This is a genomic window from Metapseudomonas cellulosilytica (assembly GCF_049334135.1).
Classification (GTDB): Bacteria; Pseudomonadota; Gammaproteobacteria; order Pseudomonadales; family Pseudomonadaceae; genus Metapseudomonas.
This window is the reverse complement of the sequence record NZ_JBHZGN010000027.1, coordinates 55,826-98,424: the sequence shown is the minus strand read 5'-3', so window position 1 is coordinate 98,424 and position 42,599 is coordinate 55,826. Positions and strand designations below refer to the sequence as shown.

The window sequence follows — 42,599 nt, the reverse complement described above, 5'->3', positions numbered from 1 at the left end:
CGGGCAAGCAGATCGTTTGCGCGGCGATGCGCAAGCTGCTGCACATCGCCTATGGCGTGCTGAAATCGGGTCGGCCATTCGATCCGAAACTGGCCCTTGCCCACTAAGGGGCAAGACGGTATCTACACGGCTGGCACGGCACCGGCTTGAAGGAGGCAGGTCAGGCGACATCCACCAGCACGATCTCGCTGTCCTCGCTGGCGGTGAAGCTGAGCACCTCCACATCGCGCACCGCCACGCCGTCGCGGGCTTCGGCGGCGATGCCGTTGACCTCATAACGGCCCTTGGCGGCCACCAGGTAGGCCTTGCGACCTTTTTCCAGGCGGTACTCGGCGCTCTGGCCAGCCTTGAGGGTGGCCGCGGCAAGCCGGGCGTTGGCGCGGATATGCAGGGCGTCGCCATCCTCATCGATGCCGCTGGCCAGGGTCACGAAGCCGCCGGCGCGTTCCCCTTTCGGGAACGGGCGGGTGCCCCAGGAGGGCGCCGCGCCGTACTCGGTGGGCATGATCCAGATCTGGAAGATCCTGGTGGTTTCGTCCTCCAGGTTGTACTCGCTGTGGGCGATGCCGGTGCCCGCGCTCATCACCTGCACGTCGCCGGCCTCGGTGCGCCCCTTGTTACCCAGGTTGTCCTGGTGGGTGATGGCACCTTCGCGGACGTAGGTGATGATTTCCATGTCCTGGTGCGGGTGCGGCGGGAAGCCGGAGTGGGGCGCGATCTCGTCGTCGTTCCATACGCGCAGCTGGCCCCAGTTCATCCGCTGGCTGTCGTAGTGGCCGGCAAAGGAAAAGTGGTGGCGGGCATTGAGCCAGCCGTGGTGAGCACCACCCAGTTCGGCGAAGGGGCGTACTTCGATCATGTTGGAGTCTCCTGTCTGCTCGCGGAGGGAGTTCTCCGGGAGGAATGGGGTGCATGATCAATCATCATATAAGTAGGTAAAAGCGCAATTTGTTTGGGTTATTTATCTTAAAATTCGATGTATTGGTTGATCGAGCAGACGCCCGTGGCGCCTTCCCGCTACGCGTGCGGTCCTATACTCCGGCGATTCCGGATCGACCGAGGTCATCATGGGCGAGCGCAAGGCCTGGCTGGTCCTGCACGGCAAGCAGGCCGCCAACGACGAGGTGCGTGCCGCGGTGCAGGCGCGCCGCGACGCGGGTTGGGACCTGGCGGTCCGGGTCACCTGGGAGAGTGGCGACGCCCGCCGCCTGGTGGATGAGGCCCTGGCCGCGGGCTACCGGACTCTGATCGCCGGGGGCGGCGACGGCACCCTGCGTGAGGTGGCTGAGGCCGTAGTCCGGGCCGGGAGCGACGCGAGCCTGGTGCTGCTGCCCTTGGGCACCGCCAATGACTTCGCCCGCGCGGCGGCCATTCCCCTGGAGCCGGGGCTGGCGCTGGGGTTGCTGGATGTACCGCCGCGCGCTATCGACCTGGGCGACGCCGGTGGTCATCTGTTCCTCAATATGGCCACCGGCGGCTTCGGTTCGAAGATCACCGCCAATACCTCCGAAGACCTGAAGAAGGTCCTCGGCGGGGCCGCCTACTTCCTCACCGGCCTGACCCATTTCGCCGAAGTGCATTCGGCCTTTGGCCGCTTCCATGGCCCGGATTTCGACTGGGAAGGCGAATTCCTCGCTCTCGGCATCGGCAACGGGCGCCAGGCTGGCGGAGGACACCTGCTGTGTCCGCAGGCGGCGGTGGACGATGGTTTACTCGACCTGTGCATCATCCCCGCGCCCCAGGACGTGGTGGGCACCCTGGCCACGCTGCTGTCGGGGGGCATCCTTGGGCTGGAGGCAGTGTCCATCTGCGCGCGACTGCCCTGGGTGGAGGTGGAGGCGCCGGAGGGGCTGGACCTCAATCTCGACGGGGAGCCCCTGGAGAGCGCTCGCCTGCGCATCGCCGCGCGAGCACGAGCGCTGCGGCTGCATCTGCCGGAGAACTCGCCGTTGTTGCTGCCCGCCTGAACGACGGGTGGCTGGCGTCATGGGATTGGCTGCGGCATGATGGCGACGTGCCATGTATTCAGTTTTCCAGCCGCCAGCCGAAACACTGCCATGGCAATCCAGCCCCATTGCAATCGCAGCAGAGGACGTTCCGTGGCCGGCATTCTCGACAGCGTCGACCAGCGCACCCAACTGGTGGGTGAAAACCGCCTGGAAATCCTGATGTTCCGCCTGAGCGGCCGTCAGCTCTTCGCCATCAATGTGTTCAAGGTGCAGGAAGTGCTGCAGCTGCCGAAGATGACCCTGATGCCGCAGCGCCATCCGATGGTGTGCGGCGTGGTCAACCTGCGCGGCCGGACCCTCCCGGTGATCGACCTGTCCCGGGCCATCGGCATGCGCCCACTGGTGCCGGACGAGCGCAGCACCATCATCGTCACCGAGTACAACCGCTCGGTGCAGGCTTTCCTGGTGGGCGGCGTGGACCGCATTCTCAACCTCAACTGGGAGTCCGTCATGCCGCCACCCGGCGGTGCCGGCCGCCAGCACTACCTGACGGCCATCACCAAGGTGGACGAGCAGATAGTCGAGGTGATCGACGTCGAGAAGGTACTGGCGGAGATCGTGCCCATGAACACCCGGGTGTCCGCCGAGCGGCTGGACAACCCGCTGCTGCAACTGGCGGTGGGGCGCGAGGTGCTGCTGGTGGACGATTCCACTGTCGCCCTGACCCAATTGCGGGAAACCCTTTCGCAACTCGGCATGCGCATGCATATGGCCAGTGACGGATTGAAGGCGTTGAAGATGCTGAAAGCCTGGGCGGACAGCGGCGAGGACATGACCGAGAAGCTGCTGATGGTCTTCACCGATGCGGAAATGCCCGAGATGGACGGCTATCGCCTGACCACCGAGATCCGCAACGATCCACGCCTGCGCGACCTCTACGTGGTGCTGCACACATCCCTGTCCGGCAGCTTCAACGAAGCCATGGTGAAGAAGGTCGGCTGCGACAACTTCCTTTCCAAATTCCAGCCCGACAAATTGGTGGACGTGGTGCTGGACCGCCTGCAGCGGGGCCAGTGAGCTTGAGCTGAGGGGCCGCGGCTGCGTATAAGGAGGGCTTCGCTCGAACGCCGATCAGGAAGCTGGCCATGTTGCGTGTCTCGTCCCTCTACCGTTTCCCCATGAAATCCGCCATTGGCGAAAGCCTGCAGCAGGCCCGGGTGGATGCCCTGGGCCTGGCGGGCGACCGCCGCTGGATGCTGGTTGATGCCGAGAACGGCCGTTTCCTGACCCAGCGCGCCTTCTCCCGCATGTCCCAGCTATCGGCGCGCTGGAGTGCGTCCGGTGGCCTCACCCTCAGCGCCGAGGGGCTGCCGACCCTCGAGGTGCCGCTGCCTGATGCCGATGCCAATCTGCGCGGTGCCTTCGTCTGGGGTTCCTCCATGGTCGTGCCGGATGCCGGCGACGCGGCGGCACAATGGCTCAGCGGCTTCCTCGGCAAGGCTTGCCGCCTGGTTCATGTGCCTGACCACCGCGCGCGGGACATTCCCGGCAGCCTGCTGCCCGAGGAGAAGGTCGGCTTTGCCGATGGCTTCCCGTTGCTGCTGATCGGCCAGGCCTCCCTCGACGATTTGAGCGAGCGGGTAGGGCGGCCCCTGGAGATGCTGCGCTTCCGTCCGAACCTGGTGGTGGAGGGCAGCGCTCCCTATGCCGAGGACGGTTGGAAGCGCATTCGCATTGGCGATATCGAATTCAGCGTGGCCAAGGGCTGCAGCCGCTGCATCCTCACCACGATCGATCCGGCCACCGGCGAGCGCAGCGCCGACCGCGAACCGCTCACCACCCTCAAGACCTACCGCGAGCGCGAGGGCGAGGTGTACTTCGGGCAGAACCTGATCAACCGCGGCACCGGGGTGCTGGAGGTGGGGATGGAGGTCGAGGTGCTGGAGTGAGGCGTTGGCGCTGAGTTTTTCGGTGGGCTGAAGCCCACCCTACGCACTACATTCGGGCTACGTGGGCCGCGAAGGACAATGAAGAAGGGCGCCATCGGCGCCCTTTTTTCATTCATCACTGATCGTCGAAATACCGCTCGTGCCAGTCCACCAGGGGCTGCGGAGCGTTGAGCTTGTGGCCGTAGATCACCGAGTAGGACAGCACGTTCTGTACGTACTGGCGGGTCTCGTCGAAGGGGATGGTTTCCACCCAGACGTCGAAGGACAGGTGGTTGGCGCCCTTCAGCCACTGGCGCACGCGGCCCGGGCCGGCGTTGTAGGCGGCGGAGGCGAGCACGCGGTTGCCATTGAACTGGCCGTGCACCTGGCTCAGGTAGGCGGCGCCGAGCTGGATGTTGACATCGGGGTTGAACGCTTGCTGCGGCGACGCCAGCGGGATGCCGAACTTGCGCGCGGTCTCCTTGGCGGTGGACGGCATCAGCTGCATCAGGCCCATGGCGCCGACGCCGGAGCGGGCATCGGCCATGAAGGCGCTTTCCTGGCGAGTGATGGCGAAGACCCAGCTGGAGTGCAGTCCGCGCAGCTTGGCCTGCTGGGTCAGGACGGAGCGGTGGGCCATGGGGAAGCGAATATCCAGGTCATCCCAGTACTGCGCCTGGCTGATGGTGCGGATGGCCGGGAAGTACCACTGCATGTCATAGGCCAGCTTGGCCTGGGCCACCAGTTCGTCGCGATTGAACAGGCGGCTGACGTGGTACCACTCGCGACGGCCGTTGACGATCTCGCCGCGGTCGTGGAACTCCAGCGCGCGACGGATGCCGGCGGTGTTGCGCACCTTCTGCACCACCTTGGGGTCCAGGGCCAGCGGCTTGTTGTTGAGCTGGTAGGGGGCCTGGATACGGTCGGCGGCGAGGAAGCCGTAGAAATCGCGTTCGCGGGCCACTGGCTGGTAAAGCGGGATCGGCTGCTGGCTTTGCGGTTGGGCCAGTTGCAGGCTGCGGGCCTGCCAGTAACGCCAGCGATTGGTCTTGGCCAGCTCCTCGGGCATGCGCTGGGTGAGCTGGTAGGCCTCCTGCCACTGGCCGAGGCGCAGCAGCAGGCGGGCACGCCACTCGCTGACGGTGTTATCGCGCAGTTCGGGGTCGTACTGGGTCATGACCTTCAGGGCGCGGGAGTCGAAGCGCTTGGCCAGGGTCAGGCCGATTTCCCGGGCTATGGCCACCTTTTCGCTCTTGGAGAAGGGTACGCGTGCCGCATAGACGTCCAGCAGGCTCATGGCCTTTTCCGGGTCCTGGCGCGCCAGGCGGCGCAGGCCGAGGCCGACGGCGTCGGCCATGTGCCGGTCGGAGGAGCTGAAACGTTCGGTCTGGCTGAGCAGTTGTGGCTTCTGCGCCACCTCCACCATCAGCTTGCCCTGGGTGCCCAGGCGCGGCATGGTCTTCACCAGGTGGTTGGCCAGGCCATAGTTGCGCGCTTCGGCAGCCAGCTTGGCGCGCCTCCAGCGCAGCTCTTCGGTCAGTTGGCCCTGGGCGCTCCACATGCCGAAGAGCACGTCGCAGGCATCAGGCTGGGACTTGCCCACCAGCCAGAGCTTCTTGGCGGTGGCATAGCCTTCCTTCTTCATGCCGTGCTTGAGCTGGTACTGGCCGAACAGGCAGTCCAGCTCGGTGAAATTCAGCTTGGGATCGTAGTAGTTGACGAAGGTCTGCCACTCGCCGCGTTCGGCCAGCCAGCGCAGCCAGCGCAGCTTCATCCAGCCGGCCTGGGGCAGGTCACCGTGTTCGGCGAGGAACTTCTCGATTTCCTCGTTGCTCGCCCATTTCAGACGGGTGGTCAGCTCGTCATAGGCCAGGTACGGTTCCAGCGGATAGTCGCGCAGGGCGCTGGCGTAGCGTTGGTAGGGAGCGGAATCGCCCTTGGCCAGGGCTTGCTTGGCCTCGTCGTACATCAGGCGTTGCTGGGCAAGGGAAGCCGAGGCGGCCTGGGCGGCTTCCAGGCCGACCGTGGAAAGGAGCAGACAGGACAACAGGCTGAGCAGACGACCGCGCATGACACTTCCGAGGCAGATATATCGTTATGGATACCCCATTTCGGGCATCGAATAGCGCCTAGCTTAGCCGTTAGGCCGGGGCGGTTAAAGCATTGCGCCAGCTTGCGAAACCGACGACAAAAAATGCCCGAGAGACGGTACCGCAAGTCAGGTAGAATGCGCGCCCTGATTCCGGAGGCCCCCCATGACGCTGCTCAAGTTCACCGACGTATCCCTCGCCTACGGCGCCATGCCGCTGCTGGATAAGGTGTCCTGGCAGATCGCTCGGGGCGAGCGGGTGTGCATCATCGGTCGCAACGGCACTGGCAAGTCCAGCCTGCTGCGCCTGGTCAAGGGCGACCAGTTCGCCGACGACGGCGAAATCTGGCGCGCCCCGGCGCTGAAGATCGGCGAATTGCCCCAGGAGCTGCCGCGCGCCGACGAGCGCACCGTGTTCGATGTGGTGGCCGAGGGCCTGGCGGATGTTGGCGCGCTGCTCGCCGAGTACCACCACCTCAGCCAGCACATCCAGTCCGACGCCGATCTGGCCAAGCTGACCCGTGTCCAGCAGGACCTGGAAGCCCGTGACGGCTGGCGCCTGCAGCAACTGGTGGACAGCACCCTGAGCCGCCTGCAGCTGCCGGCCGACAAGACCCTGGCCGAGCTTTCCGGTGGCTGGCGCCGCCGCGTGCTGCTGGCCCAGGCGCTGGTGGCCGAGCCCGACCTGCTGCTGCTCGACGAACCCACCAACCACCTGGACATCGGCGCCATCGCCTGGTTGGAAGAGGCGCTGCTGGGCTTCAACGGCGCGGTGCTGTTCATCACCCACGACCGTTCTTTCCTGCAGAACCTGGCCACCCGCATCCTCGAACTGGATCGCGGCCACCTGATCGACTGGAACGGCGACTACGCCAGCTTCCTGGTGCACAAGGAGCAGCAGCTGGCGGCCGAAGAGGCGGCCAATGCGCTGTTCGACAAGCGTCTGGCCCAGGAAGAAGTCTGGATTCGCCAGGGCATCAAGGCCCGTCGTACCCGCAACGAGGGCCGCGTGCGCGCGCTCAAGGAAATGCGCCGCGAGCGTTCCGAGCGCCGCGAACGCCAGGGCAAGGCGACCTTCCAGCTGGAGGCGGCGGAGAAATCCGGCAAGCAGGTGATGGTGGTGGAGAACGTCGGCTTCGCCCATCCCGGCGGCGAACCGCTGATCCGTGACTTCAGCCTGGTGCTGCAGCGCTCCGACCGCATCGGCCTGCTCGGTGCCAACGGCACCGGCAAGACCACCCTGCTCAAGCTGCTGCTGGGTGATCTGCAGCCCACCAGCGGCACCATCGAGGTCGGCACCAAGCTGGAAGTGGCGTATTTCGACCAGTTGCGTCATCAGCTCGAGCCGGAAAAGACCGTGATCGACAACCTCGCCGAAGGTCGCGAGTTCATCACCATCGATGGCCAGAACCGCCATGTGCTGAGCTATCTCGGCGACTTCCTGTTCAGCCCGCAGCGTGCCCGTACGCCGGTGAAGGCGCTGTCCGGTGGTGAGCGGGCACGCCTGTTGCTGGCCAAACTGTTCAGCAAGCCGGCCAACCTGCTGGTGCTGGACGAACCGACCAACGACCTGGACGTGGAAACCCTGGAGCTGCTCGAAGAAGTGCTGCTGAGCTTCCCCGGCACCGTGCTGATGGTCAGTCACGATCGGGCCTTCCTCGACAACGTCGTCACCAGCACCCTGGTATTCGAAGGCCAGGGCCGCGTGCGCGAGTACGTCGGTGGCTACCAGGACTGGCTGCGCCAGGGCGGTTCGCCGCGCCTCTTGGGTGTGGGCGAGACCCGCGAAGCCAAGGCCGAGGCGGCCAAGGCCGCGGAGCCGGCACCGGCGGCCAAGGCGGCCCCGGCGGAGGCGCCGAAGAAGAAGCTGAGCTACAAGCTGCAGCGAGAGCTCGAAGCCATTCCGGGGCAGATCGAGGCCCTGGAGGCGGAACAGGCGAAGGTGCAGGAGGAGATTTCCGATCCGGCCTTCTACCAGCGTCCGCCGGAGCAGACTCGCGCGGTGCTGGAGCGTCTGGACGGTTTGCAGAAGGAGCTGGACAGCCTGATCGAACGCTGGGCGGAACTGGAAGACAGCTGAGGGAACGGAGTCCGATGGCCATCGAGTACCGCATCAGCCTGGATGATCTGCACGAGTTCAGCTATCGCATCGAGCTGGATCGCCAGTACGACCCGCAGAGCGCGAACGCCGCGCCGAAGTGGACCCGCCTGGAGCACCAGCAGTGCAGCAACTGTCCGCTGAGCCGGGACGCTCATAGCCACTGCCCGGCGGCGGTGGACCTGCATCGGGTGGTGGAGGATTTCCAGGGCTTGCCGGCGTTCAAGAAGGTGCAGGTCTGGGTCCGTACCCCCGAGCGCGAGTACGCCAAGCTGGTGGGGCTGGAGGAGGGACTGCGTGCCTTGCTGGGGGTGATCATGGCCACCAGCGCCTGCCCGGTGCTGGGCAAGCTCAAGCCCATGGCCCAGCAGCACTTGCCGTTCGCCAGTAATCAGGAGTTCATCCTGCGGGCGGTTTCGCTCTACCTGGCGCGGCAGTATTTCAATTCCCGAGAAGGGCGCCATGCTGACTGGGAGCTGAAGGGGTTGGTGCGCCTGTTTCAGCAGTTGCAGTTGGTGAACCAGGCCTTCTGGCAGCGTATCCACGATACCTGCGAGGGTGATTCCAACCTCAAGGCCTTCCTGACCTTCTTCTCCATGGCATCCAGCATGACCTACTCGCTGGAAACCCAGTTGCAGAAGATCCGGCCGCAGGTGATGAGCGCGGGCGAAGGCTTCGATTGAAGCCCGCGCCCGCCGGGGCGGCGTCTATTTATTCAGGTTTCTTCAGGCGTACCGCCAGCACGTCGCAGGGCGCGCCGTGGAGGACGTCATTGGCGGTGGAGCCGAGCAGCAGGGCGAGCCCGTGGCGGCCATGGCTGCCGACCACGATGAGGTCGCACCCCTGCTCCTCGGCCAGGCGGTGGATTTCCTGCCGTGGCTGACCATAGGCCAGGTGGCGCTGGTCCGCGGTCAGTTCGGAATAGATGCCGGCGAAGGTCTGCAGCCGTTCGCGGGCCTGCTCGAATTGTTGTTGTTGGAGCATGGACAGGTCCATGGGTACGTCACCGCCGAAGGCCATCGCCATGGGCTCGACAATGTGCACCAGCGACAGCTTGGCTTTGCTGGCCTGGGCCAGCGCCTGGGCACGACGCACCACCGGATGGCATTCATCGGTCAGGTCGACGGCGACCAGAATGTGCTGGTAGGGCATGGGTGACTCCTCCTTAAGGTTACGCATGATCTCAATTATGGCTGGCCGAAACGTTTAACACAGGCTTTTGCGCGGGGATATTACCTTTATGACCCTCTGGATCATCCTATTGCTCCTCCTCGCTGTACTCAGTCCCCTGGTCTGGCTGGTGCCGTCCAAGGGGCAGCGGGGGCGCATGGAGCTGCGCCTGCAGGCGCGGCGGATGGGGCTGGCCATGCAGTTGTCGCGCCAGGAGTGGCCGCACTGGCTGGCCCAGGAGCCCCCCCATTCCTGTGCGCAGTACCACCGGCCGCGGCTGCGCGGGCGCGACGCCTGGTGCTACTGGCAGAGCGAACCGGGTACCTGGCTGAATCAGTGGCGCGAGCCCTGCGAGGACCAGGCGCTGCTCGTCCACCTGGCCGGGTTGCCGAAGGATGTCTACAAGGTGGAGGCGAGTTCGCAGATGATCGCCCTCTATTGGGGGGAGCGCGGCAGCGCGGAAGACTTGCAGCGGATCGCCGAGGCACTCAAGGCGTTGGCCTGAGTGGCTGGCGCGACGGGCTTGCCGTCGCGCTGCTCGCCGTTGCCTCAGCTCTGGGCCGCCGCGTAGCGGGCGGAGACGTCTTCGAGGCCGTCGATGATGCGATCCGAATACTTGTTGATGAGAAATGGCACGCTCTTCTCGTTGTAGTTCTTCAGCGAACTCTCGATGTAGCGCCATTTGGTGCTGATGCCGTCCAGGCGCTGGCGGATCTCCGGGGTGTTCTGCGGCGCCTGTTCCAGGCTGGTCAGCTGCTGGGAGAACTCGCCGGCCAGTTCGTCCAGCGCCTTGCCGCCGGCCGTGCCTATGAAGCTGCCGCCGATGGAGGCGCTGCGCGAGGCATAGTCCACCGCGATGGCCTGCATCAGCAGGCTCTGGTCGCGGCTGCGCTGGGTCAGGGGCGGCACCTGGGTCGCACCTTCCTGCTGGATCCTGGCGTAGAGCTCGTTGGAGAGCTCCATCAGGCGCCTGTTGCGCTCGGTAAGGTCGGCCACGGGCTGCAGGTCGGTGTAGCCATTCTGCTTGAGGCCGGCGACCAGGCCGGTCAGTTCACTGATATAGGTCTGCCATTCCCGCGCCAGTTGCGCGTGCAGGGCCTTCGTGGTGTCGCCGGGCATGGCGCCCAATTCCTTCAGGCGGGCGTCCGCCGTTTGCAGCGATTCGTCGATCATCCGCGCGTAGCGCTGATCGCCTTCCATGCCGTTGTACATGTAGAAGTCCCCGAGGCTGCGCTGGGCGGCCAGGCGCATCTGGTGCAGCTTGAGCAGGTTGTCCGCAGGGGCCTCCTGCGTGGAACCGAAGGCGGGGAGGGTGAGCAGGGCAGCCAGCAGAATGGCAGGCAGGCGGCTCGTCATGGGCGCTTCTCCGTGGGCCGGTGGCCTCGTTGTTGTTGTTCTGGAGTTCGAAGCCTGGCGGCTCGAGTGGCACGAATGTACCCGCGGAACGGGCAATTTGCCAGCGGCCTGCCGGGGGCTTTCATGGTCATCAATAGGGATCGTGATGAGGCGAGATTGCCGGCGTGAATCATTGCCCGCATTGGCGCCCGGCGCGCCCCGAAGCCAGGCGCAGAGCCGTTGGTTCGTGGCCGGCCGGTCACGCTGCGTGATTGACAAGCGCCGACTTTTCCGTGAATCTCCGCTCACCCAAATCAAACGGGCGTATGAATCAAGCGTTTGTCTTGTATGACGTTTCCAACCATACAGTCCGAGAATCGTATCGGCGGGTGTGCCCTACCGATCGGGACTATGCTCCGGCAGCGCCGGGGGCGAGTCCGCCGGTTGGCTCCGATGCGTACAGTCCAGTTTCCCAAACCGTGGAGATCAGTTGATGATTTACGAAGGTAAAGCCATCACGGTTAAGGCTCTTGAGGGCGGTATCGTCGAACTGAAATTCGACCTCAAGGGTGAGTCCGTCAACAAATTCAACCGTCTCACCCTGAACGAACTGCGCGACGCCGTTGCAGCCATCAAGGCCGATGCTTCGGTCAAGGGCGTGATCGTCAGCAGTGCCAAGGACGTGTTCATCGTCGGCGCCGACATCACCGAATTCGTCGACAACTTCGCGCTGTCCGACGAAGAGCTGATGACCGGCAGCCTCGAAGCCAACAAGATCTTCAGCGCCTTCGAAGACCTGGAAGTGCCCACCGTTGCCGCGATCAACGGCATCGCCCTGGGCGGCGGCCTGGAAATGTGCCTGGCGGCCGACTACCGCGTGGCGAGCAGCGACGCCAAGATCGGCCTGCCGGAAGTCAAGCTGGGCATCTACCCGGGCTTCGGCGGCACCGTGCGCCTGCCGCGTATCATCGGTACGGACAACGCCATCGAGTGGATCGCTTCCGGCAAGGAAAACCGCGCCGAGGACGCCCTGAAAGTCGGCGCCGTCGACGCCGTGGTCGCCCCCGAGCTGCTGCAGGCCGGTGCCCTGGACCTGGTCAAACGCGCCATTTCCGGCGAGCTGGACTTCAAGGCCAAGCGCCAGCCCAAGCTGGAAAAGCTCAAGCTCAACGCCATCGAGCAGATGATGGCCTTCGAGACCGCCAAGGGCTTCGTCGCCGGTCAGGCCGGCCCGAACTACCCGGCTCCGGTCGAAGCCATCAAGACCATCCAGAAAGCCGCCAACTTCGGCCGTGACAAGGCCCTGGAAGTCGAGGCCGCCGGTTTTGTGAAGCTGGCCAAGACCTCCGTCGCCGCCAGCCTGGTCGGCCTGTTCCTGAATGACCAGGAACTGAAGAAGAAAGCCAAACAGCACGACGAGATCGCCCGCGACGTGAAACTGGCCGCCGTACTGGGCGCCGGCATCATGGGTGGCGGCATTGCCTACCAGTCCGCCTCCAAGGGCACTCCGATCCTGATGAAGGATATCCGCGAAGAGGGTATCCAGATGGGTCTGCAGGAAGCGTCCAAGCTGCTCGGCAAGCGCGTCGAGAAGGGTCGCATGAAGCCTGAGAAGATGGCCGAAGCCCTGAACGCCATTCGCCCGACCATGTCCTACGGCGATTTCGCCAATGTCGACATCGTGGTCGAAGCCGTGGTCGAGAACCCGAAGGTCAAGCACGCCGTGCTGGCCGAGGTGGAAGGTCACGTCCGCGAAGACGCCATCATCGCTTCCAACACCTCCACCATCTCCATCAGCTACCTGGCCCAGGCCCTGAAGCGTCCGGAGAATTTCGTCGGCATGCACTTCTTCAACCCGGTGCACATGATGCCGCTGGTGGAAGTGATCCGTGGCGAGAAGTCCAGCGACGTGGCCGTGGCCACCACCGTTGCCTACGCCAAGAAAATGGGCAAGAACCCGATCGTGGTCAACGATTGCCCCGGCTTCCTGGTCAACCGCGTGCTGTTCCCGTACTTCGGCGGCTTCGCCAAGCTGCTGGAATTCGGCGTCGACTTCGTCCGCATCGACAAGATCATGGAGAAGTTCGGCTGGCCCATGGGCCCGGCCTATCTGTCCGACGTGGTCGGCATCGACACCGGCCACCACGGCCGCGATGTGATGGCCGAAGGCTTCCCGGATCGCATGGCTGTATCCGGCAAGACCGCGGTCGATGTGATGTACGAGGCCAACCGCCTGGGCCAGAAGAACGGCAAGGGCTTCTACGCCTACGAGATGGACAAGCGCGGCAAGCCGAAGAAGGTGTCCGACCCGGTCGCCTACGAAGTGCTCAAGCCGATCGTCAAGGAACAGCGTGAGCTGACCGACGAGGACATCATCAACTTCATGATGATCCCGCTGTGCCTGGAAACCGTTCGCTGCCTGGAAGACGGCATCGTCGAGACCGCCGCCGAGGCCGATATGGGCCTGATCTACGGCATCGGCTTCCCGCCCTTCCGTGGAGGTGCGCTGCGCTACATCGACAGCATCGGCGTGGCCGAATTCGTGGCCATGGCCGACAAGTACGCCGACCTGGGCGCGCTGTACCACCCGACCGCCAAGCTTCGCGAAATGGCCAAGAACGGCCAGAAGTTTTTCGGCTAATTGAGCGAGAGTGAAGAATATGAGCCTGAATCCTAGAGATGCAGTCATTGTCGACTTCGGCCGCACCCCGATGGGTCGCTCCAAGGGTGGCATGCACCGCAACACCCGTGCCGAGGACATGTCGGCCCACCTGATCAGCAAGCTGCTGGAGCGCAACACCAAGGTCGACCCGGCGGAAGTCGAGGACGTGATCTGGGGCTGCGTGAACCAGACCCTGGAGCAGGGCTGGAACATCGCGCGCATGGCGTCGCTGATGACCCAGATCCCCCACACCAGCGCCGGCCAGACCGTCAGCCGTCTGTGCGGTTCCTCCATGAGCGCCCTGCACACCGCCGTGCAGGCCATCCAGACCGGCAATGGCGATGTGTTCGTGGTCGGTGGCGTGGAGCACATGGGCCACGTCGGCATGATGCACGGCGTGGATCCGAACCCGCACCTGTCCCTGTACGCCGCCAAGGCCTCCGGCATGATGGGCCTGACCGCCGAAATGCTCGGCAAGATGCACGGCATCACTCGTGAAGCCCAGGACCAGTTCGGTGTGCGTTCGCACCAGCTGGCCCACAAGGCCACCGTCGAAGGCAAGTTCAAGGATGAAATCATCCCGATGCAGGGCTATGACGAGAATGGCTTCCTGAAGGTGTTCGACTTCGACGAAACCATCCGTCCGGAGACCACCCTGGAAGGCCTGGCGTCCCTGAAGCCGGCGTTCAACCCGAAAGGTGGCACCGTGACCGCGGGTACCTCCTCGCAGATCACCGACGGCGCTTCCTGCATGATCGTGATGAGCGCCCAGCGCGCCCAGGACCTCGGTATCCAGCCGATGGCCGTGGTGCGCGCCATGGCGGTTGCCGGCGTCGACCCGGCGATCATGGGCTACGGTCCGGTGCCGTCCACCAAGAAGGCGCTTGCGCGTGCCGGCCTGACCATCGATGACATCGACTTCGTTGAGCTCAACGAAGCCTTCGCCGCCCAGGCCCTGCCGGTGCTGAAGGACCTCAAGCTGCTCGACAAGATGGAACAGAAGGTCAACCTGCACGGCGGCGCCATTGCCCTGGGTCACCCGTTCGGCTGCTCCGGTGCCCGTATCTCCGGCACCCTGCTGAACGTGATGAAACAGAACGGCGGTACCCTGGGCGTGTCCACCATGTGCGTGGGCCTCGGCCAGGGCATTACCACCATCTTCGAGCGCGTCTGAGAGACTGCACATGACTTGCTGCGCGTCGGGATAACTGCGTTGAAAATGGCTTCGGAATGCTCATTTACAGCTCGTAAACTCCGCTTCCTCAGCCATTTTCGCCTTGTTCTCCCATAGCTCGCGAAGTCATGAGCAGCCTCCTTGCGCGAGCGGGATGAGAAAACCGGGGCCCAGTGCCCCGGTTTTTGCTTTCATGTGGAGAACCATCGCAGGAAATTTCATGCAAGGGCTGGCTTCGGGCTGATTCACACGGCACCATGCGCAACCTTTGCGGGGGAGCCTGCATTCATCACTGTGAGGCAACCATGAGCCTGCAACCGGGTCTCTATCGTCACTACAAGGGTCAGCAATACCGCGTCATCGGTATTGCCCGGCATTCCGAGACCGAGGAAGAACTGGTGGTCTACCAGGCCCTCTACGGCGAATACGGCCTCTGGGTGCGACCGCTCAGCATGTTCACCGAGACGGTCCAGGTGGATGGCGAGCAGATCGCGCGCTTCGCACTGGTGAACGCCGAGCCGAACCCCTTCCCGCAGCCCTGACGGCTGGGGCCGTGGCCAGGGGCGCGCTTGACCGCGCCGCGCTGGCCACTATATATAGCGGTGCCGCGACAGGCGGCTGCCGCCTTTTACATATTTCATTCAGGAACACACCGATCCATGGGCAAATCGCTGGTCATCGTGGAATCCCCGGCCAAGGCCAAGACCATCAACAAGTACCTGGGCAGCCAGTACGTGGTGAAGTCGAGCATCGGCCACATCCGTGACCTGCCTACCAGCGGTTCGGCCAGTGCGAGCAAGGAGCCGGCCAAGCGCGGCAAGACCGCTTCCGAGGCTCCGGCGCTGTCCGCCAAGGAAAAGGCCAAGCGCCAGCTGGTTGCGCGCATGGGGGTGGACCCCGAGCACGGCTGGAAGGCCAAGTACGAGATCCTGCCCGGCAAGGAGAAGGTGATCGACGAACTGCGCCGCCTGGCCAAGGATGCTGACACCATCTATCTCGCAACCGACTTGGACCGCGAAGGGGAGGCCATCGCCTGGCACCTGCGGGAATCCATCGGTGGGGACGACAGCCGCTACAAGCGCGTGGTGTTCAACGAGATCACCAAGAAAGCCATCCAGGAAGCCTTCTCCCAGCCCGGCGACCTCGACATCAACCGCGTCAACGCCCAGCAGGCGCGCCGCTTCCTCGATCGCGTGGTGGGCTACATGGTCTCGCCGCTGCTCTGGCAGAAGATCGCCCGCGGCCTGTCCGCCGGCCGCGTGCAGTCGGTTGCGGTGAAACTGGTGGTGGAGCGCGAGCGCGAGATCCGTGCCTTCGTGCCGGAAGAGTATTGGGAAGTGCACGCCGACCTCGGCACCGGCAAAGGCGCCAAGGTGCGTTTCGAAGTGGCCCGCGAGAACGGCGAGGCCTTCAAGCCGCTGAACGAAACCCAGGCCATGGCGGCCCTGGAGAAGCTCAAGGCTTCGGCCTATACCGTGGCCAAGCGTGAGGACAAGCCGACTTCCAGTCGCCCGTCCGCGCCCTTCATTACCTCCACCCTGCAGCAGGCCGCGAGCAACCGCCTGGGCTTCGGGGTGAAGAAGACCATGATGATGGCCCAGCGACTCTACGAGGCTGGCTACATCACCTATATGCGTACCGACTCGACCAACCTCTCGGCCGACGCCATTTCCATGGTCCGTGGCTTCATCGAGGGCGAGTTCGGCCAGAAGTACCTGCCGGCCAAGGCCAACGTCTATTCCAGCAAGGAAGGTGCCCAGGAGGCCCACGAGGCGATCCGTCCGTCCGACGTCAACCTGCGCCCCAACCAGCTGTCCGGCATGGAGCGCGATGCCGAGCGCCTGTACGACCTGATCTGGCGCCAGTTCGTTGCTTGCCAGATGCCGCCGGCCGAGTACCTGTCCACCAACGTCAGCGTGACCGCCGGCACCTTCGAGCTGCGCGCCAAGGGCCGTATCCTCAAGTTCGACGGTTACACCCGCGTCCTGCCGCAGCAGAGCAAGCCGGGCGAGGACGACGTGCTGCCGGAAATGGGCGAAGGCGAGCTGCTCAAGCTGCTCAAGCTCGAACCCAGCCAGCATTTCACTAAGCCGCCGGCGCGCTATTCCGAGGCCAGCCTGGTCAAGGAGCTGGAAAAGCGCGGCATCGGCCGTCCGTCCACCTATGCGGCGATCATTTCCACCATCCAGGAACGCGGCTACGTGACGGTGCACAACCGTCGTTTCTACGCGGAGAAGATGGGTGACATCGTCACCGAGCGCCTGAACGAGAGCTTCGCCAACCTGATGGACTACGGCTTCACCGCCGGCATGGAAGAGCACCTGGACGACGTGGCCCAGGGCGAGCGTGACTGGAAGCACCTGCTGGACGAGTTCTACGGCGATTTCAAGAAGAAGCTCGACCAGGCGGAGGCCGCCAACGATGGCATGCGTGCCAACCAGCCGACCCTGACCGACATTGCCTGCCGCGAATGCGCGCGCCCGATGATGATCCGTACCGCCTCCACCGGCGTGTTCCTCGGCTGCTCGGGCTACAGCCTGCCGCCGAAGGAACGCTGCAAGGCCACCATCAACCTGGTCCCGGGCGATGAGATCGCCGCGGACGACGAGGGTGAGTCCGAATCCCGCGTGCTGCGTGGCAAGCATCGCTGCCCGATCTGCGCCACGGCCATGGATGCCTACCTGCTGGACGAGACTCGCAAGCTGCATATCTGTGGTAACAACCCGGATTGCTCGGGTTACGAGATCGAGCAGGGCCAGTACCGCATCAAGGGCTACGAAGGCCCGAGCCTGGAATGCGACAAGTGCGGCAGCGAGATGCAGCTGAAGACCGGCCGCTTCGGCAAGTTCTTCGGCTGCACCAACGCAAGTTGCAAGAACACCCGCAAGCTGCTGAAGAGCGGCGAGGCGGCGCCGCCGAAGATCGATCCGATCCGCATGCCCGAGCTGAAGTGCGAGAAGGTCGACGATATCTACGTGCTGCGTGATGGCGCTTCCGGCCTGTTCCTGGCAGCCAGCCAGTTCCCGAAGAACCGTGAGACCCGTGCGCCGCTGGTGCAGGAACTGATCCCGCACAAGGATGAGCTGGATGCCAAGTACCATTATTTGCTGGATGCGCCCAGGAAGGACCCCGAAGGGCGTCCGGCGGTGATTCGCTTCAGCCGCAAGACCAAGGAGCAGTACGTGCAGACCGAAGTCGACGGCAAACCCACCGGCTGGCGCGCCTTCTACGACGGCGGCAAGTGGAAGGTCGAAGACAAGCGCTGATCGACTGCTGCGCGCCCGGGTGCGGGCGCGCATATACTGCCCGAGTTACCTGTGGAGGGCGCCCTCATGGCCCACGAGCTTTATACCCGCACCAATCAGAAACTCTTCTTCGCTGGCCTGTCGCTTGAATCCTGGCGCAAGGCGGAAGAGGGCAGGGCGATGAATGCCCAGGCGCTGGTGCAATCCGAACGCGAAGCGTCGCTCTTCCACCTCTATGGCGCCTTGCTCGGCCTTTGCCATGAAATCGCCGGTTATTACCGGCTGTCCGAGGCCGGCGCGTCGCGCGTCGAAATGCTGCTGACTCCGGAGGTGCTTGCCGCGGAGCCCAGTCCGGAGCTGGCCGAGCTGGTGGAAATGGCCCAGCAACGGGAAACCTGGCTGGCCGAACTGCTCGCTGCGTACCGTGAGCTCTTCCAGCCTCCGCAAGCGCCGAAACAGGCCAAGGTCGATCCGACCTTGCCGCTGATCACTGCGGTCAGTGTGGAGGAAGAGGTTGCGCCGCTGTCTCGGGAAACCCTGGAATCCTGGCGGCAGAACCTGAAATCCCTGGCGCTGCGCTTCCGCGAAACCATGAGCGAGTGCTGATTTGATCGACGGACTAGGGCGTGCTGGCGGCTGGCTGTTACAATAGCCGCCTTTCGTGGAGATCTGAGCTATGCCTACGTCCTTTCTGGAAATAGTCGAACTGCCTGACGGACGCATTATCCTGCGCCGGGCCGAGGACGAGGAGGCGTTGGTGACGCTGGACTTCTCGTCCGATGCCAAGGCTTTCCTCCAGGGGCACCATCTGGAGGTCGCAAAGGCCATGCTAAACGTCGGCGTGCAAATGGCCGGCCGCCTGGCTGAAGGCGACATGGGCCACGACGAAGGTCCGCGCGTACTGCATTGAGGTCTGGGCCGAATCTTCCGCTGATTCGGTTACCGTCTGATGTCACTGGGCGCAAGTCGTGCCCAGCGCGAGAATCCATCAGCCCAGCAGAATGTTCAGGCTCTGCGCGCCGCCCTGGCGTGCTGCCTGGGCCAACTGGCGCTTGGCTTTCTGTCCCAGATGCAGCCAGCTCACCACCGTGTGGCTGCGGCCAAGGCGCAACGCTTCGCAGGCCAGTTCCAGGGCGCTCTGCTCGCCCCGAGGCTGCAGGAGCAGGATGCGTTCGCGGTTCAGGCCGGAGTCACGCAGCCAGTCGCGAGTAAGGCCTGCCGGGGCGCCGATCAGGGTCAGCCAGCGCGCATCCTGTTCTTCGCTCAGCTCCCGGAGTACCGAGGCCAGCAGGCTCCGGCAGTGCCCGGTGGCGCCGCGCAGCGAAAGTTCGCTGAAGGCTTCCGGTTCTTCCTGGCGGGGTTCTTCCACCGCGTCGGTCAGCATTGGCGCCACGGGATTGGCCAGGATGGCGTCGTGGAACAGTGGCAGCTGGGACCGACCAAGGGACTGCGGGAACTGCATAAGGCCTCCTTTAGCGGCGGATCACGCCGACACTCAAACCTTCGATCACCAGGTCCTGTTCATCCAGGTTCACCTCGATGGGGGCGAACTCGGGGTTTTCGGCGATCAGCCAGACCCGATCGCCATCGCGCTTGAAACGCTTGACGGTGACTTCGTCACCGAGGCGGGCTACCACCACCTGACCGTTGCGCGCTTCGCGGGTGCTGTGCACGGCGAGCAGGTCGCCGTCGAAGATGCCGATGTCCTTCATCGACATGCCGCGAACGCGAAGCAGATAGTCGGCACGGGGATGGAAGAAGTCCGGATTGATGCGGCAGGATTCCTCGATGTTCTGCTGGGCGAGGATCGGGGCACCGGCCGCGACCCGGCCGATTACCGGAAGGCCGTCGTCATCGTTGGCGCCGGGTTCGAAGCCGGGGATACGAATGCCGCGGGATGCGCCGGGGGTCATTTCGATGGCGCCCTTGCGGGCCAGGGCCTTGAGGTGTTCCTCGGCGGCGTTGGGTGACTTGAAGCCGAGTTCCTGGGCGATTTCCGCGCGGGTCGGGGGAAAGCCGTTGTCTTCAAGGCAGCGCTTGATGAATGCGAGAATCTCGGCTTGGCGGGGCGTCAGTTTCAGCATGGCGGCGCTCTGTTTTTTTATACAGTGACTGGAATTATATACAGTGCTGGCGCCTTGGCAATGCTTCTTTTTTTCCGCGCAGGTCGACTCGCGGAGACGACGCGCAGGTATCGTCCGCCCAGCGCTTGGCTGGAAGTGACTGTCGCGTCGGATTATGGTGTGTTCGGCTTGACAAGCTGACCGGCTGAAACGTATGTTTCAAACAAGTGTTTGTCAGGCGGAGGAGCCATGGCCCAGTCGGAAACCGTTGAGCGCATTCTGGATGCTGCGGAACAGCTGTTCGCGGAAAAAGGCTTCGCCGAGACCTCGTTGCGCCTGATCACCAGCAAGGCTGGGGTCAACCTGGCAGCGGTGAACTATCACTTCGGCTCGAAGAAGGCGCTGATCCAGGCGGTCTTCTCGCGCTTCCTCGGCCCTTTCTGCCAGAGCCTGGAGCGTGAACTCGATCGCCGCCAGGGCAAGGCGGAGAGCAAGGCCAGCCTCGAGGAACTGCTGGAAATGCTCGTCGAACAGGCCTTGGCGGTAAAGCCCCGCAGCGGCAACGACCTGTCGATTTTCATGCGCCTGCTCGGCCTCGCATTCAGTCAGAGCCAGGGCCACTTGCGCAAGTACCTTGAAGAGGTTTATGGCAAGGTTTTCCGGCGTTACATGCTGCTGGTAAACGAATCCGCGCCACGGGTACCGCCCCTCGAGCTCTTCTGGCGGGTGCACTTCATGCTTGGCGCCGCTGCCTTCAGCATGTCCGGCATCAAGGCGCTGCGCGCCATGGCGGAGACTGATTTCGGCGTGAACACTTCGATCGAGCAGGTCATGCGCCTGATGGTGCCCTTCCTCGCCGCCGGCATGCGCGCCGAGACCGGTGTCACCGACGAAACCCTGGCCAAGGCCGTGCTCAAGCCGCGCAACAAGGCGCCCGCCGTTCCGGCCAAGGCGTAAAACGATGGGCGCGAGCGGGCTGATCAGCTAAGCTTGCGGCCCATGCAAAACCTCGATCTTCTGCATATCTCCATCGCTGACCAGCGGCTCTACGGCTTTGCCGGAGGGCGGCTGGTGCTGCGCATGTCCGTATCCACCGCCTTGAACGGTGTGGGCGAAACCAGCGGCTCCAATTGCACGCCCCGCGGCCTGCACCAGGTACGCGCACGAATAGGCGAAGGCCTGCCCCTTGGTGCGGTGCTGCGCGGCCGGCGCTGGACCGGGGAAGTCTGGAACGCCGAGTTGCACGGGCAGTTCCCGGGGCGGGACTGGATTCTCAGCCGGATTCTCTGGCTGAGCGGCTGCGAACCCGGCCGCAATCGCCTCGGCAATGTGGACAGCTTCCGCCGCTACATCTACCTGCACGGCACGCCGGACTCCGAACCCATGGGCGTGCCCCGTTCCCATGGATGCATTCGTCTGCGCAATGCCGACGTGCTGGAACTCTTCGACCGGGTACCCGTCCACTGTGCAGTACGCATAGACGAAGCGCCGTGCCCGGCCTGGGCAACGGCAGAACTCTCGTAAGGAATTTCAATGCAAGGCTCCCTGATGCTGGATATCGGTGGCACCTGGCTGACCGCCGAGGATCGGCAGATCCTCCGTCAGCCCGAAGTCGCCGGCCTGATCATCTTCGCTCGCAACATCGAAAGTCCGCGCCAGGTGCGCGAGCTGTGCGCGTCCATTCGTGCCGTGCGCCCCGACCTGATCCTCGCCGTCGACCAGGAGGGTGGGCGTGTGCAACGCCTGCGCCAGGGCTTCCTGCGACTGCCCGCCATGCGTGCCCTGGCCGATAACGACAATGCCGAGCAACTGGCCGAGCAGTGCGGCTGGCTGATGGCGACCGAAGTGCTGGCTGTGGGGCTGGATATCAGCTTCGCACCGGTCCTGGATCTCGATCACCAACGCAGCGCCGTGGTCGGCAGCCGCGCCTTCGAGGGCGACCCGGAGCGCGCCGCGCGTCTTGCCGGTGCCTTCATTCGCGGGCTGCGCCAGGCCGGTATGGCCGCCACCGGAAAGCACTTCCCTGGCCACGGCTGGGCGGAGGCGGATTCCCATGTGGCTATTCCGACCGACGAGCGCAACCTGGAGCAGATCCGCCAGGCTGACCTGGTTCCCTTCGCCCGCCTGGCGTCGGAACTGGACGGCATGATGCCCGCCCATGTCATTTACCCGCAGGTAGACAACCAGCCCGCCGGCTTCTCGCGTCGCTGGCTGCAGGACATCCTGCGTGGCGAACTGAAGTTTTCCGGTGTGATCTTCAGCGATGACCTGTCCATGGCCGGCGCCCATGTGGTGGGCGACGCCGCCGAGCGCATCGAGGCGGCGCTGACCGCCGGTTGCGACATGGGGCTGGTATGCAATGACCGCGCCTCCGCTGAACTGGCCCTGGAGCGCCTGCAGCGCCTGGGCGCCAAGCCGCCGGCCAGCCTGGCGCGGATGCGTCGCCGCGCCTTCCCCGGCATCGAATACCGCCAGGATCCGCGCTGGCTGCAGGCGGTTGCAGCCCTGCGCGAAGCCCAGTTGATCGATTGAGGAACCGACATGACCGTTTACGCCATCATCGGTGGTACAGGCCTGACCCAGCTCGAAGGCCTGAGCATGAAAGCCCTGCTCAACCCTGAAACGCCCTACGGCGCGCCGTCGGCTGGCATCGTCCATGGCGAGTACGCCGGGCACGATGTGCTGTTCCTCGCCCGTCACGGTCACCCGCACCGGATACCGCCGCACAAGGTGAACTACCGCGCCAACCTCTGGGCCCTCAAGCATGCCGGTGCCGAGGCGGTGATCGCAGTGAACGCGGTGGGCGGCATCCATCCGGCCATGGGCAGCGGCCACCTGGTGGTGCCGCATCAGTTGATCGATTACACCCACGGCCGCGTCGGTACGTACTTCGAGGGCGACCTGGATCACGTCACCCACATCGATTTCAGCCATCCCTATGACGAAGCCCTGCGCGGCCAGTTGCTGGCGGCGCTGAACGCCTGCGATTACCCCCACAGCGATTTCGGCGTCTATGGCTGCACCCAAGGCCCGCGCCTGGAGACGGTGGCCGAGATCGTCCGCCTGGAGCGTGACGGCTGCGACATCGTGGGCATGACCGGCATGCCCGAAGCCGCCCTGGCCCGCGAGCTGGAGCTTCCCTATGCCTGCCTGTCCCTGGTGGTGAATCCGGCTGCCGGCAAGTCCGAAGGCATCATCACCATGGCCGAGATCGAGGCCGCGCTGGCCGAGGGTATCGGCAAGGTACGCAATGTCCTTGCCCATGTGCTGAAGGGCTGAGGCCCGCTGTCCCGCTGACGGGTGTCGGGCCGATACCTGTCAGCGCCTCGCGTACTTCCCGTCGACGGGGCCCGATTCGGCCCCTTGCCGGTTTCACATCCGCTGGAAGAAGGTCGGATAACGGTTCACCAGGCCGTCGTCATCCAGGGTCAGCACTGCCTCGAATCCGCTGCCATCGAGGTTCTGGTAGAGGTAGTGGGAATGGTCGAGACGGGTGTAGGCCTGGCGCATGCGCCGCACCGTCAGTTGCGGCGCTTCGACGAACACCACATCGATTTCCCGGCGTTCGCCCAGATTGAGGAAGAGCCGCCAGATGCTCGGGCTGTTGGTAAAGGGCGTAGGCCAGAGGTCCAGGTCGAGGCTGCCGGACAGTTCCGGCAGCTTGCGCCCTTCGCCTTCGAACCAGTGCAGGCCGTCGCGGCGCAGTGTCAGGCTGCGGGTGCCGCTGGCATCGCGCACCGTGGCGCTGAAGGCCCGCGGCTCCCAGCCCTTGGTGTATTCCAGGGTGTAATTGAGGCGATAGGGTTTGCCGTCGTCGTCGAAGGCCACCATGCCGCTGTCCGCCCGTCGGCCCTCGAGGCGGAAGTCCTCCAGGCCCTGGGTGGGCGCGCGGGCGTTCCAGAGGTGGGACCAGAGGGCAGTGGTTCTCATCGATTCTTGCCTCGCAGCGCGCGGGTTTGCGCAGGTTCAGGGGAAGGGTAGCAACTGGGCCAGGACCGGACCCGGTTCCGCCAGGATTCAGTCCAGCAACAGTCCGACCTGGCGGATCTTCGGCAGGCGCGCCACCACCAGCTGGTGGGAGCGGGTGAGCAGATCGCGCAGCTCGTCGTCGCCCATGGGGTAGGGGTGCTGCATGCTGATCCAGTGGGCGCGTGCCAGGTAGGGTGCGGGACTGATGCCGGGGCGGTCGACGTAGCCGAGGAAGAGGTCCTTGCCGACCTTGAACGCCAGGCCGTCGCCCAGGAAGTCGAGGATGGCGAACATCTTGTTGCCGGCTACCGAGAACACCCGATTGCTGCCCCACTTGAGGTCCTCCCGGGCGCCGGGAAGTTGCAGGCAGAAGGCGGCGACTTGCTCAGGGGTCATGCTTGCTCCTGTTCCTTCAGGTTCGAGTTTCACTGCGCAGCAGCCACAGGGAGAGCAGCATGCCGGTCAGCGCCATCAGGGCGGCTATCAGGAAGATCGCGGCGAAGCCCGCGAGGCTTGCGATGGCGCCCATCAGCGGCCCGGCGATGCCCAGGGCCAGGTCGAAGAATACCGTGTAGGCGCCCAGGGCCGAACTGCGGCTGGCCGCCGGAATGCGGGTGACGGCTTCGACGCCGAGGGCAGGGTACACCAGCGACAGGCCGAAGCCCGTCAGTGCCGAGCCGGCGAGGGCGAGCCAGGGCGTCGGCGCCAGCCAGAGGAGGAACAAGCCGAGGCTTTCCACCGCCAGGCAGGCGATGGCCACCCGGTAGCCGCCGAGGTGCTTGATGCTATTGACGAACAGTAGCCGCGCACCGATGAAGGCACAGCCGAACGCAGTGAGGCAGTAGGCGGCGCCTTCCCAACCGACACTGGCGTAGTAGAGGGTGACGAAGGTGGCCAGGGTGCCGAAGCCGATGGAGCCCATGGCCAGCGCCATGCCGTTGGGGGCGATGCGCAGGAAGACGTTGCTGAAGGGCAGCCGCTCGCCCTGGACGATGGGCGCGGGGCGCTTCGGCCAGGCCAGCAGCAGGGCAATGGCGCAGAGCAGCGCGATCAGCCCGCCGATGCTCCATAACCCCAGGGTGTCCACCATCACCACGCCCAGCGGCGCGCCGATGGCCACCGCGCCGTACGAGGCGATGCCGTTGAAGGAAATCACCCGCGCCATGTTTTCCGCGCCCACCAGGCCCACGCCCCAACTGATGGAGCCGGTGCCCACAAGGCCCTGGCCGATGCCCAGCAGCACGCGGCCGCCCAGCAGCAGCGCCAGGCTCAGCGTGGAGAACTGCGCCAGGGACGTGGAGAGCAGCGTCAGCACTCCGGAAAGGCCGCAGCAGGCCATGCCATAGATCACCGCGCGTTTGGCCCCCAGTCGATCTGCCAGGCCGCCGGACATGGGGCGAGAGAGCAGGGTGGAGAGGTACTGGGTGCTGATGACGATGCCCGCCATCACCGAGCCGTAGCCCATGTCGTTGTGCACATAGCCGGGCAGAACGGCAATCGGCAGGCCAACGCAGAGGAAGCTGATGAAGGTGAAGAAAACGATGGAAATGATCTGCAGGGTATTGGAGGACGCGGACGGCCGGGGCGCGCTCATGGCAGAACCTGGATTCGGGGCGGAAGGGAACGCCGCTCATCATCCTCGACTCGCGGCGGCAAAGAAAGCTGGCTAATGGTTGTCTTGCTCGCGATGGCTCAGACAATCACGTGGGGACTGTGTTGCACGGCCTCCGCCAGATGCTCGATCCAGGCGCGCACGGCCGGCAGCATCCCGCGCCGGTGGGTGTAGACCGCCTGCAGGTGGCCGCCGGGCAGGTCCCATTCCGGCAGCAGGCGCACCAGGCTGCCATCGCGCAGTTCGGATTCGCAGTTCATCTGCGGCAGCATGCTGAAGCCGAGGCCCGCCAGCACCGCGTGCTTGCGCACGTCGAAGTCCTCGATCCCCAGTCGCGCTTCCAGCACCACTTCCCGGCGATTGCCGCGGCTGTCCCGCAAGTAATGGTGAATGCGCCGGTCCGCTTCCAGGCCGCCCAGCGCTGGCAGACGCTGGAGATCGTCCGGTGTCTCGATCCTGACCCCCTCCAGCAGGCTCGGCGCCGCCACCAGGAACGCCTGGGCCGGCCGCAGTTGGCGGGCGATCAGGGTCGGGTCCTCGTCGCCGGCCTCGCGTACACGCAGGGCGACATCCACGCCTTCCTCCCGCAGATCCACCCGGCGGTTGGTGAGGAACATGTCCAGTTGCACCAGGGGATAGCGCTGGAGGAAGTCGGTGATCACGGTCTTCAGCATCGAGTGCGCCAGCTCCACGGGGCAGGACACCCGCAGGCGGCCCCGGGGTTCGGCGGTCAGGCTGGCCACCGCTTCCTCGGCCTGTTCGGCTTCGAGCAACATGGCCTGGCAGTGGCGCAGGTAACGTTCGCCTACATCGGTCAGCGCCAGCTTGCGGGTGGTCCGCTGCAGCAGGCGCACACCGAGACGGGTTTCCAGCTCGGCGATGCGTCGCGACAGCCTTGACTTGGGTATCCCCAGCAGGCGGCCGGCAGCGGAGAAGCCGCCGTGTTCCACGACTTTGGCGAAATAGAGGAGATCGTTGAGGTCTTGCATGGCATCGTCCCGTCGGTGGGACGAAGTATGGCGCTGAGGACTATTCGCGCGCTATTGCTTTGTTTGGCAGGACTCAGGCCGTCATTGCCGGATGGTCGGACTGGGTCTATACCTGAGCGTCTTCCCCCCACCCGAAACGGAGTGATCACCATGTCCCTGTCCATGTACGAGGCTTCCCTTCCGGTCCTCGCGCGAATGCTCGGCAACCTGTCCAACATCCTCGACAAGGCCGAGGCCAACGCCCAGGCCCGGGGCATAGAGCCCAAGGTATTCATCGAGTCGCGCCTGGCGCCGGACATGTATCCCCTGGCTCGCCAGGTGCAGATCGCCAGCGATATGGCCAAGGGCTGCGCGGCCCGCCTGGCCGGTGTCGAGGTGCCCAGCTGGGCCGACACCGAGGCCAGTTTCGAGGAGCTGCAAGCGCGGGTCGCCAAGACCCTGGATTTCATCAAGGCCATCGGCCCGGCCCAGCTGGAAGGCAGCGAAACCCGCACTGTGGTGCTGAAGATGCGTAGCGGCGAGATCAGCTTCAGCGGCCGCGACTACCTGCTCAACTTCGCCCTGCCGAACTTCTATTTCCATATCACCGCGGCCTACGCGATCCTCCGCCACAACGGCGTGGACGTGGGCAAGATGGATTACCTGGGCGGCGTCTGACGCCTCTTGCGCGATGTAGGGTGGATAGCGCTCTTCTATCCACCATCGCACTCGACCTGGCCGCCGATGGTGGATCGGTGAAGCGGGATCCGCCCTACGAGATGTTTTGTCCCATGGGTGGGACGCTGAATCACAAAATCACCGTCTAATCAGCTTTTATCGACATGGATAGGATTGCCCCATCAGATCGGCCGTCGCCGGTCCCTAACTGAGGGTAACCATCCATGAAACTCCTGCACCTCGATTCCAGCATCCTCGGCGACGCCTCCGCCTCCCGCCAACTCAGCCGCGCCGTGATCAACGCCTGGCAAGCCGCCGAGCCGGCCGCCAAGGTCACCTACCGCGACCTGGCCGGCGATGCCCTGAGCCACCTGTCCGCCCTGAGCCTGGTGGCTGGCGGTACCCCGGCTGAGCTGCGCGACGCCGCGCAGAAGCACGAAGCCGAACTGGGTGAGGCCACCCTCAACGAATTCCTGGCTGCCGACGCCATCGTCATCGGCGCGCCAATGTACAACTTCACCATTCCGTCCCAGCTGAAAGCCTGGATCGACCGCATCGCCGTGGCCGGCAAGACCTTCCGCTACACCGAGAACGGCCCGGAAGGCCTGGCGGGCGGCAAGAAGGTGGTGATCGTCTCCACCGCCGGCGGCATCCATGCTGGCCAGGCGACCGGCCAGGCCCACGAGGACTACCTGAAGCTGGTGCTGAACTTCCTCGGCGTGACCGACATCGAGATCGTCCGCGCCGAAGGCCTGGCCTACGGCGAAGAGCCTCGCGCCAATGCCATCAAGGGCGCCAACGCGCAGATCGGCGAGCTGTTCGCCACTGCCTGATCCGGCGACTGAAAACACAAAGCCCCGCAATTGCGGGGCTTTGTGTTTTGGGGGCTCATCGATTCCTTGTAGGGGCGAATTCATTCGCCAAGGGCGGCGAAGCTGCCCCCTTAGGTCTTGAAGGCCGAACCTTCGGTCCGGTTGGCGAATGAATTCGCCCCTACAGATGCAGCCTTCAGCCTGGAACGGATCAGACCATCACTCCCTGGCTGCGCAGGTAGTCGTCATAGGTGCCGCTGAAGTCGGTCACGCCGTTCTCCGACAGCTCGATGATGCGGGTGGCCAGGGAGCCGACGAACTCACGGTCGTGGCTGACGAAGATCAGCGTGCCCGGGTAGTTTTCCAGGGCCAGGTTGAGCGCTTCGATAGATTCCATGTCCAGGTGGTTGGTGGGTTCATCCAGCACCAGCACGTTGGGCTTCTTCAGGATCAGCTTGCCGAACAGCATGCGGCCCTGCTCACCACCGGAAATCACCTTCACCGACTTCTTGATCTCGTCGTTGGAGAACAGCATGCGGCCGAGGGTGCCGCGCACCAGCTGCTCGCCGCCCTGGGTCCACTGGGCCATCCAGTCGAACAGGGTGATGTCGTCCTCGAAGTCTTCGGCATGGTCCTGGGCGAAGTAGCCCACGTCGGCGCTCTCGGTCCACTTCACCTCGCCGTTCATCGCCGCCATTTCACCCACCAGGGTGCGCAGCAGGGTGGTCTTGCCGATGCCGTTCGGGCCGATGATGGCCACGCGCTCGCCGGCTTCGATCTGCATGGACAGGTTCTTGAACAGTGCAGTGCCGTCGAAGCCCTGGCTGACTTTCTCCAGGGTCACCGCCTGGCGGTGCAGCTTCTTGTACTGCTCGAAGCGGATGAAGGGGCTCACGCGGCTGGACGGCTTGACCTCTTCCAGCTGGATCTTGTCGATCTGCTTGGCGCGGGAAGTGGCCTGCTTGGCCTTCGAGGCGTTGGCCGAGAAGCGGCTGACGAAGGTCTGCAGCTCGGCGATCTGTGCCTTCTTCTTGGCGTTGTCCGACAGCAGACGCTCGCGGGCCTGTTCGGCGGCGGTCATGTACTCGTCGTAATTGCCCGGGAACAGACGCAGTTCGCCGTAGTCCAGGTCGGCCATGTGGGTGCAGACGCTGTTCAGGAAGTGACGATCGTGGGAAATGATGATCATGGTGGAGTTGCGCGCGGTGAGCACGCTTTCCAGCCAGCGGATGGTGTTGATGTCCAGGTGGTTGGTCGGCTCGTCCAGCAGCAGCACGTCCGGATCGGAGAACAGTGCCTGGGCCAGCAATACCCGCAGCTTCCAGCCCGGGGCCACAGCGCTCATCGGGCCGAAGTGCTGGTCCAGCGGGATGCCCACGCCCAGCAGCAGTTCACCGGCGCGGGATTCGGCGGTGTAGCCGTCCATCTCGGCGAAATGCACCTCCAGCTCTGCCACGGCCATGCCGTCGTCCTCGCTCATTTCCGGCAGCGAGTAGATGCGGTCGCGCTCGGCCTTCACCTTCCAGAGCTCTTCGTGGCCCATGATCACGGTGTCGATCACGCTGAAGTCTTCGTAGGCGAACTGGTCCTGGCGAAGCTTGCCGAGGCGCACATTGGGCTCCAGCATCACCTGGCCGCCGGAGGCTTCCAGCTCGCCGCCGAGGATCTTCATGAAGGTCGACTTGCCGCAGCCGTTGGCGCCGATCAGGCCGTAGCGGTTGCCGTTGCCGAACTTGACGGAAACGTTCTCGAACAGCGGCTTGGGGCCGAACTGCATGGTGATGTTGGCGGTAGAGATCACGGTGGAATCCTGGACTTGGGGCGCGCGTGCGCAAAAAAGGCGCGATTGTAGCGGTTTCAGCCAGGTTCGGGGGGATAGGTTGTCGGTTTTTTGACCGCTGCGCGGGCCTGTCGCGGAACGGTCATCTTGCGGGGCTAGGCTGGGTGGGCTTCCACGGCACTTTCAATGCGCAACTGCATCGCCCCTACCTTCGCGGTACAGGCCAACCTGATCAGTTGGCCTTTTTTCCAGGCCAGTGACAGCCGTGGTTGCACAGCGATATACAGGCGGAGCATCCATGGAAATCGCGATCCAGCAGGTCAGCCGCGGCGGCAGGGAGGAGTGGCAGGTGGAGACGCTTGGCATGAAGGTGCCGTTCCGCGACCGGGCTTCGGCCCTGGCATTCGCCGTCAGGCTGCAGGAGCGTATCGAAGCACCTCACCGGCTGCCTGGGCAGGGGGCGTCGCATCAGTCGCGCCAGGAAGACTGAAATGACAGCGATGTCGTTTCGGCTATTGCCTGCCGGGTAGCTGCTGCGGCAAGAATGTGCCTCCACGATCCGAAGGAGACGGCAGGTGAAGAAGACTCTGAGTTTCGGCGTACTGGCCTTGCAGGCCTGCGCGTTTCTAGCGGTGGCGGGCGAGTGGCCGCAAGGCGGAGGCGAGAAGTTCAACCGCGAATGCGTCGCCAGCGCGGCCGCCCAGGTACCCCAGGACAAGGCCGTCGCCTATTGCCAGTGCTCCACCGGGATGATGCAGGAGGCCTTTACCTCCCAGCAGCTGGTGGCCGTGACCGAGGGTCGCAAGCCCACAGAGGACGAGTTGGCGGTGCTCACCGACATATCCCGTTCCTGCGCTCGCGAAACCTTGCAATGAATCGGCAATGAAGCCGTCACAAGGCGATCCTAGAATGGGCACTGCGCCACGGATGGCGCCCATTCTCGCCTAGCCCCTCAATCCCGGAAGAACACCTGCACCAGGTGATAGCCGAACTGGCTCTTCACCGGGCCATGGATGACGCGCACGGGCTTCTTGAAAATCACCTGGTCGATCACCCGTACCATCTGGCCGGGGCGCACTTCGCCCAGGTCGCCGCCGCGCTTGGCGGAAGGGCAGATGGAATGCTTCTTCGCCAGGGCCGCGAAGTCCTCGCCCTTGTCCAGGCGCTTCTTCAGTTGTTCGGCTTCCGCCTCGGTCTTGACCAGGATGTGACGGGCAAGTGCCTTGGCCATGGGATTTCCTCTTGGACTGTGGAACGGTTCATTGTGCCAGCATGGCCGGCCGCCATACAGTTGCCGGCCTATAATCCGCTGCGCGGATGCCACGACCCCACATTGGATGCGGATGCCCCATGGACCTCTCTGCGATGCTGAAAATCCTGGCCACCCAGGATGGTTCCGACCTCTACCTGTCCACCGGTGCGCCGCCCTGCGCCAAGTTCAATGGCGTGCTCAAGCCCCTCAGTAACGAGCCGATGCGGGCCGGCGACGTGGCCCGGATCGCCGAGTCCGTCATGGACGCCGAACAGCGCGCCGAATTCGACCGTGAGCTGGAAATGAACCTGGCCATCTCGCTGCCGAACATCGGCCGCTTCCGTATCAATATCTTCCGCCAGCGCAACGAAGTTTCCATCGTCGCGCGGAACATCAAGCTGGATATCCCGCGCTTCGAAGACCTCAAGTTGCCCGAGGTGCTGCTCAAGATGGTGATGGAGAAGCGCGGCCTGGTGCTCTTCGTCGGCGGCACCGGCTCCGGCAAGTCCACCTCCCTGGCGGCGTTGATCGACTACCGCAACCGCAACAGCGGCGGCCATATCATCACCATCGAGGACCCGGTGGAGTATGTGCACCGGCACAAGAAGTCGATTATCAACCAGCGCGAGGTGGGGGTGGACACCCGCAGCTTCCACGCCGCCCTGAAGAACACCCTGCGCCAGGCGCCGGACGTGATCCTGATTGGCGAGATCCGCGACCGCGAGACCATGGAGCACGCCCTGGCTTTCGCCGACACCGGCCACCTGGCGATTTCCACCCTGCACGCCAACAACGCCAACCAGGCGCTGGACCGCATCATCAACTTCTTCCCCGAGGAACGCCGCCCGCAGCTGCTCAACGACCTGGGCAACAACCTCAAGGCCTTCGTATCCCAGCGCCTGGTGCGCACCCAGGACGGCAAGCGCCGCGCGGCGGTGGAAGTGCTGCTGGGCACCTCCACCATCAGCGACCTGATCAAGCGCGGCGAATTCCATTCCATCAAGGAGATCATGGAGAAGTCCCGTGGCCTGGGGATGCAGACCTTCGACCAGGCGCTGTTCGACCTGGTGGTGGAAGGCGCCATCCCCGAGGAGGAGGCGATCAAGAACGCCGACTCGGCGAACAACCTGCGGCTGAAGCTCAAGCTGTACCGTGAGGACCCTGCCACCCAGCCGGCTGCTGCCGCCGCCGGCCCGGTTGCCGCAGCGACCCGCAGCGAGGATTCCGGCTGGGGCGGCATGGAGTTGAAGCTGGAAGCGTTGGACGAGGGTGAGGAAGAAGAGCCGGGGACGAGGTAACCGTTCACTGCCCTTGTAGGGGCGATTTCAATCGCCAAGGGCGGCGAAGCTGCCCCCGGCGAATCCGCAGGCCGGACCTTCGGTCCGGTTGGCGAATGAATTCGCCCCTACAGGTCACATCCCCCCGGGCACCTGTATGGCCAAATTTGATTCCCTCTGTGCATAGCACCGCTGTCCCGACCCGCATAGATTCGCCCCATGCAACCAACTGATCCGGGAGGTCGAGATGCGTATCGCTGTGCTGACGTTCGAGGGCTTCAACGAGCTGGATTCCTTTGTCGCCGCCGGCCTGCTCAACCGCATGCGCGGGCAGGGGTGGAAGGCGGAAATCACCGCGCCCGCTGAATGGGTCACCTCGATGAACGGCGTGCGGGTGCAGGCCCAGCAGCCCCTGGAGTTCGCCAACGACGCCGACGTGGTCCTGTTCGGCAGCGGCATCCTGACCCGCGACATCGCCAAGGACCGCTCCATCCTCGACCGCCTGCACCTGGACCCGCAGCGTCAACTGATCGGCTCGCAGTGTTCCGGTGCCTTGCTGATGGCCAAACTCGGCCTGCTCGGCAAGTTACCCGCCTGCACCGACCTCACCACCAAACCCCGGGTGATCGAAGCCGGCGTGCGGGTGCTGGACCAGCCTTTCTTCGCCAGCGGCAACCTGGCTACCGCCGGTGGCTGCCTCTCCGCCCCTTATCTCGCGGCCTGGGTGATCGCCAAGCTGGCCGGCGAGGATGCCTGCGCCAGCGCGTTGCACTACGTGGCGCCGGTGGGGGAGAAGGAGGCGTTCGTGGAGCGGGCGCTGGGGGTGATCAGGCCGTATCTGTAAGGCACGGGCCGCCTTTACTTGTGGGGGCGAATTCATTCGCCAAGGGCGGCAAAGCTGCCCCCTGCGAGTCCGCAGGCCGGACCTGCGGCCCGGTTGGCGAATGAATTCGCCCCTACACGTGTTCCGTCTTCAACGCTTGAGCTCGTCCAGATCCCGAAACAGCTCCAGCGCCTGCGGATTGGCCAGGGCATCGGTGTTCTTCACCGGCTTGCCGTGCACCACGTTGCGCACCGCCAGTTCGACGATCTTGCCGCTGAGGGTGCGCGGGATATCGGCGACGGCGATGATCTTCGCCGGCACATGGCGCGGCGTGGTGTTGGCGCGGATCACCTGGCGGATGCGCTCGCGCAGGACATCGTCCAGGGTCACACCGTCGCGCAGGCGGATGAACAGCACGACGCGTACGTCGCCCTCCCAATCCTGGCCGATGGCGATGGATTCCAGCACTTCTTCCACCTTCTCCACCTGGCGGTAGATTTCCGCGGTGCCGATGCGCACGCCGCCGGGATTGAGCACGGCGTCTGAGCGGCCGTGGATCACCAGGCCGCCGTGGGCGGTTTCCTCGGCGTAGTCGCCGTGGGCCCAGACGCCGGGGAAGGTCTCGAAGTAGGCGGCCTTGAATCTCGCGCCGTCCGGATCGTTCCAGAAGCCCACCGGCATCGACGGGAAGTGCCGCGTGCAGACCAGTTCGCCTTTTTCGCTGAACACCCGCCTGCCGTCCTCGCTCCACACTTGCACGTCCATACCCAGCCCCTTGCATTGCAGCTCGCCGCGCCATACCGGCAGCACCGGATTGCCCAGGGCGAAGCAGGAGACGATGTCGGTACCGCCGGAGATGGAGGAAAGGCAGAGTTCAGCCTTGATGTCGCGGTAGACGTACTCGAAGCTTTCGTGGGACAGCGGCGAGCCGGTGGAGAGCAGCGCCTTCAGGCGTTCCAGGCGATGGCTCTGGCGGGGTTTGACGCCGGCCTTCTCCAGGGCGGCGAGGTACTTGGCGCTGGTACCGAAGAGGCTGATGCCCTCGGCGTCGATCAGGTCCATCAGGCGCTCGGGGCCGGGGTGGAAGGGCGAACCGTCGTAGAGCACCAGGGTGGCGCCCAGGGCCAGGCCCGACACCAGCCAGTTCCACATCATCCAGCCGCAGGTGGTGAAGTAGAACAGCGTGTCGGACTCCGTGAGGTCGCAGTGCAGGCCGTGTTCCTTGACGTGCTGCAACAGGGTGCCGCCCACCCCGTGGACGATGCACTTGGGCACCCCGGTGGTGCCGCTGGAGTAGAGGATATACAGCGGTTGGTCAAAGGGGACCGGAGTGAAGGCTGGTTCGCCGCCAGGGCGGTAGAAGTCATCCCACAGCGCGATGCGAGCGCCGGTGGTGAAGTCCGACGCCTTGGCTTCGGGACGGGAATAGGGCACCACCACCAGCTGTTCCAGCCCGGGCATGCGCTCGAGGATTTCGTTGAGCTTGGCGGTGAGGTCCAGTTTCTTGCCGGCGTAGCGGTAGCCGGCGGCGGCGATCAGCACCTTGGGTTCGATCTGGCCGAAGCGGTCGATCACGCCCTGGGTGCCGAAGTCCGGCGAGCAGGACGACCAGGTGGCGCCCAGGCTGGTGGCGGCGAGCATGCCCGCCACGGTCTGCCAGATATTGGGCATGAAAGCCGCGACCCGGTCGCCGACGCCCACTCCGCAGGCCTTCAGGCTCTGCTGCAGGCCGGCTACCTGGGCGGCCAGCTCGGCATAGGTCAGTTGCACGCGGCTGCCGTCTTCACCAACGGCCACCAGGGCGGGATGGTCGTCACGGCGGCGCAGCAGGTGTTCGGCGAAGTTCAAAGTCGCGCCGGGGAACCAGCGGGCGCTGGGCATTGCGCTTCCTTCCTCCAGCACCTGGGTCGGCGGGGCGCTGAAGCGGATATCGAAGAACTGGATCAGCGCCTGCCAGAAGGCCTCGCGATGGGCCAGGCTCCAGGCATGCAGGGCAGGGTAGTCGGGCAGGTCCAGGCCTTGTTGTTGGCTGACCTGGCGGCGGAAGGCATCCATGCGGGTGGCGGCGATCCGCACCGGGCTGGGGGTCCACAGTGGCTGATCCATCTGCGCATCCTCATCTGGGGAGTCTTGGGTCGTCCGTTCGCTATTCAGCATAGGCCCTGGCTCAGGGCCGAGGCAGGTTGAGGCGGTTCCAGTCGCGCACATGCAGCAGCACATCGCTGAGGGCCTGGGCGGCAGTGGAAAGCTTGTGCTCGGCCAGCCGCAACAACCCCAGCCGGCGCTCCACCAACGGGCTGTGCAGGGCAACGCAGCGGGCGCCCAGCTCCTGCATCTGTTGGATGCACAGGCTGGGCACCACGCTCACGCCCAGCCCCTGGGCCACCATGCGCCCCACGGTCACCAACTGGTGGCTCTCGAAGGCCACCGGCAGGCGGCCGTGCTGCGAGGTGACGCTGTCCTCCAGCAGCAGGCGCACTGCCGAAGGCCGTTGCAGGGTGATGAAGTTGCCCTGCAGCAATTCCTCCCAGCTCACCTCGGCGCGCTGCGCCAGATCGCTGTCAGCAGGCACCACGGCGACGAAGCGGTCGGTATAGAAGGGCGTGAAATCCAGGCCGTCGAGGGATTCCGGCTCGAAGGCGATACCCAGCTCCACCCGCCGGTTGCGCACCATCTCCAGCACCTGCTCGTTGATCACGTCGTGCACCGCCACGTTGACCTTGGGGTGGCGGTCGCGGAAGGCCTTGAGTGCCTCGGGCAGCAGGTTGCCGGCGAAGGAGGGCATGGCGGCGATGGAGACCTTGCCCAGCTGCAGGGTGAAGTGCTGGCGCAGCAGCTCTTCGGCATTGTCCCAGTCCGCCAGCAGGCGCCGGGCGATGGGCAGCAGGGTCTCGCCTTCGGGGGTCAGCGCCACGCTGCGGGTGGTGCGCACCAGCAGTTGGCCGCCCAGGGATTCTTCGAGGTTCTTGATCGCCAGGCTCAGGGCCGGCTGCGAGAGGTGCAGGCGTTCGCAGGCCTGGGCGAAGCTCAGGCTCTGGGCCACGGCGAGGAAGGCACGCAATTGTTTGACGGTCATTTATTTGGAAACCGGATCAATCACAAGGAAAAACAAACTTAACAAATCAGTCCGTGCGAGAGAAGCTCTGCCTCACACAACGGCGGTATCCCCGCCGCATCCAATAAAGACAAGAGGCGCAACAGCATGAGCGGACTCGACAAACGCGTGAGCTCCTATGAAGAGGCCCTGGACGGCCTGACTGATGACATGACCGTCCTGTCCGGAGGCTTCGGCATCTGTGGCATCCCGGAAAACCTCATCGCCGAGATCCGCCGCCGTGGCGTCAAGGGCCTGACCGTGGTCTCCAACAACTGCGGCATCGACGGCTTCGGTCTCGGCGTGCTGCTGGAAGACCGCCAGATCCGCAAGATGATCGCCTCCTACGTTGGCGAGAACGCGCTGTTCGAAAAGCAGCTGCTGAGCGGCGAGCTGGAAGTGGAACTGACTCCCCAGGGCACCCTCGCCGAGAAACTGCGCGCAGGTGGTGCCGGCATCCCGGCCTTCTTCACCGCCACCGGCTACGGCACCCCGGTCGCCGAAGGCAAGGAAGTGCGCGAATTCAACGGCCGCAAGTTCATCCTCGAGCCCTCCATCACCGGTGACTTCGCCATCGTCAAGGGCTGGAAGGCCGACCATTTCGGCAACGTGATCTACCGCCACACCGCGCAGAACTTCAACCCGATGGTCGCCACCGCCGGCCGCATCACCGTGGTCGAGGTGGAAGAAATCGTCGAGCCGGGTGAACTGGACCCGGCCCAGATCCATACCCCCGGGATCTACGTCGACCGCATCATCTGCGGCACCTTCGAGAAGCGCATCGAGAAGCGCACCACTCGCTCCTGACCACGACAAGAAGAATTCGAGGAAACCGACATGGCACTGACCCGCGAACAGATGGCCCAGCGCGTGGCCCGCGAACTGAAAGACGGTTACTACGTGAACCTGGGGATCGGCATTCCCACCCTGGTGGCCAACTACGTACCCGAAGGTATGCAGGTGATGCTGCAGTCCGAGAACGGCCTGCTCGGCATGGGCGCCTTCCCCACCGAGGACGAAGTCGACGCCGACATGATCAACGCCGGCAAGCAGACCGTCACCGCGATCAAGGGTGCCTCCATTTTCTCCTCCGCCGAATCCTTCGCGATGATCCGTGGCGGCCACGTCGACCTGACTGTGCTCGGCGCCTTCGAGGTGGACGTGCAGGGCAACATCGCCTCCTGGATGATTCCCGGCAAGCTGGTCAAGGGCATGGGCGGCGCCATGGACCTGGTGGCCGGTGCCGACAACATCATTGTCACCATGACCCACGCCTCCAAGGACGGCGAGTCCAAGCTGCTGGATAGCTGCGAGCTGCCGCTGACCGGCGCTGGCTGCATCCGCAAGGTGCTGACCGACCTGGCCTACCTGGAGATCGAGAACGGTGCTTTCATCCTGCGTGAGACCGCACCGGGCGTGAGCATCGCCGAGATCGCCGAGAAGACCGCCGGCCGCCTGATCGTCCCGGATGACGTGGTCGAAATGACCTTCTGAGTACCTCGCCGCGCCGGAGGGGGGCCACCACGCACGGCCCGCCTCCGGGGCGGTTTTTTTGTTTTGCGGGATGGGTTGAGCAAAGCTCTGCCTATCGTCAATCGTAGGATGGGTGGAGCGGAGCGATACCCATCACCCGTCGGCGATCCCCGAGGGATGCCGATGCAACTCCCAGGAGTTCCAGCATGCAAGACGTCGTTATCGTCGCCGCCACCCGCACCGCCATCGGCAGCTTCCAGGGCGCCCTGGCCAACATCCCCGCCCACGAACTGGGCGCCGCGGTGATCCGCCAGCTGCTGGCGCAGACCGGCCTCAAGGGCGAGCAGGTCGATGAAGTGATCCTCGGCCAGGTGCTCACCGCCGGTGCCGGGCAGAACCCGGCGCGCCAGGCCGCCGTGCTCGCCGGCCTGCCCCATGCGGTGCCGGCCATGACCCTGAACAAGCTCTGCGGCTCCGGCCTCAAGGCCCTGCACCTGGGCATCCAGGCGATCCGCTGCGGCGACGCCGAGGTGATCATCGCCGGCGGCCAGGAGAGCATGAGCCTGGCGCCCTACATCCTGCCGGCCGCCCGCACCGGTCTGCGCATGGGCCATGCCCAGGCGCTGGACAGCCTGATCCACGATGGCCTGACCGATGCCTTCAACGACTACCACATGGGCGTCACCGCCGAGAACCTGGTGGCGAAATACGGCCTCACCCGTGAGCAGCAGGACGCCTTTGCCGCGGCTTCCCAGCAGAAGGCCGCCGCCGCCATCGAGGCCGGGCGTTTCCAGGACGAGATCACCCCGATCCTGATCCCGCAGCGCAAGGGCGAGCCCGTCGCCTTCGAGACCGACGAAGGCCCGCGCGCCGGCACCACCGCCGAGTCCCTGGCCAAGCTGAAACCGGCCTTCAAGAAGGACGGCAGCGTCACCGCCGGCAACGCCTCCACCCTCAACGACGGCGCCGCCGCCGTGGTGCTGATGAGCGCGGCCAAGGCCGAGGCCCTGGGCCTGCCGGTGCTGGCGCGGATCAAGGGCTACGCCAATGCCGGCGTCGACCCGGCGATCATGGGCATCGGCCCGGTGGATGCCACCCGCCGTTGCCTGGCGAAGGCCGGCTGGAGCCTGGCCGACCTCGACCTGATCGAAGCCAACGAGGCCTTCGCCGCGCAATCCCTGTCGGTGAGCCAGGAGCTGGGCTGGGACATGGCCAAGGTCAACGTCAACGGCGGCGCCATCGCCCTCGGCCACCCCATTGGCGCCTCCGGCTGCCGCGTGCTGGTGACCCTGCTGCACGAGATGATCAAGCGCGACGCGAAGAAGGGCCTGGCGACCCTCTGCATCGGCGGCGGCATGGGCGTGGCCCTGGCCATCGAGCGCTGATCGACGGACCGATCGGCCGGACCCGCTCCCGTAGGGTGGACAGCGCTTTTCTGTCCACCAGGCGGAATCGAACATAAACGCGGAGTCGCGTCCGTGGTGGTGGAAATCGCTTCGCGATTTTCACCCTACGAGGAACTCCGCAAAGGGTGGACAACGTATCCACCCACGCAAGGTCATCACGCACGCGCCCAACGCCGAAAGGCAGCGGGACTCGGACTTCGCCACACCCGGTCACGGGCGTGGCGTCGTCGTTTCAGGCAGAAAGAGGGCACAAGACCCTCGGTTTCGTTTCAAGACCACTGTCCCGGTACCCGGCTGCGGCTGGGTGATTACCGATAAGAAGAAAACTCCCGAGGTAACCCGATGACCACGATACTTCACGAAAGCCGCTCAGCACGCTTTGCCATGCGTTGCTCCGCCTGGGCGGAACGCTGGTTCCCCGATTCCTGGGTCTTTGCCGCAGTCGCCGTACTGCTGGTCACCGTCGCTGCCCTGGCCATGGGTGCACCAGCCAGCCAGGCCGCCAAGGCCTTTGGCGACGGTTTCTGGAGCCTGATCCCCTTCACCATGCAGATGGCCTTCGTGGTCATCGGTGGCTATGTCGTCGCCAGCTCCGGCCCGGCTTCCCGACTGATCGACCTGCTGGCACGCGTGCCGAAGAACGGCCGCTCGGCGGTCTGCTGGGTCGCGTTCATCTCCATGCTCGCGTCGCTGCTGAACTGGGGCCTCTCCCTGGTGTTCGGCGGCCTGCTGGTGCGTGCCCTGGCCCGCCGTGAAGAATTGAAGATGGACTACCGCGCGGCCGGTGCCGCCGCCTACCTGGGCCTGGGCGCCGTCTGGGCGCTGGGCTTGTCGTCGTCGGCCGCCCAACTGCAGGCCAACCCGGCCAGCCTGCCGCCATCCATACTCGCCATCACCGGCGTGATCCCCTTCACCGAGACCATCTTCCTCTGGCAGTCGGGGGTGATGCTGCTGGCGTTGATAGTGGTGTCCCTGGTGATCGCCTACATGACCGCACCCAGTGCCGCCAGCGCCCGTGACGCCAAGGCCTGTGGCGTCGATCCGAGCTTCAGCGCGCCACCGCAGGTCAAGCCCACCCGCCCGGGCGAATGGCTGGAACACAGCCCGCTGCTGATCATCCTGCTGGTGGCCCTGGCCGGCGGCTGGCTGGCCCAGGAGTTCGCCAGCAAGCCGGCGATCACCGCCATCTCCGGACTGAACACCTACAACCTGCTGTTCATCATGGCCGGCGCGCTGCTGCACTGGCGCCCGCGCAGCTTCCTGGACGCCGTGGCCCGCGCTGTGCCCACCACCACTGGCGTGCTGATCCAGTTCCCGCTCTACGGCTCCATCGCCGCCATCATGACCACGGTGAAAGGCGTGGACGGCTCGACCCTGGCCCACCACGTCTCCACCTTCTTCGTGCAGATCGCCAACCACGACACCTACGCGCTGCTGATGGGCGTGTACTCGGCCGTGCTGGGCTTCTTCATCCCGTCCGGTGGCGGCAAGTGGATCATCGAGGCGCCCTACGTGATGCAGGTGGCCAACGAGCTGCAATACCACCTGGGCTGGTCGGTGCAGATCTACAACGCCGCCGAGGCGCTGCCCAACCTGATCAACCCCTTCTACATGCTGCCGCTGCTGGGCGTGCTGGGCCTGAAGGCGCGCGACCTGATCGGCTTCTCTTTCGTCCAGTTGCTGGTGCACATCCCGCTGGTGATGGTGTTGTTGTGGGGGCTGGGTACGACGTTGGCGTATGTGCCGCCGGTCATGCCTTGAGGTTGGGGGAGCACCTGCGATTGTGAGATCTGCGCGGGGAATTGCCCTCACCCCCAGCCCCTCTCCCGCAAGCGGGAGAGGGGAGTCCAACCGTGCCGCGTTTCAGGACTGCGGGGAATGTCAGGCGCGAGTCACCCCTCTCCTCTTCAGGGGTGAAGAGGCACGCTTTCGGAAGCATCGCTTCCGGTGCCGATGAGCGCCTGAGCGCGAAGCGATCGGGCTGGGGCGCAGGGCGGGGGCTGGGGGAGAGGGGCTTCGAGGCCGGCTTCAGCAGTCGGCCGTTCAAGCCAGGGCTACGGCTTGCGAACCAAGATCAATCACCTCGTCCGCCATGGCCGTGGGCGCGTCTCGGTGCGTAATCAGGATCAAGCTGCTGATCCTGGATTTCAGGAACGCCAGAGCGCGTGACTCTGTCTCTCCATCCAGTGCCGAGGTGGGTTCGTCCAGGATCATCACGCCTTTCTTGCGCAGCGCGGCCCTTGCAATGGCGATTCGCTGACGTTCCCCTCCCGACAGGGGGCGATTCTCGCCTCCGACGACGAGATCCAGGCGGCTGGAATCATCCGCGCAGCCGAAATCGAGTCCCAAGGCATCAAGAGCAAGCGTCAGCACGTCATCGCCCAACTGATCTTCGGTGCCATAGAGCAGGTTCTCGCGAACGGTCCCTGAAAATATGAACGGGTTCTGCGAGACGACGCTGACCCGGTCCATGATGGTTTTCGGCGAGAGCGCCGAAACATCCACTCCCATGAACTTTATCGCCCCTTCGTAGCCGCGGTGCAGGCCGAGCAGGGCATTCATCAGCGTCGTCTTGCCGCTACCGGTAGGGCCGCAAACGGCATAAGTCTTTCCACCGTCGATCGTGAAACTCAGTGATTCCCCTCTGTTCGTTCTGTACGAACGAACCTCGAACAGCACGCCCCGATCGCGAATGGCCTCCTCGTCGCGGTCCGGTTCCACAAGGCCGAAGTACTTCAAGCCTTCTTCAAGTGCCAGGTAGTCGCGTTTCAGGCCCACCAGAGAGCTGGCCACCACCGCGAATGGCGTTGTCAGCTGGACGATGTAGGAGGCCACCATGACAAAGTCGCCTACCCCAAAACTCCGATACATCGCCATATACGACGAGGCCAGGGTGAAGCACAGCAGTACCAGGCCGATTGCGAGGGTCTGGATGCTAAGCAGGAAGGCCGTCCTGGCGTTTGCCCTGAATACGGCAGTGGCATGGGTGTTGATGATGGGATCGAGCTTCCGTGATTCCTTTGCTTGCGACAGGTTGATACCGATTTCGTAGGCGGCATCCAGTTTCTCGACCAGAAAACTGGAAAGTGCGTTCGTTGCTTCAAAGCTTTTCCGGTGAACGTCCCGTGTTCGTTGAGATACCCAGAGCGCGACACAGAACAGGGCCGTCATGGACACGAGAAACAGGGTCGAAAAAACGATGTTGGTTGCCTTCCAGAGGATCAGGAATACAAAGACAAACTCAAACAGCATCGGACCCAGGGTCCAGAACAGTGTCTGGTTGATCAGGCCGAAGCTACTCATTGACCTGTCAAAGTCAGACAGCACTGCTCCTTTGGAAAGGGACTGCTGTCGGTGCAGCGGCATGCCGAGCAGGCAGTCGAACAGCGATTTGTAGAAGGCTGTTTCACATCTGACCATCACATGGGACGTTGCGATGGTCTTCATCCACTCCATCGTGTTGCAGAACGTCCAGGAGAACGCATAGGCAGCCACGAAGATGAAGACCGTAGCCGCTGGTGCATCGGATCTGCCCAGGAGGTCGGCGGCTTCACGCAGGAAAAGCGGGACGAAGGCGGCGAAGAGGGAGAGCAGCAGGATGGAGATGAAGACCAGGAAGAAGTCCCTCGGGAAGCTCGAGTACCTCGATCGTACGATCTTCAGTGCCTTGGCATAGGGGAGCGCAAAATCCTCGAATATCGCCTTCATCTGATTCGCCGTCCCAGGTCCAAAGGATGAAAAC

The 42,599-nt window shown here is 64.5% G+C and carries 41 protein-coding genes and 1 pseudogene; 27 read left to right on the top strand and 15 right to left on the bottom strand.

All coding sequences use genetic code 11. From position 1 onward, the window contains the following. Positions 1-107, top strand: a pseudogene (locus ACFW0H_RS25735) (IS110 family transposase); the annotation flags it as partial. Positions 108-160: 53 nt separating this feature from the next. On the opposite strand, the gene ACFW0H_RS25730 reads toward ACFW0H_RS25735, so the two are convergent. After that, on the bottom strand, positions 161-859 hold the full coding sequence (locus tag ACFW0H_RS25730) for a pirin family protein (RefSeq protein WP_422916683.1): 699 nt from the start codon (positions 857-859) through the stop codon (positions 161-163). A 208-nt stretch (positions 860-1,067) separates the two neighbouring features. Between ACFW0H_RS25730 and yegS the strand changes: the two genes are divergently transcribed. The 3 genes from yegS to ACFW0H_RS25715 all read left to right on the top strand — a co-directional run bounded on the left by yegS (position 1,068) and on the right by ACFW0H_RS25715 (position 3,898). Beyond that, positions 1,068-1,967 (top strand): lipid kinase YegS, encoded by a 900-nt coding sequence (yegS, locus tag ACFW0H_RS25725; protein WP_422916682.1) that lies wholly within the window; start codon positions 1,068-1,070, stop codon positions 1,965-1,967. Between the two features lie 132 nt (positions 1,968-2,099). Then, on the top strand, positions 2,100-3,026 hold the full coding sequence (locus ACFW0H_RS25720; protein ID WP_422916681.1) for a chemotaxis protein CheV: 927 nt from the start codon (positions 2,100-2,102) through the stop codon (positions 3,024-3,026). A gap of 68 nt (positions 3,027-3,094) precedes the next feature. After that, entirely contained in the window at positions 3,095-3,898 is an 804-nt protein-coding gene (locus ACFW0H_RS25715) for an MOSC domain-containing protein (protein WP_422916680.1), read from the top strand. A 115-nt stretch (positions 3,899-4,013) separates the two neighbouring features. On the opposite strand, the gene ACFW0H_RS25710 is transcribed toward ACFW0H_RS25715, so the two are convergent. Continuing rightward, a complete protein-coding gene (locus ACFW0H_RS25710; RefSeq protein WP_422916679.1) occupies positions 4,014-5,948 on the bottom strand; it encodes a transglycosylase SLT domain-containing protein in 1,935 nt (644 codons plus the stop codon). Positions 5,949-6,132: 184 nt separating this feature from the next. On the opposite strand from ACFW0H_RS25710, the gene ACFW0H_RS25705 reads away from it, so the two are divergent. Further along, entirely contained in the window at positions 6,133-8,046 is a 1,914-nt protein-coding gene (locus tag ACFW0H_RS25705; protein WP_422916678.1) for an ATP-binding cassette domain-containing protein, read from the top strand. A gap of 14 nt (positions 8,047-8,060) precedes the next feature. Next, a complete protein-coding gene (locus ACFW0H_RS25700; protein WP_422916677.1) occupies positions 8,061-8,747 on the top strand; it encodes a DUF6901 family protein in 687 nt (228 codons plus the stop codon). Positions 8,748-8,775: 28 nt separating this feature from the next. On the opposite strand, the gene ACFW0H_RS25695 is transcribed toward ACFW0H_RS25700, so the two are convergent. Then, positions 8,776-9,216, bottom strand: coding sequence for a universal stress protein (locus tag ACFW0H_RS25695; RefSeq protein WP_190828459.1), 441 nt, complete (start codon positions 9,214-9,216; stop codon positions 8,776-8,778). A gap of 88 nt (positions 9,217-9,304) precedes the next feature. Here ACFW0H_RS25695 and ACFW0H_RS25690 point away from each other — a divergent pair, with 88 nt between their 5' ends. Further along, entirely contained in the window at positions 9,305-9,739 is a 435-nt protein-coding gene (locus ACFW0H_RS25690; RefSeq protein ID WP_422916676.1) for a hypothetical protein, read from the top strand. A gap of 44 nt (positions 9,740-9,783) precedes the next feature. Here the strand turns inward: ACFW0H_RS25690 and ACFW0H_RS25685 are convergent, their stop codons facing one another. Continuing rightward, the gene (locus tag ACFW0H_RS25685) at positions 9,784-10,590 is read right to left on the bottom strand and encodes a hypothetical protein (protein WP_422916675.1); all 807 of its coding nucleotides are present in this window, start codon (positions 10,588-10,590) and stop codon (positions 9,784-9,786) included. Between the two features lie 472 nt (positions 10,591-11,062). On the opposite strand from ACFW0H_RS25685, the gene fadB reads away from it, so the two are divergent. From fadB to ACFW0H_RS25655, 6 genes are all read left to right on the top strand, one after another. After that, a complete protein-coding gene (fadB, locus tag ACFW0H_RS25680) occupies positions 11,063-13,210 on the top strand; it encodes a fatty acid oxidation complex subunit alpha FadB (RefSeq protein WP_422916674.1) in 2,148 nt (715 codons plus the stop codon). 19 nt (positions 13,211-13,229) lie between these two features. After that, positions 13,230-14,405 (top strand): acetyl-CoA C-acyltransferase FadA, encoded by a 1,176-nt coding sequence (gene fadA / locus ACFW0H_RS25675; RefSeq protein WP_422916673.1) that lies wholly within the window; start codon positions 13,230-13,232, stop codon positions 14,403-14,405. Between the two features lie 305 nt (positions 14,406-14,710). After that, on the top strand, positions 14,711-14,947 hold the full coding sequence (locus tag ACFW0H_RS25670) for a DUF1653 domain-containing protein (RefSeq protein ID WP_422916672.1): 237 nt from the start codon (positions 14,711-14,713) through the stop codon (positions 14,945-14,947). Between the two features lie 117 nt (positions 14,948-15,064). Continuing rightward, on the top strand, positions 15,065-17,671 hold the full coding sequence (gene topA, locus ACFW0H_RS25665) for a type I DNA topoisomerase (protein ID WP_422916671.1): 2,607 nt from the start codon (positions 15,065-15,067) through the stop codon (positions 17,669-17,671). 66 nt (positions 17,672-17,737) lie between these two features. Beyond that, positions 17,738-18,256, top strand: a complete 519-nt coding sequence (locus ACFW0H_RS25660) for a DUF6586 family protein (protein ID WP_422916670.1) — start codon at positions 17,738-17,740, stop codon at positions 18,254-18,256. 70 nt (positions 18,257-18,326) lie between these two features. Next, complete coding sequence (locus ACFW0H_RS25655) at positions 18,327-18,560, top strand: hypothetical protein (protein ID WP_377695898.1); 234 nt, start codon at positions 18,327-18,329, stop codon at positions 18,558-18,560. Between the two features lie 78 nt (positions 18,561-18,638). On the opposite strand, the gene sulA is transcribed toward ACFW0H_RS25655, so the two are convergent. Beyond that, a complete protein-coding gene (gene sulA, locus ACFW0H_RS25650; RefSeq protein WP_422916669.1) occupies positions 18,639-19,112 on the bottom strand; it encodes an SOS-induced cell division inhibitor SulA in 474 nt (157 codons plus the stop codon). A gap of 10 nt (positions 19,113-19,122) precedes the next feature. Beyond that, positions 19,123-19,734, bottom strand: a complete 612-nt coding sequence (gene lexA, locus ACFW0H_RS25645; RefSeq protein WP_422916668.1) for a transcriptional repressor LexA — start codon at positions 19,732-19,734, stop codon at positions 19,123-19,125. A gap of 228 nt (positions 19,735-19,962) precedes the next feature. Between lexA and ACFW0H_RS25640 the strand changes: the two genes are divergently transcribed. From ACFW0H_RS25640 to ACFW0H_RS25625, 4 genes are read left to right on the top strand one after another with little or no spacing between them, the layout of a single operon-like run. Beyond that, on the top strand, positions 19,963-20,670 hold the full coding sequence (locus ACFW0H_RS25640) for a TetR/AcrR family transcriptional regulator (protein ID WP_422916667.1): 708 nt from the start codon (positions 19,963-19,965) through the stop codon (positions 20,668-20,670). Positions 20,671-20,712: 42 nt separating this feature from the next. Beyond that, positions 20,713-21,237: a L,D-transpeptidase family protein gene (locus tag ACFW0H_RS25635; protein WP_422916666.1), complete on the top strand. Its 525-nt coding sequence runs from the start codon at positions 20,713-20,715 to the stop codon at positions 21,235-21,237. A 9-nt stretch (positions 21,238-21,246) separates the two neighbouring features. Continuing rightward, positions 21,247-22,245 (top strand): beta-N-acetylhexosaminidase, encoded by a 999-nt coding sequence (gene nagZ, locus ACFW0H_RS25630; RefSeq protein WP_422916665.1) that lies wholly within the window; start codon positions 21,247-21,249, stop codon positions 22,243-22,245. Between the two features lie 9 nt (positions 22,246-22,254). Then, complete coding sequence (locus tag ACFW0H_RS25625) at positions 22,255-22,992, top strand: S-methyl-5'-thioinosine phosphorylase (RefSeq protein WP_422916664.1); 738 nt, start codon at positions 22,255-22,257, stop codon at positions 22,990-22,992. Between the two features lie 93 nt (positions 22,993-23,085). Here the strand turns inward: ACFW0H_RS25625 and ACFW0H_RS25620 are convergent, their stop codons facing one another. The 4 genes from ACFW0H_RS25620 to ACFW0H_RS25605 form a co-directional block, all read right to left on the bottom strand. After that, a complete protein-coding gene (locus tag ACFW0H_RS25620) occupies positions 23,086-23,643 on the bottom strand; it encodes a putative glycolipid-binding domain-containing protein (RefSeq protein WP_422916663.1) in 558 nt (185 codons plus the stop codon). 87 nt (positions 23,644-23,730) lie between these two features. Further along, positions 23,731-24,078: an MmcQ/YjbR family DNA-binding protein gene (locus ACFW0H_RS25615; protein ID WP_422916662.1), complete on the bottom strand. Its 348-nt coding sequence runs from the start codon at positions 24,076-24,078 to the stop codon at positions 23,731-23,733. Positions 24,079-24,094: 16 nt separating this feature from the next. Further along, positions 24,095-25,276, bottom strand: a complete 1,182-nt coding sequence (locus ACFW0H_RS25610) for an MFS transporter (RefSeq protein ID WP_422916661.1) — start codon at positions 25,274-25,276, stop codon at positions 24,095-24,097. 98 nt (positions 25,277-25,374) lie between these two features. Next, positions 25,375-26,283 (bottom strand): LysR substrate-binding domain-containing protein, encoded by a 909-nt coding sequence (locus tag ACFW0H_RS25605; RefSeq protein ID WP_422916660.1) that lies wholly within the window; start codon positions 26,281-26,283, stop codon positions 25,375-25,377. Positions 26,284-26,433: 150 nt separating this feature from the next. Here ACFW0H_RS25605 and ACFW0H_RS25600 point away from each other — a divergent pair, with 150 nt between their 5' ends. Both ACFW0H_RS25600 and ACFW0H_RS25595 read left to right on the top strand, forming a co-directional pair. After that, on the top strand, positions 26,434-26,940 hold the full coding sequence (locus ACFW0H_RS25600) for a DUF1993 domain-containing protein (protein ID WP_422916659.1): 507 nt from the start codon (positions 26,434-26,436) through the stop codon (positions 26,938-26,940). A gap of 224 nt (positions 26,941-27,164) precedes the next feature. After that, positions 27,165-27,773, top strand: coding sequence for an FMN-dependent NADH-azoreductase (locus tag ACFW0H_RS25595; RefSeq protein ID WP_422916658.1), 609 nt, complete (start codon positions 27,165-27,167; stop codon positions 27,771-27,773). Between the two features lie 190 nt (positions 27,774-27,963). On the opposite strand, the gene ACFW0H_RS25590 is transcribed toward ACFW0H_RS25595, so the two are convergent. After that, entirely contained in the window at positions 27,964-29,553 is a 1,590-nt protein-coding gene (locus ACFW0H_RS25590; protein WP_422916657.1) for an ABC-F family ATPase, read from the bottom strand. Between the two features lie 277 nt (positions 29,554-29,830). Between ACFW0H_RS25590 and ACFW0H_RS25585 the strand changes: the two genes are divergently transcribed. Both ACFW0H_RS25585 and ACFW0H_RS25580 read left to right on the top strand, forming a co-directional pair. Next, complete coding sequence (locus ACFW0H_RS25585) at positions 29,831-30,022, top strand: hypothetical protein (RefSeq protein ID WP_422916656.1); 192 nt, start codon at positions 29,831-29,833, stop codon at positions 30,020-30,022. Positions 30,023-30,107: 85 nt separating this feature from the next. Further along, positions 30,108-30,407 carry a hypothetical protein gene (locus ACFW0H_RS25580; protein WP_422916655.1) on the top strand — a complete coding sequence of 100 codons (300 nt, stop codon included), beginning with the start codon at positions 30,108-30,110 and terminating at the stop codon, positions 30,405-30,407. 77 nt (positions 30,408-30,484) lie between these two features. On the opposite strand, the gene ACFW0H_RS25575 is transcribed toward ACFW0H_RS25580, so the two are convergent. Then, a complete protein-coding gene (locus ACFW0H_RS25575) occupies positions 30,485-30,763 on the bottom strand; it encodes a peptidylprolyl isomerase (protein ID WP_377695913.1) in 279 nt (92 codons plus the stop codon). Between the two features lie 119 nt (positions 30,764-30,882). Here ACFW0H_RS25575 and ACFW0H_RS25570 point away from each other — a divergent pair, with 119 nt between their 5' ends. Beyond that, entirely contained in the window at positions 30,883-32,082 is a 1,200-nt protein-coding gene (locus ACFW0H_RS25570) for a PilT/PilU family type 4a pilus ATPase (RefSeq protein WP_422916654.1), read from the top strand. A gap of 226 nt (positions 32,083-32,308) precedes the next feature. Further along, complete coding sequence (locus tag ACFW0H_RS25565) at positions 32,309-32,905, top strand: DJ-1/PfpI family protein (RefSeq protein WP_422916653.1); 597 nt, start codon at positions 32,309-32,311, stop codon at positions 32,903-32,905. A gap of 129 nt (positions 32,906-33,034) precedes the next feature. Here the strand turns inward: ACFW0H_RS25565 and ACFW0H_RS25560 are convergent, their stop codons facing one another. Next, positions 33,035-34,990: an acetoacetate--CoA ligase gene (locus tag ACFW0H_RS25560; RefSeq protein WP_422916652.1), complete on the bottom strand. Its 1,956-nt coding sequence runs from the start codon at positions 34,988-34,990 to the stop codon at positions 33,035-33,037. A 61-nt stretch (positions 34,991-35,051) separates the two neighbouring features. After that, complete coding sequence (locus tag ACFW0H_RS25555; RefSeq protein ID WP_422916651.1) at positions 35,052-35,960, bottom strand: LysR family transcriptional regulator; 909 nt, start codon at positions 35,958-35,960, stop codon at positions 35,052-35,054. Between the two features lie 126 nt (positions 35,961-36,086). Between ACFW0H_RS25555 and ACFW0H_RS25550 the strand changes: the two genes are divergently transcribed. The 4 genes from ACFW0H_RS25550 (at position 36,087) to ACFW0H_RS25535 (ending at position 40,618) form a co-directional block, all read left to right on the top strand. Then, positions 36,087-36,785, top strand: a complete 699-nt coding sequence (locus tag ACFW0H_RS25550; protein WP_422916650.1) for a CoA transferase subunit A — start codon at positions 36,087-36,089, stop codon at positions 36,783-36,785. Positions 36,786-36,815: 30 nt separating this feature from the next. Next, positions 36,816-37,472, top strand: coding sequence for a CoA transferase subunit B (locus ACFW0H_RS25545; protein WP_422916649.1), 657 nt, complete (start codon positions 36,816-36,818; stop codon positions 37,470-37,472). Positions 37,473-37,657: 185 nt separating this feature from the next. After that, complete coding sequence (locus tag ACFW0H_RS25540; protein WP_422916648.1) at positions 37,658-38,836, top strand: acetyl-CoA C-acetyltransferase; 1,179 nt, start codon at positions 37,658-37,660, stop codon at positions 38,834-38,836. A 363-nt stretch (positions 38,837-39,199) separates the two neighbouring features. Then, positions 39,200-40,618: a short-chain fatty acid transporter gene (locus tag ACFW0H_RS25535; protein WP_422916647.1), complete on the top strand. Its 1,419-nt coding sequence runs from the start codon at positions 39,200-39,202 to the stop codon at positions 40,616-40,618. Between the two features lie 282 nt (positions 40,619-40,900). On the opposite strand, the gene ACFW0H_RS25530 is transcribed toward ACFW0H_RS25535, so the two are convergent. Continuing rightward, positions 40,901-42,565 carry an ATP-binding cassette domain-containing protein gene (locus ACFW0H_RS25530; RefSeq protein ID WP_422916646.1) on the bottom strand — a complete coding sequence of 555 codons (1,665 nt, stop codon included), beginning with the start codon at positions 42,563-42,565 and terminating at the stop codon, positions 40,901-40,903. Positions 42,566-42,599: the final 34 nt, after the last annotated feature.

What these genes read in the sequence shown, in the direction of transcription:
- ACFW0H_RS25730 (WP_422916683.1), bottom strand. Translation starts at nt 859, where the DNA reads ATGATCGAAGTACGCCCCTTCGCCGAACTGGGTGGTGCTCACCACGGC.
- yegS (WP_422916682.1), top strand. Translation starts at nt 1,068, where the DNA reads ATGGGCGAGCGCAAGGCCTGGCTGGTCCTGCACGGCAAGCAGGCCGCC.
- ACFW0H_RS25715 (WP_422916680.1), top strand. Translation starts at nt 3,095, where the DNA reads ATGTTGCGTGTCTCGTCCCTCTACCGTTTCCCCATGAAATCCGCCATT.
- ACFW0H_RS25710 (WP_422916679.1), bottom strand. Translation starts at nt 5,948, where the DNA reads ATGCGCGGTCGTCTGCTCAGCCTGTTGTCCTGTCTGCTCCTTTCCACG.
- ACFW0H_RS25705 (WP_422916678.1), top strand. Translation starts at nt 6,133, where the DNA reads ATGACGCTGCTCAAGTTCACCGACGTATCCCTCGCCTACGGCGCCATG.
- ACFW0H_RS25700 (WP_422916677.1), top strand. Translation starts at nt 8,061, where the DNA reads ATGGCCATCGAGTACCGCATCAGCCTGGATGATCTGCACGAGTTCAGC.
- ACFW0H_RS25695 (WP_190828459.1), bottom strand. Translation starts at nt 9,216, where the DNA reads ATGCCCTACCAGCACATTCTGGTCGCCGTCGACCTGACCGATGAATGC.
- ACFW0H_RS25690 (WP_422916676.1), top strand. Translation starts at nt 9,305, where the DNA reads ATGACCCTCTGGATCATCCTATTGCTCCTCCTCGCTGTACTCAGTCCC.
- ACFW0H_RS25685 (WP_422916675.1), bottom strand. Translation starts at nt 10,590, where the DNA reads ATGACGAGCCGCCTGCCTGCCATTCTGCTGGCTGCCCTGCTCACCCTC.
- fadB (WP_422916674.1), top strand. Translation starts at nt 11,063, where the DNA reads ATGATTTACGAAGGTAAAGCCATCACGGTTAAGGCTCTTGAGGGCGGT.
- fadA (WP_422916673.1), top strand. Translation starts at nt 13,230, where the DNA reads ATGAGCCTGAATCCTAGAGATGCAGTCATTGTCGACTTCGGCCGCACC.
- ACFW0H_RS25670 (WP_422916672.1), top strand. Translation starts at nt 14,711, where the DNA reads ATGAGCCTGCAACCGGGTCTCTATCGTCACTACAAGGGTCAGCAATAC.
- topA (WP_422916671.1), top strand. Translation starts at nt 15,065, where the DNA reads ATGGGCAAATCGCTGGTCATCGTGGAATCCCCGGCCAAGGCCAAGACC.
- ACFW0H_RS25660 (WP_422916670.1), top strand. Translation starts at nt 17,738, where the DNA reads ATGGCCCACGAGCTTTATACCCGCACCAATCAGAAACTCTTCTTCGCT.
- ACFW0H_RS25655 (WP_377695898.1), top strand. Translation starts at nt 18,327, where the DNA reads ATGCCTACGTCCTTTCTGGAAATAGTCGAACTGCCTGACGGACGCATT.
- sulA (WP_422916669.1), bottom strand. Translation starts at nt 19,112, where the DNA reads ATGCAGTTCCCGCAGTCCCTTGGTCGGTCCCAGCTGCCACTGTTCCAC.
- lexA (WP_422916668.1), bottom strand. Translation starts at nt 19,734, where the DNA reads ATGCTGAAACTGACGCCCCGCCAAGCCGAGATTCTCGCATTCATCAAG.
- ACFW0H_RS25640 (WP_422916667.1), top strand. Translation starts at nt 19,963, where the DNA reads ATGGCCCAGTCGGAAACCGTTGAGCGCATTCTGGATGCTGCGGAACAG.
- ACFW0H_RS25635 (WP_422916666.1), top strand. Translation starts at nt 20,713, where the DNA reads ATGCAAAACCTCGATCTTCTGCATATCTCCATCGCTGACCAGCGGCTC.
- nagZ (WP_422916665.1), top strand. Translation starts at nt 21,247, where the DNA reads ATGCAAGGCTCCCTGATGCTGGATATCGGTGGCACCTGGCTGACCGCC.
- ACFW0H_RS25625 (WP_422916664.1), top strand. Translation starts at nt 22,255, where the DNA reads ATGACCGTTTACGCCATCATCGGTGGTACAGGCCTGACCCAGCTCGAA.
- ACFW0H_RS25620 (WP_422916663.1), bottom strand. Translation starts at nt 23,643, where the DNA reads ATGAGAACCACTGCCCTCTGGTCCCACCTCTGGAACGCCCGCGCGCCC.
- ACFW0H_RS25615 (WP_422916662.1), bottom strand. Translation starts at nt 24,078, where the DNA reads ATGACCCCTGAGCAAGTCGCCGCCTTCTGCCTGCAACTTCCCGGCGCC.
- ACFW0H_RS25610 (WP_422916661.1), bottom strand. Translation starts at nt 25,276, where the DNA reads ATGAGCGCGCCCCGGCCGTCCGCGTCCTCCAATACCCTGCAGATCATT.
- ACFW0H_RS25605 (WP_422916660.1), bottom strand. Translation starts at nt 26,283, where the DNA reads ATGCAAGACCTCAACGATCTCCTCTATTTCGCCAAAGTCGTGGAACAC.
- ACFW0H_RS25600 (WP_422916659.1), top strand. Translation starts at nt 26,434, where the DNA reads ATGTCCCTGTCCATGTACGAGGCTTCCCTTCCGGTCCTCGCGCGAATG.
- ACFW0H_RS25595 (WP_422916658.1), top strand. Translation starts at nt 27,165, where the DNA reads ATGAAACTCCTGCACCTCGATTCCAGCATCCTCGGCGACGCCTCCGCC.
- ACFW0H_RS25585 (WP_422916656.1), top strand. Translation starts at nt 29,831, where the DNA reads ATGGAAATCGCGATCCAGCAGGTCAGCCGCGGCGGCAGGGAGGAGTGG.
- ACFW0H_RS25575 (WP_377695913.1), bottom strand. Translation starts at nt 30,763, where the DNA reads ATGGCCAAGGCACTTGCCCGTCACATCCTGGTCAAGACCGAGGCGGAA.
- ACFW0H_RS25570 (WP_422916654.1), top strand. Translation starts at nt 30,883, where the DNA reads ATGGACCTCTCTGCGATGCTGAAAATCCTGGCCACCCAGGATGGTTCC.
- ACFW0H_RS25565 (WP_422916653.1), top strand. Translation starts at nt 32,309, where the DNA reads ATGCGTATCGCTGTGCTGACGTTCGAGGGCTTCAACGAGCTGGATTCC.
- ACFW0H_RS25560 (WP_422916652.1), bottom strand. Translation starts at nt 34,990, where the DNA reads ATGGATCAGCCACTGTGGACCCCCAGCCCGGTGCGGATCGCCGCCACC.
- ACFW0H_RS25555 (WP_422916651.1), bottom strand. Translation starts at nt 35,960, where the DNA reads ATGACCGTCAAACAATTGCGTGCCTTCCTCGCCGTGGCCCAGAGCCTG.
- ACFW0H_RS25550 (WP_422916650.1), top strand. Translation starts at nt 36,087, where the DNA reads ATGAGCGGACTCGACAAACGCGTGAGCTCCTATGAAGAGGCCCTGGAC.
- ACFW0H_RS25545 (WP_422916649.1), top strand. Translation starts at nt 36,816, where the DNA reads ATGGCACTGACCCGCGAACAGATGGCCCAGCGCGTGGCCCGCGAACTG.
- ACFW0H_RS25540 (WP_422916648.1), top strand. Translation starts at nt 37,658, where the DNA reads ATGCAAGACGTCGTTATCGTCGCCGCCACCCGCACCGCCATCGGCAGC.
- ACFW0H_RS25535 (WP_422916647.1), top strand. Translation starts at nt 39,200, where the DNA reads ATGACCACGATACTTCACGAAAGCCGCTCAGCACGCTTTGCCATGCGT.
- ACFW0H_RS25530 (WP_422916646.1), bottom strand. Translation starts at nt 42,565, where the DNA reads ATGAAGGCGATATTCGAGGATTTTGCGCTCCCCTATGCCAAGGCACTG.